The sequence below is a fragment of the Spirosoma daeguense genome, from assembly GCF_054776875.1.
On sequence record NZ_BAAHBF010000001.1, the window covers coordinates 865,074 to 922,744 of the forward strand.

Genomic DNA, 57,671 nt, shown 5'->3' on the forward strand with positions numbered 1-57,671 from the left:
ATTATTACCGAAATTGAAGGCGAGGATGTATACGGCAAACTGAAATTCGAGTCGGGTGTACACCGTGTGCAACGTGTACCTGCTACTGAAACGCAGGGACGTATTCACACATCGGCAGCCAGCGTGGCGGTACTGCCCGAAGCCGAAGAGGTAGACGTAGAGCTGAACATGAACGACATTCGAAAAGATACGTTCTGTTCGTCGGGGGCGGGCGGTCAGTCGGTAAACACTACGTATTCGGCAGTACGTCTGACCCACATTCCTACGGGTTTGGTGGTGCAATGTCAGGACGAACGTTCGCAGTTGAAAAACTTCGACAAAGCGCTAACCGTACTACGTTCGCGGTTGTACGAAATTGAGTTGCAGAAACATAATGACGCGATTGCTTCACAACGTAAAACCATGGTAGGAAGTGGCGACCGTTCGGATAAGATACGTACCTATAACTATCCGCAGAGCCGCGTAACAGACCATCGCATTGGGCTTACAGTCTATAATCTCACCGCTGTTATGGACGGTGATATCGGCGACTTCATAGAGCAACTACGTATTGCCGAGAACGCCGAGCGGCTAAAAGAAGGCGCAACTGCATAATAACAACCTCCAGACTGTTTGTCTTAAAAGCACAACGCCTAGATTTTGTCTAGGCGTTGTGCTTTTAAAAGTTATCTCTCAAATTAAGTCGGCAAATTAGTCAAACAATAAGTTACGGTTGTTACGTATAGCGTTGGCTATAGACTATACTTGCAGACGTATAACTATCTGTTTATGAAAATCTTTCTGGTTGAAGATGAGGAGCGGCTGGCTTCGTTTATCCGCAAAGGCATGTCGGCCGAAGGGTATGACGTAGAAATTGCCTACGACGGGCAAACCGGTTTGTCCTTGTTTCGGAAGGATATTTATGATATTGTGATTCTGGATGTGAATCTTCCGCACATGAATGGCTTTGATTTATGTCGCTTGATCCGAGCCGAAAATGAAACGATTCCTGTGTTGATGCTAACCGCCCTAGACAGTCTGGCCGATAAATCGGATGGCTTCAATGCTGGTGCAGATGATTATTTATCAAAACCATTTGAGTTTCAGGAATTGCTGCTACGTGTTCGGGCATTAACCCGACGAAATAGCCCTAAACAGAAGCAAATACTTCGACTGGCCGATTTAGAACTGACCCTCGACACACAAACGGTCACTCGGTCGGGGAAACGTATTGATCTCACCACGCGTGAATACGCCCTGATGGAATATATGATGCTAAATAAAGGAAAAATCATTTCGCGGATCGATATCAGTGAGCGAGTCTGGAATCTGAATTTCGACAGCAATACCAATGTTATTGATGTGTATGTCAGCTATTTGCGCAAGAAAATAGATAAAGATTTTTCACCCAAGCTTTTGCATACCATTGTTGGAATGGGTTATATTCTCCGTGAAGGCTAAACCGTACAGGATGTATAATATATGGAAGATGATGTATGACAATTTATTACGACTAAGGCCGACATAGTACTACATAGATTACGCATCATATATCTTATCCACATTAAAACATGCTTATACGAAATCGGCTGACTATTATTTTCACATTGCTGGCAGTAGCGATTCAGATTACTCTTTCGCTACTAGTTTGGTACTTCTATTCATTATATAGGCAGGAGGAATTTTATAGCAGGCTGGAAGGTAAAGCCCGTGTGGTTGGACGAGTATTGATTTCCCGGCGGCACCTGCACGATGATTTTTTTAAGAATATGGTACGTACCGATTTGCTTACCATCGTGGATGAGCAAATTAACATTTACGATAGCCAACGTAACATGGTATTTACCAACCGGGCACTGAAAGAGTCTGACTATTATAAAGAAAAAATACCACAGCTTACCACTGAAGTACTGGTCGAATTTAAGAGCGGTCATCTCGAGTCGATCATGATGCCTTATCGTGATCGTGGGCAGTTATTTTACATTTTTGCGTCTGGTTATGATCGGATTGGCTTTGCGAAATTAGGCACACTACAGCAAATCCTGCTATTGGCTAACCTGCTCGGTTTTGCATTAATTGTACTCGCAGGTTGGTATTTTTCGGGAAGAGTACTCAAGCCTATCGCTCAGATTGTGGATGAAGTCGAGCAGATTTCCGCTTTTGATTTGCATAAACGGGTACACGAAGGAAATCAGCGGGACGAAATCGCCCAAATCGCCATGACTTTCAATCAGATGCTTTTTCGACTACAGGATGCTTTCGTTTCCCAACGTAGCTTTGTTTCGCAAGCCTCTCACGAACTCCGCACGCCGTTAACCAATACATTAGGAACATTAGAAACCTCGCTACGTTACGACCAGAATCCGGCCGACTGGCGTGAGAGTATGGAAATTGCCGTTGAAGAATTAAAAAAAGTAATTACCCTTACAAACGGTTTGCTCGCTTTAGCCAAGGTTACCGACGGAACTGTTCCGATGACGGCGGTTCAGGTTGACGACTGCCTGTTAACCGCCATTGGGCAGGTTCAAACCAAGTATCCGGGTCGCAATCTGCCGCTTCAATTTATAACAAAAGAAGACGAGTCATTTACCGTGAAAGGCAACGCTACGTTACTCACAACAGCCTTACTGAACGTAGTGGATAATGCTTGTAAATACTCGGGTGAGGCTGTTTCCATAAAACTACAAGCAAAGAGAAATTATATAATTCTGACAGTAACTGATACAGGACGAGGTATTGATGAAGCGGATCTCGCTCACATTCTTGATCCGTTGTTTCGGGGTAAAAACGTAGAAGGCCAGCCTGGTTATGGAATCGGTCTTGCCTTAACACAGAAAATTATAGACTTACATCAGGGGGCAATCCGGATAACTTCACTGCTCAATAAAGGAACAACGATTTCTATTGAGCTACCTAAACCCCTTTAGATAGATTATACACTACCTAGCGGCTACCTTCGCTGCTGCTACGTTAAGGGCATAGATAATATGCGGACTACGCTAATGCGACTGGCTATTTAGGCTGAACCGCGCAAATCAGACCATAGTCTAACCCCGTCGAAATCGCACTATTGGTCGGCGTCAACCCAGCCTTTACAAACCAACTCTGATATTCTGCCCGACTGTAGCAACGTCCTTTCGTACCCCAGAACAATTGAGCCGAATAATCAGTAACGGCCAATGGCCCATCCAGACTGTCGTTTAAAAAAGCGTCATGCACCCACAGTTCGCCATCAGGACGTAAAGCCTCAGCAAATCGGTTAGCCAGTAATTGGCAGGTAGATGTCGGCCAGTCGTGAAACAAGCTGGCTGCCAGAAGAATATCTACTTTTGGGAGCGTATCAGTTAACATATCACCCGCCAGAAACGTGACCCGTGCCGCAACGCTTTTAGCACCTTCTCTATTAGTCAGGGCAAACTCATGGAGCAGTTCCTCAGCTACTGCCAGCACCGCAGGACGGTCAAAAATCGTAGCTGTTGAGGTAGGATTTTTTAGCAGCCACTCATAGGTATATAAACCCGTACCACCCGCTACGTCTAGTAAATGGCCCTGCCGCTGCGTAATTTTAGACGCTACGATGGGCGACAAATGCCGAGCGCGTCCGGCCAGTCCTAACGTAAATTTACGGGATAGCTCAGGATCATCCATTGGAGAAGGGTCTTCACCTTCTTTGACATAGGAGATTCCATCCGGCGTTTCCAGTGGGCCATCGTTCTGGAGCCGAACGCCCATTTCAATTACCCCCGCATCATCTTTTTCCAGACCAACATAGCCTGTCAGATTAGGCGTACTGCTTTGGATCAAGTAGTGACCAAGCTCCGTAATGCCAAGTTCGCCAGCCTGATTATAAGCCAGCAAGTCCATCGCGCATAAAGCAGGGAAGAGCACATTAGCTGGTCGCTCATTCAGGTTAAGTCGTTTGCTTAGCTCAGCTACTGAAAGTGCTCCATTCGCTAACGTTTCAAAAACAGGTATGTGATGAACAGCTACAATTAAAAGCCGGGAACCATACATAGCCCGTAAATGGCGGGTAATAGGAGAAAGGTCAAGGTAATCGGACATCGAGTTGAAAATTACAGGATTCTATGCTGTAAGAGAATTAGCTGTCCGTAACTACTTCAAAATATTCCAGCGCATCAGGCCAACTTTTGTTAGAAAATAGAAAAGCGATGTACGTAGCACCCCTAGGCCATAAATCGAGCTTCGACGGAAATTGATAGACGATGCTTCTTCGAAATATTTTGTGGGGCAGGTCACTTCAGCAATTTCAAAATTCTTATAGAAAATCTGAGCGATCATCTCATTATCGAAAATGAAGTCGTCGGAGTTATGGGTAAAATCTAAACTACGTATCACATCTCCCGAAAAAGCTCTATAACCCGTATGATACTCAGACAATTTCTGATTCATCAACAGATTTTGCGCAAAGGTCAGAAAGCGATTGGCAATGTATTTATACATCGGCATCCCCCCTTTCAAGGCACCTTTACCTAATATTCGGGACGCAAACACAACCGGATATAGCCCATTGCCAATTATAGAAATCATGGCTGGTAACAACATGGGCGTATACTGATAGTCGGGATGAAGCATTACCACAATGTCGGCACCGAGTTCAAGGGCTTTGGCGTAACAGGTTTTCTGATTTCCACCGTAACCCCGGTTATTATCGTGCCGAATCACGTGCCGAATGCCTAACTGACGTGCAATCTCCACCGTATTGTCGGGGCTAGCGTCGTCAACCAAAATAACCTCATCAACTAAATCGAGCGGAATTTCACGATACGTCCGCTCCAGGGTTAAGGCTGCCCGATAGGCAGGCATCACTACAACTACTTTTTTGTTGTTAAACATAGTTCAAAAGTAAGGGGTCAACAGCATCATGCCAATAATTTTAGCCGCCCTTGCCAGTTCCTTACATCAATTGGATGTAGATTTGTCAGTTAACCAGAGGAATACCAGCCTAAACCTAATTTTTGCGCTTTAAATCTGTACTATCTCAAACTACAAATGACGCAATTACAGACCAGAATCCATATTGATCGATATTCTTGCCTCTGTAATTCGTAACCATAACCATGCTGTCAAGCGAAACAGTTTTTTTTCTCGCGTTTGCTACGTTCGTTCTCTTTATCATGGCTTTAGACCTTGGCGCTTTTTCGAAACGCCAGAGTCACGTTGTTGAATTTAAAGAGGCCGCTATCTGGAGTGCCATCTGGGTTGCTCTATCTATCACTTTCTATTTTTTCCTTAAAAATTTCGGTTACCTCGTTCACGGAATCGATACGTTTGCCCGGCTTCAGGAAGTCCAGAATAAGTACGCAGGCCACGTCGAATTAATACCCGGCAATTTTGCGGCCAGTTTAGCACGCTTTCAAAATAATATGGCATTGGAGTATATCACCGGCTATCTGGTAGAGTACTCACTTTCGGCCGACAACATCTTTGTCTTTATCTTGATTTTCAACTCATTCGGCCTACGCGAACGGTATTATAAGAAAGTACTTGTGTGGGGCATTCTGGGTGCAATTGTGCTCCGATTCATTTTCATTTTTGTTGGTTCAGCCCTGATTCAGCGGTTCGAATGGATTCTCTATCTGTTTGGTCTATTCCTGGTCTATACTGGATTTCAGCTCTTTTTTCAGAAAGACGAAGACGAAAAAATCGAACCTTCAAAGCATCCTGTCGTACGATTTGTCAGTAAATACCTCAACGTTTACCGACGTAACGTAACTGATAATTTCTTCGTCCGCCGGAAATCTGACAATAAGCTATTTGTTACGCCCCTTTTCATCATTGTCATTGTTGTATCGTGTACTGATCTGGTTTTCGCCGTCGACTCCATCCCGGCTATATTCTCCATTACAAAAGATCCGTATATCGTTTTTTTCTCGAACGTATTTGCCATAATGGGGCTTCGTTCGATGTTTTTCTTCCTATCGAGCATCATGGATCAATTCCGATTCCTGAAAGTTGGTCTGGCTGTGCTCCTAACCTTTATTGGTGCTAAAATGCTGGGCGAACACTGGCTGGCGGAATACGGCTTTAAACCTGTTTACTCGCTCTATATAATTATTAGCATATTGACAATCAGCGTCTTGTCTTCCTGGCTCATTCCAGAAAAGAAAGAAGAAGCATAAATAGCAAACCTTCGTTATGTAGTTACATTGCGGAGGTTTATTTTTTCTGGAAGAGCAGTAGCAAACCCAACAACGTAGCAACAGCGGCAGAAGGTAAGATTCTTCATTGCGATTTCGTTTTAATGGGTACAGAATCGTAGATTCCATCCATGTTATCTGCCAATATCCTACGTACGTATCGCCGTCGATTAACGAACCTCAGTAGTCGGAATAGATCGCTGTTGCTAAGCAGCTTGCCAGCCAGCCAATTTCTGGACCTTCAGGAAACGGATTTTTTACTCAACAAACCATCCTTCGGCATTATTGCCGACTTAATTTCCCGTAAGCCAGCCATTCCCTTATGTGAGGTCATCGACGCACGTCAGGAACGTAGTAACGAAGTTAGCCGCAAGCTCCGCCGTATTGATCGCACGGCCCGTTTTATAGAAGATGAACGTGGCACTGAAGATTTGTATGTTGGCTGGCCGTTTGTGAAAGGCAAATTTCTCGACGAAACAGTTGTTCATGCGCCATTGCTTTTTTTCCCGGTTAAGATTGAGCAACAGGGGAAATTCTGGAAGCTGCTACGTCGTGGCGATGAGCTGGCTTTTCTAAATCCAACATTGGCCTTGGCCTATGGTCAGTTTAATCAGGTGAAACTTCCCGACGATGTTCTGGAAAAAAATCTGGACGATCTTGATCGTGACCCACTCGTTTTTCGGACACAACTTTACGAATGGCTGAAAACAACCCCTCTGGAAATCAATTTCAATCAGGATTTATTTACAGATAAGCTTCTTTTTTTCAATAAGCAAACCAGCAAAGACCTTGCTCAACTCGAACGTACTGGCCAACTGAAACTATATTCCGAAGCAGTGTTAGGCATATTTCCACAGGCAGGATCGTTTCTGGTACCGGATTATGACAAGTTGATAGCGGAAGGTGAAAAGGCAGGGAGTAACAGGGAGCAGGCATGGCTAGGAGTTGACAGCATAGAGCAAGCCGAGGAGAATCAGGATATATTCCTATCTCTCCCCGTGCCATCCCAACAATCCATGCTCCATGCAAATCTTCCCCTGCCTGAAAAATTTATCCACACACCTTTGCCAATGGATGCTTCACAGGAAGCGGCAGTGCGTGCGGTGAAAGATGGGCAGTCGCTGGTTGTGCAGGGGCCGCCGGGTACGGGTAAATCACAACTGATTGCCAACCTGATGGCCGATGCAGCCGCGTCGGGCAAACGGGTGTTGCTGGTATGTCAGAAACGGGCCGCTCTCGATGTTGTTCAGGAACGGCTCCGACAGGTTGGAATGGCCGATTTTCTGGCTCTAATTCACGATTTTCAGGATGATCGTCGTGAATTGTATGCACAGATTGCGGCCCAGATTAATCAAATCGATACGTATCGCCAGCAAAATACCAGCCTGAATGCTGTGTTGCTCGAACGTGATTTTGAGGTCGAAAGTCGAAAAATCGATGAGACAGTTGCCGAATTACAAGCCTTTAAAACGGCTCTTTTCGATACGAGTATCTGCGGAGTTTCAGCCAAAGAGCTTTACCTGACTATCGATCCATCAGTCGATTCGGTTTCTCTGGATAATAGTTATCCACAATTCCACTTAGACAATGTGGATAACTTTACCCGGCGCCTTACTGACTATTCTGCTTACCAAAAGCGTCTGGGCGTCAATCATAGCTGGGTCGACCGGGTGAGTTTTGCTACGTTCACATATCCAGACTTAGCAAGGATTGAGCAATCAATTATACAGTGGCAACAACTTCGCGAACGTGCGCAACTAGAAACGCAGCAGTTGCTGAGTAAGCCGCTTTCATTAACTCAATTAAACGAGTGGCAGGCTCATGATTGGGAAATAACAGCCTTACTCGCTCTGCTGGAATCACCTGACGTAGCAACGCTCTGGGCCGTTATTCAACAGCTACGGAACACGCCCAATCACCCCGCCTTAACCACAAACGAAGCCAAACTCGAACAACTGGCTCAGACTTGGGCTGAAACACTTTCATCGCCGGGGCCAGAACAGTCATTAGCTACGACCGATTTACGCGCTTTCAAAACGTTGCTGGCGGATGCTCTTACCGCTCGCGCGTCCTGGGTAAGCTGGAATTGGTGGCAACTCACAAATGCTGGTAAAGCTCAACTACAATCTGTTGTTTCAGCCAATACGTTAACACTGTCTGAAGCCGATTTGCAGCTACTGGCGGAGCGGGTCGACAAGCGTATTCGATTGGAATCGACGCGGCATGAAACCACTACGTTATTACACGACTTACCCCTTCCCGAAACTCCTGATAGTTTACGACTGCTACGTCGGGCGCAACATCTTACCGAGCGTTTAAACGTGCTTGAACCACTTTACTATCTGCCCGAATCTGTTTGGCAAGGTCACGAGTCATTTCAGTACGTAGTAAAAGCAATACTGGCGTTAGCAGCAGACGTAGCAACGCAGCAGACAGCAACGCAAACCTACCTCACCGACAACCAAGTTCAGGAAATTTGGGAGAATGACTCAGTAGCGGTTGAACTACGCAAAACACTACGTAGTGATTTTGATTTGCTGGTCGAAGCAGATAGGTTACTGGAGGGTTTTTCTGAACTAGAAACTAGTGTTATCGACCGACTGAAACCGTATGAGCCAGCAAACTGGGTAACACTCTTTCAAACAAATTTGCGACAAGCCTGGCTTACTCATATTGAAACCATTTATCCAGAATTGCGTAGCGTGTCATCGTTAAAAATGCAACAATGGGAACAGACATTACAGGAAAGTGTTGCCCGTAAACAAACGCTCAGTCGGGATATTCTTCTGGTAAAGCTCCGCGAACAAACGTATCGTAATCTTACCCTAAACCGGCTGAATAACGTAGTGACCTACCGGGATTTACTTCATCAGACTACCAAGAAACGTAATGTGTGGCCGGTTCGTAAATTAATGGAATCGTTTGCCGATGAGGTGTTTAAGCTGGTTCCGTGCTGGCTGGCTTCTCCCGAATCGGTATCGGCCATGTTTCCACTACGTACTGATTTATTCGATCTGGTAATTTTCGACGAAGCATCTCAATGCTTTGCCGAAAATGGCGTTCCGGCAATGGCGAGAGGAAAACAAGTTGTGGTTACGGGCGACAATCAGCAGTTACGTCCCAGCGACTTATATCGTACCCGATTAGATGATACGGAACAGGACGAGGAAATACCCGTAGCTCTTGAAGTAGAATCACTGCTCGAACTGGCAGCCCAGCAATTACCGCAGTTGGCCTTAACGGAGCATTATCGGAGCCAATCACTCGATCTGATTACATTCTCCAATCAGCATTTTTACGAAAACAAGCTTTCGCTTTTACCCCGTTACGACGACATCAATCGGCACGAACCAGCGATCCGTTATCTGAACGTAAAAGGAATCTGGCAACAAAACACGAATCCTGCCGAAGCTGAAGCTGTTTTAGAACTTCTTGAGCGATTAAAAGATGAAATGCCTGGCCGCTCAATAGGTGTTGTTACGTTCAACTTTCCGCAGCAACAACTCATTCAGGATATGCTGGAGAGTGCTATAGCACAGAAGCTGACTACAGACGATTCACATTTAGAATTACCAGCCGGTTTATTTGTTAAAAATATTGAAAACGTACAGGGCGATGAACGCGATGTTATCATCTTTTCGATTGGCTATGCACCCGATGAGCGAGGGCGCATATCGACTCAGTTTGGTAGTTTGAATGCGCGAGGAGGAGAAAATCGGTTGAATGTGGCTGTTACCCGCGCCCGCGAGCGTGTATACGTAGTAACAAGTTTATGGCCTGACCAATTGAACGTAGCAACTACGGCAAACGAAGGTCCTAAACTGCTGAAATCTTATTTGAGCTATGCCCTTAACGTAGCACAGAACGAATTTAAGCCCACACCTCAACAGCAACAACGTTTACCTTCGGGCACACTGTTGAAAGATAAACTATCCCGTCAACACCCCGATTGGCGACTTGAACTCCCCTTTGCCGACTTAACCGTAAGATCAAATGATACGTATCATTCACTTATTTTAACCGATGATGATACGTATTATCAGCAAACGCCGAAACAGGCTCATGCTTATTTGCCTATAGCGCTACGTTCTCGTCACTGGCCATTCCAACGTATCTGGAGCCGAACATTCTGGCAACGAATGCCCTAATTTCCTTCAGAGAAACATGAGTCAGGCCAACGTTTGTGGGATTGACTTAAAAGTGAAACCCTTCCGAGTTTAGTGGTGCGCACTACTAAACTCGGAAGGGGTCTCTTACTTCTATTTCTTACCGGCAGACGTAGCAGCTAACACGCGCACAGGCCCCATCAATCCTGATGGCAACAGTGGCGAATCGGCGCGATAGACAGGTAAGGTTGTGAAGGTGATTTTTTGCGTCACGCCTGGCTGTGCGTCACCAATCAGGCGATTTACCCAAAGGTTGGTCACTTTTATCTGAACCGTATTGGCACCTGATTTCACCGCGTTCGTAATGTCGATACGGAATGGTTTTTTCCAGACAATGCCAACTTCTTTACCATTCACTATTACCTCTGCCAGATTATTCACCTCGCCCAACTCCAGCACATACGACGCATTTTTATCGACAGTTGACAGATTGAATGTATTACCGTAATCGGCTGTGCCAGAGAAGTATTTAATACCCGGCTCCGAATTTTCAGACAACGACATGAGTTTCGTCATGTTGGTTTGTGCTGGTGCTCCCCGACCCTCCTGAAAGCGTACATTCCAGTTGCCTTCCACATTGGCCACCGGCGATTCACTGACGGCGGGTTTCGTATACGTCGCTACGTTTGTCTTGTTCCGGAAAACGATAAAATAAGCTTCCCATGATTCAAATTTGAGTGGAATAATAGTACGTCCGTCTTTTATCTGATACGTTATCTTTTCAGTTTTGCCCGTTTCGGGATGCCACAATTCAGGCTCTTTGCCTGTAACCCGGAAGCTTACTGTAGCTTCGTTTTTAGTCTCGCTTCGATTATCGAGCCAATACAAATCCGCGTCAGGGGTTTGGCGGTGAACAAACAGAATTTTGGCGGCATTACCCGATATATCGGCATCTTTTTCAACACTCAGCTTTTTCAATACGCCTTCTAACGGCTCCGTCGATACGTTTGGATTGTTCCAAATCTGATTAACTAACGTATTGAATTCCTGCGCATTATCACTTAAACTAGGCGAACGTTCGGGCTTCGTACCGGCCACTTTCATACCGGATTTAACGAGTTCGCCCAGCTTTTTAAGTACAGGCAACGTCATAGTTTTTGCCGATGCATCAAGCACAAGCAGTTGATACGTTTGTCCACTGGTTGTCGAAATTTTACCATTCTGCACGCGCAATGCTTCTTTCAACGCGGTTGAATTCGCGAAATCGAACGAGTAACCGGCCGGAATAGCGGGCAATGCCTGCGTACAAAGTTGGGTGATGTTGTTGTTCTCACCGTAGTAATACAATACGTCCACAACCGGTTTGCCCTGTTGAAGCAGGAAGCAGCTACGTCCCAAATAAGCGGTCCATGCCTTAGCCTGCTCGGCCCAGGTTTCCTGCCGGGTGAAATATTGCCCAAAAGGTCCGAGAGAAAAACCCGGCTTTTTATCGTCGAGCGGCTGGTGAACCGACGTATGAACCACAAAACGATTCAGACCCGACGCCATTTCCAGATCGGCCGTCCGCTTCAGTTTTTCAGGATACCAGCCAAACGCATTCCGGCTCGATGTCATCGACTCGGCAGCTACCAGATTCTGTCCGTAAATGTGCGCTACCGAAGCCGCTTCGCGAATATCAGCTTCACTACGGACTTCCTCGTCATTTCCGGAGGCCAGACTGCCGGGCGTCCACATAGCCGACATCGGAATCTCGGCTTTCCGTTTCACATCCATGCCATCGGCCAGATAAATACGTCCGCCTTCGTGCGATTCGGTGTAGCGTTTCATGCCACGGGCGTGTAAGGCATCGCCGATAACTTCGTAGTGATTTTCGACAATCATCTCGCCGATGGTCTTCCGAAAATCCCACAAAAATTTCTCGCTGGCTTCGGCACTACGTATCACGCGACCCGTCAACACAGGTAACCAGGGTTTGAGGTCATAGCCGCGACGCTTCAAAAATTCCTCGGGCATCGCTTTGGTCCAGGTCATGTGCCCGGCTTCGTAGCTATCGAGTACCATATACTCCAGTCCCTGCACGCCTAGTTTGCCGCCTGTAGCGTCTTTATACATATCCAGATACGTATCGATGTATTTACGAACAGCCACCTTGTCAATTTTATCGACTTCCAGACCTGTTGCTTCGGGGGAGGCAGGGTGATTTTTACGACCCGTGAGCGAATAACCCCAACGTAGCACTACCCAATTTCCGGCCGGTGGCGTCCAGTTCAACGTACCGTCGGCACTCATTTTCGAGGTCAGGTCTACTACGTCATTGCTTGGAATAGCATCGGCATTATCTTTCACCAGCGAATGCGTGCTTTCCTGCCAAGGACTGAAACCCGCTTTTTCTTCGTACAAATCGACTCGATCCGTATTATATAGAACCAGTTCCGCTACCTGCACACCTTCGGGTTTACCCGGTTCTGATTTCCCGCCCATCATGGCCGCAAACGGGTTGCCTTCTGGCTCTAAGGTTTTGAATGTAAATCGGAAATATTTGGCCGTAGTCGGAACAATACACATTGTGTTTTGTGGCACGGTACTTCCCTTAATCATCACTACGTCCCGGAAATTAACGCCATCATCACTCACTTTCAGATTGCGGTTGTTGGGTGCTCCGCGAAACTCCGCCAGTGGCCCACCACCACTTGCGCCTACAATCGTGAATGCTTTAAACGTTTGCGGGTTATCGAACGCATACTGAATCCACATATCCTGCCCTACTTCAGCAGGTGGCAGCAGTTTTGTATTTGCCAGATTGCCATCGGTCAATTCTGAAAGGGTAAACGTACCACCACTCGACGTAACGGTAGGATTGAACGTAGCCAGTTGCTTGTCGGCAGCCGGTAATCGATACGCTATAACTAAAGCATCGGCATAATACGTCGGTAGTTCGCCTGTCGGGCCAGTCAGACCGCCTTCGGCCGGAACCGGAACATTTTGAAATTTACCCGCTACGTTCGACGGTTGCGGCAGTTTCCCCGAAAATGGCTGTCCACTCGTTACTCGGGTTTCGGTCCAGACGTATTTTTTCATGGCTTCGCTGGGCGTTACCCAAGGACCACCCGTTACGCTCCATCCCGGCGACCCAGCAATGGCCATTTCAAGACCAAGTTTTTTTGCCAGTTCGGTGGTGTGTTTAAAGGCATCTTTCCAGTCGGGCGTCATGAACACCAGTTTCTTCGGCGTTACGGGGGGCGTCATCAGGCTAGCATCGAAGTTTTGAAACCCGCCAATGCCCACTCGTTTCATCCATTCAAGATCTTTAGTGATTCCTTCTTTGGTTATATTACCATTCATCCAATGCCACCAGACGCGAGGTTTCGCAGCATCGGGAGGAGTTCTGAAGCCATTTTGAAGTGGCGAAGGCTGTGCTACGGCTAAAGCCGGCAGTGCCCACGCCAGAAAGGTTAATCGTTTCATAGAAGTTATAGGTTGAAAGTTTAGGCGGCCAAAGCCTAATTTTTATGGCAAACTAAGGATCGAATATTACTATTCCTTCCTAGAGTTACCCTGTCGGCAACTAATTACCACTTAAATTCAATCTATACTTCTGTTCGATGTTCAAATAGCCCCTCTCTTTAAGCTTAGTTACAAGAGAGAGGGTTTTATTTGTGGTTTCTTAACCAGAAATGTGTCTGTTTACAGATCGGTAGGGTTGGTATTTCAAAGTCCAGTCCCACCAATCAGTTTCTTCAAAATAACGTACAACTGGTGCGCTTCATCGGTCGATAAAGGAAGCTTCTCGGCTAAACGCTGAGGAACCTGATACGCCTGTTCTTTCATTGCTTTTCCCTTGTCGGTCAGAGTAATAACAATATTACGTTCATCCGTTTCTGAACGATTACGGGCTATTAAATCCAGCTCCTGCATTCGTTTCAGCAAAGGCGTCAACGTGTTCGACTGAAGCTGTAAACGACTGGCAATAAAGCTGAGATTAACGGCATCATTTTCCCACAAAACCAGCAACACCAGATACTGCGGATACGTCACTCCCAACGTGTTCAATACGGGGCCGTAGCACTGCGTAACAAGTCGGGAAGCTGTATAGAGCGGAAAACAGAGCTGTTCGTCCAGCTTTAACGACATACGTTCTGTTTCCATTTAGATCAGCTTTTGGATATCTTTTTCTATCGATTCGGGCTTTGCAACCGGCGCATACCGTTTGTAGGGTCGACCTTCTTTGTCGATCAGAAACTTCGTAAAATTCCACTTAATCGCATCCCCAAGCGTTCCACCAAGCTCTTTTTTCAGGTATTTGAATACAGGCTGGGCGTTAGAGCCGTTTACATCGCATTTCTCCGTGAGCTGGAACGTAACGCCGTGATTCAACCGACATGCCTGTTCAACGGTTTCGTTGCTTTCAGGCTCCTGACCCGCAAATTGATCGCAGGGAAAACCCAAAACGACCAATCCTTTATCCTTGTATTTCCGATGCAGTGCTTCCAGACCGTCAAATTGCGGGGCTAGGCCGCATTTCGTAGCCGTATTCACAATTAACACTGCTTTCCCTTTAAAATCGGCCATTGAGATGTTTACGCCTTTCGGTGTTTTGGCCGATAACTCATAAAATGCACTTTCCATCTTTTGACCTTATTATTTGTCAGATTATATTCAAATTAATATCGAGCACGATTATATCGTATACGATGCAAATTTATAAAATAAAACTCAAAGTTGAGTTTTATTGAAATTGTCAGAAGCTGCTCGTCCGCAATACAATCGCGGACGAGCAGCTTCTGACTCTATTACCGAGCCGACTGGTTCATCTGGTTGAAATATGTACGAAGTTCATCGGCCGAAGCATTCGCTCGGGTTTCTGAAGTGCTGTAGGTAATTTCCGTCTTACCTTCCTTCAATTGCTCAAAAACAGAGTCGACAAAACCGCTTACTGATGGAGCCTGATCGTGTAATCCTTTACCGCCCAAATCGGTATTGAGTGCGGGGGGAATCAATTCAATAACCTCAACGCCTTTGGGAGCCAGCGAATAACGTAGCGACCACGTAAACGAGCGAAAAAACGCTTTTGTCGCTGAATAAACCGGCACTTTGGCGAGTGGCGCAAACGCTAATCCAGACGTCACGTTCAACACAGTAGTTAGCGAAGGCAGATTCACAAACAAAGACGTCAGATGTAGCGGGGCTTCAATGTTTACCGTGATTTCGGCGTTGGCGCGTTCCATAAAATCTTCGTCGGTGATACTCATCCATTGCTGAATACCGGCGTTATTAATCAATACGTTCAGATCAGGATGCTCATCTATAATCCATTGATATAAGGCACTACGTTCCTCGGCGTTGGATAAATCGCAGGTTCGGGTAATTACTGCCGGAAACTTCGTTGCTACGTCCTGCAATACGTCTTCCCGACGGCCGCAAATTATAACTGTATTACCTTCCTGAATAAATCGTTCGGCGAGCCCCAGACCAATACCTGAGCCACCGCCTGTGATCAGAATTTTGTTGTTCGATAGGTTCATATCGTTCTAAAACGTTGGTTTTAAATAAACTCGAACAAAAGTAGATGGGCTTCTTAGAGCTGCCTTTGCGCGATTCAAACCAATCGTTGCAAGATTCAAACAATGGGCTTTATCTCTTCCTAGGAATTTAAAAATAGCACGATCAGCGCCCCGACAATGATGGCTTCAGCTATCCAGATATTGCGCGTGTTTCCATGTGCTGCACGGCGTATCAGAAAGTGAAAACCAGCCGCACCCAATGCAATCGGAATCCCGAAAATAAACTGAAGCACATTGTTTTGCTGCTGCGGATTAACAAAGCCGTAGCCGATCATGATTAAGCCCATAACAGAAAGAATCATGAGCGGAGTTATGATGTCAAATATCTTCGCGAGGTTCATAACGTATCTGTTGTTAAGGATGAAAATGACGTAACAGAAATAGATTCATTTCATTCTATTTACTATGTAGCGACCCGAAACATCGCCTGATTTTTGTCCTGTTTTTCACTACTCAACAGCAAACGTAGCAATTCCGGAAATTTCCGGTTAAGCTCATTCGCTTAGTTTCTGATTATTCATAATCAGAAAGAATTTATTACCTTAATAAACTAATAATCAATCTGATAACGTAGCAAAATCACACCATTTTCGTAAGGCTTGCTGTCAAGTAATGTCAATGCTACGTTGATTTGGCTAGACCCGAAAAGCCGGACACCTTCACCCAGAATCACTGGGTTCAGTTTTATTACCAGCTCATCAATAAGCTTTGCTTCTAACAACGTAGCAGCCAATTCGCCACCGCCACAGAGCCAGATAGGGTTACCTTCACCCGCTTTGAGTTGCTGCACGAATTTAATCTCATCTTTATTGATTACCTCGATTAGCGGACCCGGCTCGAACGTAAGACTTTTGGAGAAAATGAAATTCATCAGATCGGGATTAACCTGCGTATAAGCCGGTTCGCCTTCCTGCAAGCCATAGGCATACCCCCATTGATACGTTCGGCTTCCCATTAAGGCCACACCATACGACTTGATACGTTCCAGAAAATCAGTCACAAATTCGCCCTCGGTCTGAAATCCATCGATAGAACCGTCGGAGTGGGAAATGAAATTATCGAGCGAAGCCGCTACGTCATACACCAGTTTGCGCATACGATTAAGGGTTGATACGTATCAAAAACAACACGTAATGCGCTGGTTTGTTTTGTGATACGTATCAACCCTTCTATCCTAATTCAAACGCCTTCTTTCGCCAGCATATCGGCCGCTTCAGTGTCTTTGTATTCCTGCGTAAGTTTTTTGAGGTCGCGCTTTAACTGTCCGATAATCGCCTGATTCTTGGGATTGGCGTACTCATTTTTCATCTCGTTCGGGTCAGATTTCAGATCAAAAAACTCCCACGATTCGCCGTTTCCGTAGAAATAAATCAGTTTATAACGCTCGGTGCGAATGCCAAAATGCGCCATAACGCGGTGGTCGTATGGATATTCGTAATAGTGATAGTAAACCGCTTTTCGCGATTCGGCAGGTTTGGGCAGAGGTAAAAATGATTTCCCCTGCATATCGGCTGGAATCGGGACGCCCGCCGTTTGCAGAATCGTTGGCGCGAAATCGGTATTGACGAATAGCTGTTTGGTTCGGGTTCCGGGTTTGAGTTTAGGCGGGTAACGTACCAGCAACGGCATGTGCATCGATTCTTCGTACATAAACCGCTTGTCGAACCAGCCGTGTTCACCCAGATAAAACCCTTGATCCGACGAATACATAATCAGCGTATTCTCTTTCATGCCGTGTTTATCCAAGTAATCGAGCACCCGACCTACGTTCCGGTCGACGGACAGAATACAGCCCATATAATCGTGCATGTAGCGTTGAAACTTCCAGTTGTCCAGCGCCTTACCGGTCAGATTTTGTTCTTTAAATGCTTTGTTGAGCGGATCGTAATACGCTTTCCACGCTTTTAGTTGGGCGGGGTTCATGCGTTTGATGATCGGCATGGTATCAATATCTACTTTCAGGTCGAGGCCGAGCCGCATGGTGGGCGTAACAATCTGCATGTCCTGATGTTGTGCCGCCTTTCGACCTTCATACGTATCGTAAAAAGTAGGGGGCATGGGAAACGTTTTTCCATCAAAAGCGTGCAAATCCATCGTGTCGGGCTGCCATTCACGGTGGGGCGCCTTATGACCAATAACCAGACAAAAAGGTTTCGACGTATCACGGCCTTGATCAATCCAGTTTAGCGCATCATCAGTGATTACGTTGGTAGCATAGCCTTCTTTTCGAACGGTTTTGCCATCCATCTGAATAAAATTCGGATTGTAGTATAATCCTTGACCGGGCACCACTTCCCAGAAATCGAAATACTGCGGAGTTGCTTTCAGATGCCATTTCCCGACCCATGCCGTCTGGTAACCAGCCTGTTGCAGGTATTTCGGAAACATGGCCTGACTGGCATCGAACGTTCCCTGATTATCGCGATGGCCGTTCATGTGGCTGTATTTACCCGTCAGCAACGTAGCACGGCTAGGCGCACAAATCGAATTGGTGCAAAACATATTTTCGAATACAGCTCCTTCGCGGCCAATCCGGTCAATGTTAGGTGTTTTGACGTATGGACTGCCATAGGCACTAATAGCTTTCAACGCGTGATCATCGGAGAAAATGATGATAATATTAGGTGGTGCCGGTGCTACGTCCTTTACCGGAATCCGACTGAATGCCGCCAGACCGATCACTACAATGAGTGCAAAGATTAGTTTCGCTACGTAGTTCATTACGTTTAACTGGCTATAGATGTTTTACGTCTGACACACGTCTTGGTTAAAAAGTGTGGCTTAGTGCTAAAATACAATTGGTTCTATAACAGTACAATGAATTGTGAGCCTGTAAATACCTGCTGCAAGACAAATCTGTTTTTCTAATCTGTTACCTACCCGATTAGTTAACACAGAAAATTCGGGCTGGTACGTTTACTTTGTTAGCATCAACAATTTTTTCAATCATGATTCGGGCTAGGCTTACCCTGATTACAGTCGTTTGGCTTTTCGCTACGTCATCCGTTGTTTACGGCTGGAACATAGCAACCCATATGGCCATTGGTGCCATGACCTATCACAATCTACAGGCGAATTATCCTCAAACACTCACCAAAGTTACAAGACTGTTAAAAAAGCACCCATATTATCAGGATCGTTGGGTTCCGCTTATGAATGATCTTAAACTATCGGAGCAGCAACAAGAAGAATATTTGTTTATGCTGGCAGCACGCTGGCCCGACGATATTAAAGGTAAAGACGCGTATCATGACCACTTCAACTGGCACTTCATTAACTACGTCTATGCGCCCAAATTAGGCTTTGCCCGCACCGACACTACGTTGCCAACGGGCGAAACGATTTTGCAGGCCTACGAGCTAAATCGGCAGATTATACGAGGCAATAACGCCGATAGCTCTAAAGCCGTAGCACTGTGCTGGATATTCCACCTGACGGGCGATGTACACATGCCTTTACACACTTCGGCACTGGTCGATAATCAATTTCCCAATGGCGATCAGGGAGGTAATTTGTTTAAGATCAAGGTAATGATGAGCAGCCGAACCAGTAATCTGCATTCGTTTTGGGATGGAATGTTACTCAGCTCCGAAGAGTTCAAATCGGTAGATAGTCTGGCGGTTCAGCTCTCCCGCGAAGTCAGCCGCGCGCGACTGCCGCAACTAGGAAACCCCGGTATTGTGGCCTGGTCGAAAGAGAGTTTTCAACTGGCACAGGACAACGCCTATCGAAACAATACGTTGCAGCCCGGTACCGATCAGGAGGGTAACGTATTACCGCCCGACTACGTAGCAACTGTCAGACCCATTGCACAGCGTCAAGTTGCTCTGTCGGGTTATCGGCTCACCGACGAATTGATGACACTTTTAGTGAACTGACAAAATTAGAGGGAGTTCTTTTTCAAATACAGTAATAGAAACCTTAAAGAAACAGGTTATCTGGCATAATTTGCTTTATGCTACGTATGATTTATTCAGCCGCCGATATGGAGCCCTGGCCTGGCGAAAGTGCTAGTAGGAGTGAATTAACAAGTGCGTCCTTACTTTCAAAAAACCAGTCTTCAGGATACCATTTTTCTTCTTTCTGGCATGAAGTCATATAATACCAGCCAGTTCGGGGCCCCGTACAAAAAAAAGCACGTGCAACGACCACCGATTGTACAGGTACCTGCTCAAAATGCACCGCCCAAACCGAATCGCCAATGGCAAAAGCTGATTGTGGGGCTTCCAGCAATCGTTTGGCCAGATGCTTACTTTGTCCGGGGGTCAACATTTTGTTATCAGCCTTTTTTGAGATATATATTTATTGAAGTACTATGAGTCTAACACCCTTCTTTAAGTTTAAAAATAATATTATGCATATCTTTTTTGTTTAAAAATATTAACTTTCGTAAATTAAAAAATAGATTAGCTATCGAACCGCTTCTTTAGCTAATCTGTAGAATAAGCTTTTTGTATATATAAAAATCATTAATTGTATGATAATAAGTATTCATTTTTATTAGTTTTATACTATTTTTCAACTATTTGTTATTTTTTTAATTTTTTTATATCTTTTTTGTGACCTTGTTTAATCAATATGGTCTTAACAATAAACATTTGTTACTTCTGGAAAGCTCGATTAACTTTTAAATCGAGCTTTTTTGTTTAAAGCTTGACCTAAGCTTGATATTATTGAGCCGTAACTGGCAAAAAGTTGACTGAAAAAGTCCTTCTTTACCCGTGTAATCAATATGAGGATTAAATGAATAGTTGGTTAGTTCAACCTCATCAATATCATCAATTCGAAATAGCTGCCAACGACTCTTGGTAAAGGCATCAGTTACAACATCCCGGCAGTAACCATAAACACTGATTGCCTGTTCTGTTCCTTTTTGTGGACCGAGCTGATAGGGTTCGATAGTACGCCATGCACCCCCTAGCTTCAGTTGAATAACCTGACGGTTCGTAATGGCCAGTTCGATTGTTTTCAAAAAACTTTCCTGATATAAAAAACTTATCATCTATTTAATTGAGGAAGATTGTCCAATACGATACTATAGACATAAAATATGCCAATCGTACTTGACTAGACTTGATTAATTTATTGGGTTACTATTAAATATAATATTATTGAAATATAGATAATAAAATCTCTAAAATAAGATCAAGTAACCAAAGAGTAAGGAATGATCAATTATCATACCTGATTTTATTAAATCTTGATAACATCATTAGGCATCTCGTATAAACTTAGAAAAAAGAGAATAAAATTATTCTTCACCCATTAATTCAGCTGATAACGCAACTACAGTCTCCCACGAAAAAGGTATCCATAAACCTGTGTTATCATCATAAACTTCAGTAGCCGGCTCACAGGCAAAGAGCTTGTAATCGAATTTGGGGTATTTGTGAACCATATAACCCGGATAGTAGTATTCTTTCTGCTGCTGCTGGGCATACTTCATCTTCATAAGCATCAGAAATTTACCTAAACTGTGCTTCTTATAGTCTGGGTCGTAAAAATTCATGATGCCCGCAATGGTGCGCAAGCCATTATCGAATATACCGACAGCAATTAGTTTACCCTCGTCGCGTACTTCAACCATCTGCGTATCAAATACATTATTCGTACTTCCATTAAGCAGGCAGGATGAAATGGTTTCAGGAGCATCGAAATTGATGTAGTTTCTATAGATACGATACAGTGTATTTAACTCATCCGTCAGACGAAACGGTTTTACATCAACAACAAACTTCTCGTTGAGACGTAGTAGCCGAAGTTGTTTAGGGCCATACTGCACATTATCTAATACAATACGTAACCAATGTACTGAGCAAACAACGTTTTCACAGAGCAGATACTGGCAGGTGAAAACGGTTTGCTGCATTCGAAAATAACCTCTACTCAAACAAAAATCTAACTGGCTTCCTCTCATTTTGAATGCCCTACATGATATATACGCAAGTTAATGGCAAATGCCATTGGCAGCAATGGGTAGTTTTAAGGTAACTTACACATTATTACCATCCTGTTTGAAAACAATCAGAATATCAGGAAATTACCTTAAAAATCCACTTCTTCTTAATCGTCATAACTGAAATCCGACTCCAGGCCGAACTTAATATCCTTTAGACTGCTGATTGCCAAATGCAACTGGTTCGTCGCTTCTTCAATACGTTGCGCATCAGGATGTGTCGTGTCTACTTGCGTCTTCAAATTATTTACTCCTGAGTAAAGTGTATTTAATTGGGATACTAATTCAGCTAGCACCGACTGCATCTCTGGATTCATAATCTATTTAATTGGTTTTGAAACAGTTCGCACAACGTAGTGCTGTTACGTATATAGATGCATAACCGCCAAAGCCTGATGTTATGTTTACATAGTTTCGGTATTATATGAAATTGTTTCGGTCCGAAAACGTATTGGTGGCTATCTTCGCAGTATGCATCTACGTAGTGAACACCAGACTTTAGTCGATTTTTTTGCAGATCGCACCCTTCCAACCGGTCCTCAGCACGTTAATGAGTACAGTATTTTCCTTAATCTTTCTGGTGCAGTAAATGCCCGAATCGCCCAGCTTCAGAGCGATGTAGAGGCCACGCGCAACTCAGCCGCCCTAATGCTCGAAGAAGTGAAAAGTTGGCTGAATCAGCAGCCAACGTAGCGTAGGTAATTGGCTGTAGAAACAAACGTAGCAAATAAGAGTCAGGCACTATAAATTACTTGGTATTGGTCTGATTGGTGGAAACTCCCCTCCCTCGTTTTACGTTGTTATCTAGAATAAGCCATTACAGCGTGACGACTGAAGAAAAGACGCAAACCCACTCATCGGGACTCTCTGATATTGACCTCACTGGCTACGAACAGATCGAAGTTCTTGGCGCCCGTGAACACAACCTGAAAAACATCGACGTTACCATTCCCCGCAATAAACTGGTGGTGGTAACAGGTATCAGCGGAAGCGGCAAATCGTCGCTGGCGTTCGATACAATCTACGCCGAAGGACAACGGCGGTACATGGAAAGTTTCTCGGCCTACGCCCGCTCGTTTATTGGCGACATGGAACGGCCCGACGTCGATAAAATCAACGGATTGAGTCCGGTGATTTCCATCGAACAGAAAACAACGTCCAAGAATCCTCGCTCAACCGTTGGCACTACCACCGAGATTTATGACTTTCTGCGTCTGTTCTATGCACGGGCAGGTGAAGCGTTCTCGTACCTGACAGGACGAAAGATGGAGCGGCAATCGCAGGACCAGATCATCGATACCATTCTGAACCAATATGCCGGTCAGAAAACAACCTTGCTAGCTCCCATTGTGAAGGGACGGAAAGGGCATTACCGTGAACTGTTTGTCCAGATTGCGAAAACAGGCTACACAAAAGTGCGGGTCGATGGCGTAGTGCAGGACATTGCGCCCAAGATGCAGCTCGACCGCTATAAAATCCACGACATCGAAATTGTTATCGACCGTATTATTCCTAAGACGGAAGACCGATATCGGTTGAGTCAGTCCGTGCAAACGGCGCTACGTCAGGGAAAAGGCGCTATGCAGATGCTGGATGGAAGTGGCAAACTGGTCTATTTCTCGCAAAACCTGATGGACCCCGAATCGGGTATCAGTTACGATGAGCCATCGCCCAACACGTTTTCGTTCAATTCGCCTTATGGAGCCTGTCCAGTTTGTAACGGGCTTGGTGTGGTTGAGGAAATTACAGAAGAGTCGGTTATTCCTGATAAATCGCTCAGTATCAGCCGAGGTGCCATTGCACCACTTGGTGAATACCGTGAGCTTTGGATTTTCAAAGAAATTGAGACGATCCTCAAGAAATACAAACTCAACTTAACGACTCCGGTTCATAAGTTTCCAGAAGACTTGCTGCACGCGCTGATGTACGGCACCGACGAGGAAGCTACGGTTCCATCGAAAAAACATCCGGGTGAAGACTATTACAGTTTCAAGTTTGAAGGAATTGTGAACTTTCTGAAGCGGCAGCAGGAAAATAGTACCGAGAAAATTCAGGAGTGGCTAAAAGATTTCATGGTAGTAAAAAGCTGTCCTGAATGCGAAGGTGCCCGCCTGAAAAAAGAATCCCTCTATTTCCGCATCGACCATAAAAACATTTCCGAACTGGCCCATATGGACATTTCGGAATTGACTACCTGGTTCGAGGGCCTGGAAGATCGACTGACCGACCGTCAGAACGTAATAGCGAAGGAAATTCTGAAAGAGATTCGTAAACGTATCGGTTTCCTGCTCAACATCGGCCTCGATTATCTGACGCTTGATCGTCCGCTACGTACCTTGTCGGGTGGGGAAGCGCAACGTATTCGACTCGCTACGCAGATTGGCACACAACTCGTTGGTGTCCTGTATATTATGGATGAACCGAGTATCGGTTTGCACCAGCGTGACAACGTAAAACTGATCGATTCGCTGAAAAATCTGCGCGATTTAGGTAATACGGTTCTGGTTGTCGAGCACGACAAAGACATGATGCTCGAGTCAGACTTCATTCTCGATATTGGTCCGGGAGCGGGGCGTCATGGTGGTCAGGTTGTGGGGATTGGTACGCCCGAAGAATTTATGAAAAATGGCAGTACCACCGCTGAATATCTTAATGGTCGACGTAGCATTGAGGTTCCTGCCGAACGTCGCAAAGGCAATGGTAAATTCCTGATTATCAAAAACGCTACCGGCCACAACCTGAAGAACGTAACGCTTAAAATTCCACTCGGGCGTATGGTTTCGATTACGGGGGTATCGGGAAGTGGCAAATCGTCCCTGATTCACGAAACGTTGTTTCCGGTACTGAATCGACATTTTTATAAATCGAAACGCGAACCGTTACCGTTCAAATCGGTAGACGGGCTGGAGCATCTGGACAAGGTGATTGAAGTAGATCAGTCGCCTATTGGCCGTACTCCCCGCTCCAATCCTGCTACGTATACGGGCATGTTCTCCGAAATCAGAACATTGTTCGCTGAGTTACCCGAAGCCAAAATTCGGGGCTATAAACCGGGACGGTTCTCGTTCAACGTAAAAGGTGGTCGTTGCGAAGATTGCGAAGGCGCGGGTATGAAGAAAATCGAGATGGAATTCCTGCCCGATGTTCACGTCATGTGCGAAACCTGTAAAGGAAAACGCTTCAACCGCGAAACACTGGAGGTTCGTTTCAAAGGAAAATCCATTGCCGACGTCTTGGATATGACCGTAGAACAGGCGCTGGACTTCTTCGCCAGCCAGCCAAAAATACTACGTAAAGTACAGACGTTGAACGACGTAGGATTAGGTTATATCACACTTGGCCAACATGCTACTACGTTGTCGGGTGGCGAAGCGCAACGGGTAAAACTGGCCGAAGAATTGTCGAAAAAAGATACGGGCAAAACGCTCTATATTCTCGACGAGCCAACAACGGGGCTTCATTTTCAGGACATTGCGCACCTGCTCGACGTACTGAACAAACTCGCCGACAAGGGTAATACCGTATTAATTATCGAGCACAATCTGGACGTAATTAAAGTATCGGATCACCTCATCGACCTCGGTCCCGAAGGTGGTAACAAAGGTGGTAACATCATTGCAGAAGGTACGCCCGAGAAAGTAGCTGAAGCCAAAGGAAGTTACACAGGTAAATTTTTGAAGATGGAACTGGCGGGGTAGAAACACGTAACGTACCCTGTTTTTCGTTGCCTTCAAAACAACCTGATAAATCACCTTATGCGTAACCCGTTTTTTTATGTTTTGCTGCTAGTGCTGGTCGTTCTCAACGGCTGGCTACTAGCTCACCCCAACCTGATTGGTCAGGCTGGGGTGTTCTTTTTTGAGTATGGCGCCATCGAAACGTTCCCAAAAGCATTAGGGACAGTTTCGGCAGTAGTTGGTGTATCATTACTAATTGGCTGGCTGGTCGGACGGCTCAGTCAGCCGGTAGCCATTGGCATTACGGTGGCCTTATTGGCGGCATCAAGCTATTATTTGTTTCAGAGCTTTACGCAGTATAATACAGGCGTTTACAAACTGACCGGAGCCGGATTCCGTGCAGGAGCTATTTTATTGCCGGGATTAGTTGTGCTAGTTTTCGGCGAAGCTTTGCTACGTCGTTTAAGGCCGTAACAGGTTCTGGCTGTTACCTACTCATCAAGAAGCGCGTCAGATTAGGTCTGTAACAGCCAGAGCCTGTTACGGCCTTTATTATGGACTATCGAGAATTTTACTACTCCAAACTACCTCATATCCAGCCGTTAGGGGGAACATTCTTCATTACGACTCGCCTAGCCGGATCAATACCCCAAGTCGAAAAAGCAAAGTTAGTCGCGGATTAGGAGCTTCGTAAACGCCAAATTAAGGCGCTTCAGGAAAATACTGAATTGGAGCTAGATAAACTGGAGCGACTTTTTTTCGCTAAATATGAAGCTATCGTAGATAAAGCCGAATATGGCCCAATGTGGTTGGGCGAACCCAGTATAGCAAAAATTGTAGCAAATGCCTTCCACTTCTGGGATCGGTTAAAATACGATTTAATTGCTTATACCATTATGTCTAACCATATTCATCTGGTATTTACGCTCGTAGAAACAGATGTTAGAAGTCCAGTGATTGTATTAGACCGGGTCATGCAGAGCTTGAAGGGCTTTACCGCTATCGAGTGCAACAAACAACTGAAACGATCCGGTCCTTTCTGGGAACATGGTAGTTATGATCGAATGCCTCGCAACCGAAATGAACTTCACCGCATTGTTCAGTAAATTTTACAAAACCCTGTTAAAGCGGGCCTTTGTGAGCGCTGGCAAGATTGGAAATGGACCTATATAAAACCGGAATATAATGATTTTGAGTAGAGTAGTTTTGGTGATTTTGTTACTGGCTCAAACAGGCTCCCGGCTGTTTGCACAACTAGCTAATACAAAACCGACAGCCGGGAGCCTGTCGGGGCCTTACCTTCTCAAGCCTGATCGTGTTTTCGATGGCGAAACTATGCATGAAGGTTGGGCTGTTCGGGTTAAGGGCGATAAAATAGAAGCCGTTGGCCCTGCTTCGGCGGTTTCGGCTAATGGTGCAGAACAGATCGACCTGAAAGGCACTACGTTATTACCCGGCCTTATTGAAGGACATTCTCACTTACTGCTCCATCCTTACAACGAAACAAGCTGGGACGATCAGGTTCTGAAAGAAGCACGTTCACTACGTGTTGCCCGTGCTACGGTGCATGCTCAGAAAACGTTGCTGGCTGGTTTTACTACGGCACGCGATCTGGGAACCGAAGGTGCTGACTACGATGATGTTGGTTTAAAACAGGCTATCAATCAGGGAATTATTCCGGGACCACGTATGATTGTAGTCACCAAAGCGCTGATCGCTACGGGTAGTTATGGACCTAAAGGATTTAGCCCAGATATTAACGTAGCACAGGGAGCCGAAGAAGCCGACGGGCACGATGCGCTGATTCAGGCGGTACGTCGGCAGATTGGTAAAGGAGCTGACGCCATTAAAATTTACGCCGATTATCGCTGGGGTTTGCTGGCCGATGCACAACCAACGTATACCATCGATGAAATCAAACTCATTGTCGACGTAGCGAAAAGTAGCGGTCGTCCGGTAGTTGCGCACGCCAGTACTGCCGAAGGCATGCGTCGGGCGATTTTGGGCGGTTGCGAAACCGTTGAACATGGTGATGCCGGTACGCCCGAAATTTTTGCGCTGATGAAACAACACGGTACGTCGCTTTGTCCAACGCTGGCGGCTGGTGATGCCGTTAGTCAATATCGTGGTTGGAAAAAGGGACAGGAGCCGGAACCTGAACGTATCAAAAAGAAGCGCGTTACGTTCAAACAGGCGCTCGATGCGGGCGTAACAATTTGCGCTGGAGGTGACGTGGGTGTGTTCAGCCACGGCGACAATGCCCGCGAACTGATTATGATGGTGGACTATGGCATGAAACCCACCGACGTGCTACGTTCGGCCACGTCTATTAACGCCGATACGTTCCATTTAACCGACCGGGGACGTATCAAAACTGGTCTGTTGGCCGATTTAATTGCCGTAGAAGGCGACCCTACGAAAACCATTTCGGATATATATCGTGTTAAGCTAGTGATGAAGGGTGGTGGCTTTTACAAACGATAAGCTTAAATCTTATGGATGAATGTATCCAAAACAGCTTAATATAAATGTAATGTGGCTTTTTTACGATGTTTTCATTCGTCGTTTTGATTTTTGGGCTAATTTCGCCGGACCGGTACGCCGGTAGATTTGCCGGATAGTTTTATTATGGTGTTTTGGTGCTTAGCCAGCTCGTTTGATAGAAACTCATCTCGATTCACAACAAATCCCAATTTATTCCCTCAGATTAACTATACCCTGTTTTTTGTATGGCAAATAGCGCTGAATTAACGGTCGATGGTAAATCCTATTCATTCCCAACCTTGGAAGGGACCGAACACGAGAAAGCTTTCGACATCTCGAATCTACGCGACCAGACCGGCTACGTAACACTAGACCGAGGTTATAAAAATACTGGTGCCACCAAAAGCGCCATTACGTTCTTAGATGGTGAAGAGGGTATTCTTCAGTATAGGGGTTATGCGATTGAAGATTTAGCGGCAAAAGCATCGTTTCTGGAAGTAGCTTACCTGTTGATTTACGGCGAGTTACCGTCAAAAGATGAATACGCAAAATTCGAAACGTCAGTTCGTCGGCACACGCTGGTGAACGAAGACATGCGCAAAATCTTCGATGGCTTCCCGGTAAAAGCGCACCCTATGGGCGTTCTGGCTTCGCTGGTGAGTGCCATGAGCGCGTTTTATCCCGATATTACAGAAGGTTCGACCGAAGATCAGACCGACCAGCATATTATCCGGTTGCTGGCCAAACTGCCTACGATTGCTACGTGGTCGTACAAACGGTCATTGGGTCATCCGATGAACTATCCTAAAAACCAGCTCGATTATATTCCGAACTTCCTGAATATGATGTTCTCGCTGCCGGTTGAGGATTACGAAATCGATCCGGTGGTTGTGGAAGCCCTGAACGTATTACTGATTCTCCACGCCGATCATGAGCAAAACTGTTCTACCTCAACAGTACGTCTGGTAGGTTCGTCGCAGGCAAATATTTATTCGTCGATTTCGGCGGGTATCAGTGCTTTGTGGGGCCCGTTACATGGTGGTGCCAACCAGGAAGTAATCGAGATGCTCGAAGCAATCAGAGCCGATGGTGGTGATGTTAGCAAATACATCGACATGGCGAAAAATGCCAAAACAACGGGTTTCCGTCTGTTCGGCTTCGGTCACCGGGTTTACAAAAACTTCGATCCACGCGCCAAAATCATCAAGAAAGCCGCAGACGACGTATTGAGCAAACTTGGCGTGAATGATCCGGTTCTCGAAATTGCTAAAGGATTGGAAGAGGCTGCGTTGAGCGATGAATACTTCATCCAGCGCAAACTGTACCCGAACGTTGATTTCTATTCGGGTATCATTTACCGCGCGCTCGGTATTCCAACAAACATGTTTACGGTGATGTTCGCCATTGGCCGACTACCGGGCTGGATTGCGCAATGGAAAGAGATGCGTGAGCAGAAAGAACCTATTGGCCGTCCGCGTCAGATTTATACCGGTGCTACGTTGCGTGAGTTTACGCCATTAGCCAATCGGTAGTTTTTAATTTAACACTTTACGATCTCCGTGATGTCAGAAACAAGCTGACATCACGGAGATTTTTTTGCACTGAAGTATAAAAACTTTTTTAAAATTATTTTGGTTGATATATCAACTATAACTTACATTTGCGCCATGATTGTCAGCAAAGAAGAAGAGTTGAGAGCGAAAATAGCGGAGCGAATGGGTAATTTGACCATTATCAGTATCACACATATAGGTCATTTGCTGGGTAAAAAAGCAAACCGTGAACTGGGCCGCTCAGGCTTTACCTTACAGCTTGAGCAGTTGCCAATCTTGTTTACAACATACTTTTCGGGAAATGATCTGTTATCACAGCAGGAGATTGCTAATCTGATCCACAAGGATAAATCGGGCGTACAACGCTCATTACGCACGTTAGAACGAGATGGCTACCTACGTATTGTTTCCGATGAGGTAGATCGTCGTAAGAATTTGATTCAACTGACGCCAGCCGGTAAAATGGTTGTCGAGAAAGTTATTCAAACTGCCGAAGAGATCGACAAACAGGTTATGGACCAGTTACCCCACGAGGAACTGGCTACATTTATGACTACACTCCGCAAAATTTCTTCATTACTCGACAAGTAATCTTCATTTTAAATAGATAGTTGATATATCCACAGTAGACATGTCAACTTTTTCACTTATGAAACAAAAAATTGCACTGGGATTATTTTTACTACTGGCACAAAGTAGCTGGGCCCAGTCGACCAACAGCTTTCGATTAAAGGATTGTATCGATTACGGTCTGCAACATTTCGGCACAGTACGTATTGCGCAGTATCAGGTTCAAAACGCGAATGAACAGGCTCGTCAGGCTTTAGGACAATATTTGCCTCAGGTTACGGCAACGGGAACAGCAGTCGACAATTTGAAACTGCAAAAGAGTATTATTCCGGCCGGTTTATTCAGTCCCGAACCACAGGTACTGATTATTGGTCAGAAATACCAGCTAAATCTAGCCGCGCAGGCTTCACAGACCATTTACGATCGGTCGTTACTGCTGGGACTCAAAGCGGCAAAACCAAATCAGCAGCTTGCCGAACTGAATACGCGCCAGACCCGCGAGGATATTATTTACAACATCGCCAGCAATTATTATCAGGTGTTTATCAGCCAGCAACAGATTTCGCTTCTGCGCGACAACCTCCAACGGACGCAGCAGGTACTAAACATTCTGAAACTACAACGGGATAATGGCGTGATTCAACCCGTCGATTATACCCGAACAGAAGTCAGTTACAACAGTACACAATCGCAACTAACGCTGGCCGAAAATGACTACAATCTGGCGATGAACCGGCTCAAATACCAAATGGGTTTGCCGCAGGAAGACAATCTGGTATTATCCGACTCGACACTACGTACACAGCTTCCTTCGCTCGAACAGCCTTCGTTCGATGCTCAGAATCTGGTTTCGTTCCAGCAAGCCACTACCAATCTGGATTTGCAACGACTGCAACTAAAGCGCATTCAGGCTGGCTATTTACCAACGTTGAGTCTGACGGCTAACTATGGAACGCTTAATCTGGGCGCGCAACAATTTAATCAGATATTCGACCGATTTGCCGGGTTCGGTAGTGTTGGACTGCGGCTAAGTATCCCCATTTTCGATGGTCTGCAACGTGACGCACAAGTGAAACAGCAACGGCTTACTGTATTGACGCAGGAAGAACAACAAAAGCTGAACGTAGCGGCTTATCGACTCCAGTTCAACAACGCGCAATCGCAGATTCAACGCGCCCAGACCAACGTAGTGAACGGAGATCGAAACGTTAAGCTCGCGCAGGAGGTCTACAACATCACCACGTTGCAATACAAACAGGGCGTAAAATCGCTGACCGATCTGGTCAACGCCGATACGTCGTACCGCCAAGCGCAGTCAGATTACATCAATTCCCTCATTAATCTGTATCAGGCTCGCCTTGATCTGGAACAATCGAAGGGCTCATTACTTAATTTCTATAATCAACTTTAGTCGTTAGCAGGCAATACAATCAAAGCCATGAAAAAGACAACACTAATAATTATTACGTCCGCTGTGGCCATCATTGCACTGATTGGCTTCCGACTGGCGTCGAATAAAGAAAAAATTGATGCACAGAAAAAGCCCGTAGTCAATACTAACGTAGCGATTCCGGTAACGGCAACGCAGGTTGAAGCCGGCACCGTTAGTCAGCAACTGGTAAAAACGGGCAACCTGATTCCTTTCCGTGAAGCCACAATTACGGCCACCACCGCCGGTAAAGTAACACGCGTTAACTTTAACCTGGGCACGCAGGTTCGGCAGGGGCAAACGCTGGTCGAAATCGATAACCGACTCAAAGAACTTTCGCTACAGGCTACCCAACTCAATATCGACAAACTGAAAAAGGACGTAACGCGCTACAACACCCTTTTAGCCGGTAATGCAACAACCGAAATTCAGGTCAACGAAACAAAATATAACTACGAAAACGCGGTCAATCAGGCCGAACAGATTCAGAAGCAGATTCAGGATGCGAATGTAAAAGCACCCATTAGCGGACAAATTGTTCAGAAAGGTATCGAACCCGGCGTTTATATTACGGTGGGCAGCACACTCGGAAAAGTATTGGACGTAGCACGGTTGAAAGTGAACGTATTGGTCAACGAAAGCGATGTATATCAACTACGTAACGGCCAATCGGTTAAAGTTACCGCCGACGTTTTTCCCGGACGGACGTTCAATGGACAGATTTCCTACATCGCTCCACAAGGCACCGACGAGCATAATTATCCGGTCGAAATCACCATCAGCAACGGCAACGGCTTGAAAGCTGGTACGTTCGTTAATGTTGATTTCTCTCAGAAATCGAACCAGAAAGCCTTACAGATTCCGCGTGCTGCGCTGGTCGAAAGTATCAAAAACCCATATGTCTACGTAGTGGAGAATAACGTAGCACATCAGCGCAAAATCTCGGTAGGTCGCGATTTTGGCGATACGATTGAAGTTTTAGGCGGATTATCAGCAGGCGACGTAGTGGTAACAACTGGTCAACTGAACCTCAGCGAAGGCAAACCCGTGCAGCTAACAAAATAATTGAGCGAAAGAGCGAAAGAATGAAAGAGCGATGGTCTGGCATTCCGGGCTAACGCATCCGCTTCTTGCTGGAATACCAGCCCGCCCATTCACTCTTTCGCTCACTCACTCTTTCACTCATTAAAATCATGTCAATAACCGAAATAGCCATAAAACGGCCGTTACTGGTAACGACCATCTTTACCGTACTGATTTTGTTCGGTGTGCTTAGCTACCAGCAACTGTCGTACAATCTGCTGCCAAAATTTGAAGCCAACGTAATCAGCGTGGCTACTACGTACCGGGGCGCTTCGGCCGACGAGGTAGAAACCAACGTAACGAAACGTATTGAAGACGCACTTTCATCATTGGAAGGGCTCGACCGGATGACTGCTACGTCGCAGGAAGGTGCTTCTATTGTGATTATCCAGTTGAAAAACGGTGTCGACGTAACGCTGGCTCAACAGGATGCACAGCGTAAAATCGAACAGATTATCAACCTGTTACCCGACGAAGTAGATCGCCCGATTCTCAATAAGTTTTCGACCGATGAGATTCCGGTGCTACGTATGGGCGTAACGGCCAACCTGTCGCCGACCAAACTTTACGATCTTATTGATGACGAACTTAAGCCACAGCTTTCGAACGTATCAGGTGTTGGTCAGGTGAACGTTATTGGTGGTAGCGAGCGTCAGATTCAGGTGAACGTAAACGCTGAAAAATTACGGGCCTATGGCGTTTCTATCGGCCAGGTTGCGCAGGCGATTAATGCGGCTAATACAAGCTATCCGGCTGGTCAGCTTGAAACCCGTGAATCGCAATATTCGATCCGGTTCGATGCTTCTGTGGAAACCACAAATCGGTTACGCAGCCTTGTTGTTGCCCGACGGACTAACGGTAGTGAGGTTCAGTTGAAAGATATAGCGGAAGTAGTTGATGCAACGGCGAAACCAACGGCCATTAACCACATCAACGCATTGCCTTCAATTGGTGTTCAGATTCAGAAACAATCAGATGCCAATGCTGTATCGGTCAGCGAGTTAGTTCGGGCACGTATCACTACGTTGGAGAAACAGCACAGCGATGTAAAACTGAAATTCAACATTGCCTCTGACCAGTCGACCTATACGCTGGCTTCGGCGCACGCGGTAGTAGACGACTTGTTTCTGGCCGTTCTGATTGTATCGGTGGTGATGCTTATGTTCCTGCACAGCTTCCGGTCATCGCTTTTCGTGCTGGTGGCTTTGCCATCGTCCATGTTGCCAACGTTCATTCTGATGTACGTATCGGGCTTCTCATTGAACCTGATGACACTGATGGCGCTTTCGCTGGTGGTTGGTATTCTTGTCGATGACTCGATTGTGGTCTTGGAAAACATCAACCGTCACCTCGAAATGGGTAAAGATCGCGTGAAAGCGTCGCTCGACGGACGTAGTGAAATTGGCTTTACGGCTCTGGCTATCACGCTGGTCGACGTAGTGGTTTTCGTACCACTGGCCATGACGGGCGGACTCATTGGAAACATTCTGCGTGAGTTTTCGCTGGTTGTTGTGTTCTCTACGATGATGAGTTTGGTAGTATCGTTTACGCTGACACCTTTGCTTGTATCACGCTTCGGCAAACAGGAAGCCTTGAATCCAAACTCGTTGTGGGGTAAACTGAATATCGGTTTCGAGCGTCTATTAGATCGGATTACAGCGGCTTACGGACATATTCTCGAAAGTGTATTAGGCCACAAACGCTGGATTTTTCTGGCTGTGATTGCCTTGCTTGTTGGCTCGATCGCGCTGGTTCCAACCGGATTTATCGGTGCGGCCTTCATGCCACAGAGCGATCAGGGTGAGATGAGTGTGCAGCTTGAATTGGCTCCAACGGCTTCTATTTATCAATCGAATGCGGTTTCCCAACGGGCTGAGCAACTGATCATGAAGCACCCGGAAGTATCGAACGTCTTTACAAATGTTGGATACACCAGTAGCGGTATCGCTACGTCGTCGAACAGCAACATTGTTGACCTGAACGTAAAGCTGGTTGATAAAGACCAACGTAGCGTTTCGACTGAAGATTTCGGGCAGTTGCTCAAGCGCGAAGTAAGTCAGATTCCGGGCGTGAAAGTTACGGTAAGTCCGGTCGGTATTGTGGGCGCTTCGCAGGCACCGATTCAGATTGCGGTAAAAGGAACCAATATGACTACGATTCGGCAGGCTGCGGCTCAAATCAAAAACGTAGTAATGAGTGTTCCGGGTACGCAGGACGTTAAGTTTTCGGTGAAAGATCCTAAACCTGAAGTTACGGTAAGTCTGGATCGCGAAAAAATGGCACAGTTAGGCATTAGCGCGTCTGATGTTGGTATTGCCCTACAAAATGCGTTCCGGGGAAATGACCTGTCGAAATTTAAGCAGAATGGTAACGAGTACGATATTCTCGTCAGCCTCGACCGTTTCGACCGCACAAACCCGCAGGATGTTAGCCGCTTAACATTTGTCAACAACCAGGGCCGCACCTTCGAGCTATCGCAGTTTGCCAAAGTGCAGGAGCAAACCGGTGAAAGCGTACTGGAACGTATCGACCGTCTGTCTTCGATTACGATCAACTCGCAGGTAATCGGTCGCCCAGTGGGTACGGTTGGTTCTGATATTCAAGCGAAAGTAGCGCAACTTAAACTGCCAGAAGGTATTTCGGTACAGTATTTGGGTCAGTTACAGCAACAATCAGATGCGTTCGGAAGTCTGGGCTTGGCGCTGGGTATAGCCATTCTCCTCGTGTACTTCATCATGGTGGCCCTATACGAAAGCGTAGTATATCCATTTGTGGTATTGTTCTCGATTCCAGTGGCTTTAATTGGTGCCCTGTTAGCACTTGCATTGACAATGCAAAGCCTGACGGTATTCTCGATTGTGGGCATGATTATGCTGTTAGGTCTAGTTGCTAAGAATGCTATTCTGATTGTGGATTTTGCCAATCAGTTAAAAGCTGAAGGGCACGACGTGGTTCATGCGTTGCTCGAAGCGGGAAAAGAACGACTACGCCCAATTTTAATGACAACGCTGGCAATGGTGTTCGGTATGTTACCGCTGGCACTCGCAAGCGGCTCCGGTGCTGAAACCAAAAACGGTATGGCCTGGGTAATCATCGGTGGTCTGGTTTCTTCCCTCCTGCTGACGTTACTTGTTGTACCATCTGTGTATCTGGTTGTCGACAGATTGATCGCGCGTTTTTCGAAGGAAAAAGTAATACCCAAAAAACCGCAGGAACTCGAAGTATCGAAAGCCGTTAGTTAGATTGTAGCTCGGTCGAACTGGCTACGTTACAGTATACTAAAATAGCTGACCGTTATCAAACAGTCAGCTATTCCTCAACCTAACCTATGAGAAAATACGTTTGCCAATAATGATTCAACAGTTCATTGGCGACGTAACAAAGGTAGACCATGAACCGGGATTCGTGAAAGAGCGAAATCCCGGTTTTTTTATATGGAAATGGTATGGGCAAAAGCCCGTATTTCACTACGTAGTTCTACGTATCATGAAATAAATTTATTGGCGTACAATGTTGATTTTCAGAAACATAACCAATATTAACTTTTCTCTATCTGTTTGCGGCAATCACGTAGTTATCGTAGGTTAGATGTGCTTTTCGCTTCTAACACCCGTAGATATAAGAATTTATTAACCTCTACCACTCACACATAGCTCATGAAGCACCCAATTTTTAATGAAGAGGCTGGCAAATTTGTTAGTGTCAAGACAGCTCAGGCCATGAAAGACACGTATTACAATGCCAAGCTAGCTACCGGTCAGAAACAGGACGAATTAACCCGTTCCGAATTTTTCGGCCTTGATAAAGTTATGAATCTGCTCAAACAGGATGGCTGCGTCGGACTACGTATCCATTACGCCAGCCGCTGGGAAGACGCAGAAGGCCGCGAAGTGCCACCTACTACCGGCAAACTCAAAGAACGCATTTTATTGACCGGTGTTGACGCCAGAGGCCGCGATTTACCTGCCCGCACTGCTTCGGGTGGACTCAAAGATGATGGTGATGGTGGAACAAGGGTTGTAGGAGATGGCTACACCTGTCCCCGCCATTGCCCAGAAACGAATTAAATCTATTTTATTTTTTATGCTTGAAAGGCTACTGCACTTTTTTCAACAATATCCTCTTGATTTAATTTCTCATTTGAGCAGTAGCCTGCCAATCATCATTGGTTTTCTGAGGTCAAAGCAGTTAAGAAAAAATGAGAAAGCTATACATATATTATTCATTTTTTATTTTTTAAAAGATACATATGCCTTAATCTATATGTTCTTGATTCCTAATAATTTACATGTACAAAATATAGAACAGATAATAGTTACTTTACTAGTAGGTATAATCTATTTTTACTGTTTTGAAAAATCACTGAGCAAGAAATTTCTCTTACTTATTATCGCCACATGCACTCTAATTTTTACACTTTCTTATAAAAACTCTGATGTTTCAGTGATTAGTTTATCTGTTTCTAGAGTGTTCTACATTTCTATTTCGCTCGTTTATTTCAATAAAATAATGACAGATATGCGCGTAAAGGATATTACCAAGCATAGTATGTTCTGGTTTACTTCTGGGTTGTTCGTCTATGCAGCTGGCACATTTTTTATTTTCTTATTCAGTGAATATATATACAATACGAAAGAAGTAACATCCTCTAAGTTCGACCTATATTGGAACATCAGTCAAGTTTTGTTCATTATTTTTTGCACTTTATCCGCATACAGCCTTTGGGTGAGTAAGTACGGTAAAGAAAATTATATTTAGTCAATTTGATTTATTAATGCTCCCTGATATAGAAAGGGATTGCAAAAACGCAACGTAACAGCTTTTGACCGCTTGCTCAATCGCAAAGTAATTCATTGACATTCAGCGCCTGATTTGGCAATTTTACTTTATTCATACCGCGTTCGTAAACAACGAAAATGTCTGTTGACACTGGTTTTATAATTGCCGTAGGGACGGCTGTACTGTTGATGATGGCCGTGTTCATCATCATCTTTGTGGCCTATTACCAGCAAAAACAGACTAGACAACAACTCGCTTTCACGGAGTTACAGGCAAAACATCGTCGCGATCTGATGGATGCCACGTTTCGCGGGCAGGAAGAAGAACGCAAGCGGCTCGCGGAAGACCTTCACGATGGCATTGGAACAATGCTGTCGGTTACGAAAATGAGCCTGAATCACCTTGAACGACAGGTCGATGGTGGTATGCAAATGGGATTTGAGTTTCAGAAAACCCGCTCGATGATCGATGAAACCATGACTAATGTGCGCCGAATCAGCCGTAATCTGGTTCCTACTACGTTAGAACGATTTGGTTTAGTGCCTGCCCTTGAAGAACTGGCAGATCGGGCCACCGATACCGATACTGAAGTTCAGCTAGACTGCCCCGAATTTGTTGCCCAGCTTTCGCCAGCTCTCGATTTGATGTTGTATCGGATTGCGCAGGAATTGTTAAATAATGCCATCCGACATGCTCGTGCCAGACGTATTGTTATTCAACTCTTTTGTGTAGATAACGAAATTCGTTTATCGGTTATCGACGATGGTGTTGGATTTGATTATGATGCCATTATCGAAAATCGTCATGGTGGGTTGGGGCTACGTAACATCGAAAGTCGCCTGAGTGTGGTAGATGGTCATGCTACGTTCGACGTAGTACCGGGTCGCGGATCTCGGATTCATGTGCAGGTTAAGCAACACGATGCACAGCCTGTTGATTTATTACGTTAATTTGCTAATCCCCAAGAGTTTCTGGTGTAACAAACGTTAGGTTTAACGCCTTTCTCCTTCATGCGAAAAATTAAACTGGCACTCTGCGACGACCATAACCTGTTTCGGCTAGGCATGGCTACCATTCTTGGTCAAATACCTGATTTTGAATTGGTTCTGGAAGCAGGAAATGGGCAGGAACTTCTCGACCGGATTGCTCGAAAAACGCCCGACGTAGTGTTGCTCGACCTGCAAATGCCGGTAATGGACGGCACTACTACCGCCGATCACCTCCGTGATAACTATCCACTCATTAAAATTGTCGTTCTCACCATGCACGACGAAGACCGGATGGTGTTGCACCTACTAGAGAAAGGCGTGAGCGGTTATTTATTGAAAGATGCTGAAGCGGGCGAAGTAGAAAAAGCCATTCGCAAGGTCATGGATGAAGGTGTTTACCTGAATGAGTTTGTCTCAAAAGCGATGCTTCGAAAAATGACCAACAAACCGAATCAGACAGCTAAACCAACCAACGCCTTTTACAATAGCAAAATTCTACTTTCTGACCGCGAAAAGGAAGTACTGAAACTGATTTGCGAAGGATTATCAACCGTTGAAATCAGCGAAAAAATCTTTCTCAGCCCCCGTACCGTTGAAGGACACCGACTACGTATCCTCGAAAAAACCGGCACAAAAAATACCGCTGGTATGGTGGCCTATGCGTTTAAAAACAACCTGGTTTGATGTTGTAGAGTGATCTACGGAGCATTACATTAACTATACAACTTTATAACCCTATAACTTCCTACAAACTTCCCGTTTTTCCTCCATCAACGGGAATATTAATGCCATTGATGGAAGCCGCAGCAGGTGTACACAAGAAAGCAGCAGCGGCAGCCACTTCTTCGGACGTAGCAAATCGGCCAACGGGTATTTCGCTCTCCATTTGCCGGGCTATTTCTTCTTCTGATTTACCAGCCGATTTGGCCCGCATGGATAAAACAGCCTCTAAACGAGCCGTTACCGTATAACCGGGCAATACGTTGTTCACCGTAATTCCAAAACTGGCAATCTCAAGCGAAAGCGTTTTAGCCCACTGCGCAACCGCTCCCCGAATGGTATTCGATACACCTAATCCAACAATCGGTTGCTTTACCGATGTCGAAATAATATTGACGATACGTCCATAACCGGATTGTTTCATAGATGGTACAACCGCCTGGACCAATAGCTGATTATTGACCAGATGATTATGAAACGTTTGTACAAATTCTTCAGGCTTCGCATCGATCAATGGGCCACCAGCCGGGCCACCTGTATTATTGATGAGAATATGCACATCAGGGAATTGTTGCAAGTGTTGCGAAATGGCCTCGTCGACTTCGTCCGGTTTACTAAAATCGGCAACAACGTAACGATGTTGCTGTCCTTTCGAGGTATCTAAGTCACGTAGCGTTTGTTGAAGGCTCTGTTCGTTACGTGCCACTAACACTACGTTAGCGCCCAACAAAGCCAGCTCAACAGCCGTGGCCCGGCCAATTCCCTGCGTACTGCCGCAGACCAGAGCAGTTTTCGCGCTTAAATCAAGATTCATAACATTTCAGGTTATTGCGTGTTGGCTAAACTATACGGTTACCAATTATGCGTTTATACGTCGATTATACGGGTTTTACCAATCATCGGATAAAACCTCGGGCAGAAATGAGAAAAAAACCGCTAACGTAGTTTTATGTTGCCAAATTAACGAGTTTTGTCAACTTTGAATCCAGTAACAACCTTTTGCATTCTTACAAACCATGTCAAAATCGCTAATTATTGTAGTCGTTATCGCCCTTATTCTGGGCATGTATGGCTGTAGCTCTTATAATGGTCTGGTTCAGAACGATACCAACGTACAGGAAAAATGGGCGCAGGTGCAAACCCAGTACCAACGCCGGTCCGATCTGATTCCTAACCTGGTACGTACCGTACAGGGAGCCGCCAATTTTGAGAAAAGTACATTAACCGCAGTTATTCAGGCGCGTGCTAATGCTACGAGTATCAACCTCAAGGCAGACCAGTTGACACCGGAAAATATCCAGAAATTTCAGGCGGCACAGGATCAGTTGAGCGGCTCATTGTCGAAACTGCTGGCCGTTGCCGAAAGCTATCCACAGCTAAAGGCTACCCAGAACTTCTCCGAATTGCAGGCGCAACTGGAAGGTACAGAAAACCGAATTTCGGTATCTCGCAACGACTTTAACGGCGCTGTGAAGGTATATAACCAATCGGTCCGGTCGTTCCCCAACAACATCTTCGCGGGTATTTTTGGATTCCCGGTGAAAGGTTTCTTCGAGGCATCGCAGGCTGCCCAAAGCGCGCCAACTGTGCAGTTTTAAGTTATAAGGTTGTAAGGTTGTTACGTTGTATGGCTTACCTCTTTTCAACGTAATAACCTTATAACCATACTCATAACTTATCGAAATGACAAACCCGTTCACTCCTGCCGAGCAACAACGTATTATTGAATCAATCCGGCAGGCTGAAAAAGCTACGTCGGGCGAGATTCGGGTACATGTAGAGCCGCATTGTTCTAGTTCTGATCCCGTACAGCGGGCCATTGATGTATTTGCGCAACTGGGTATGCATCAGACAAAAGACCAAAATGGTGTGTTGTTCTACCTAGCGCACGTCGATCGGAGATTTGCCATTGTGGGCGATAAAGGCATCAACACTAAAGTTCCTGCCGATTTCTGGGAAAGTACGAAAGAGTTACTTCGTCGCTATTTTGCCGCCGGAGATTATGCAGGAGGACTCAGCTTAGGTATTCAGCGGGCCGGAGAGCAGTTAAAACACTATTTTCCGTATGCCAGCGACGATATCAATGAACTCCCCGACGATATTTCGTTTGACCACTAGCATCGTGAATAGTCCTTTTTTAGTCAATATACTACGTATCAGTCTGCTGTTTTTGCTGACTGTGACTCCGCTGGCACTACGTGCGCAAGACACAGCCACCGACGATGGTAGCACAGCGAATGCGGTTATTCCTGACAAACCAAACCCTCCTCGTCTGGTCAATGATTTTGTGGGTATTCTGAGCGGTAGCGAACGATCACAATTGGAGCAAAAATTAAAGGCCTACAACGACTCTACATCAAATCAGATTACGATTGTTATTGTAAAAACAACCGAGCCTTACCCGATCGGCGACTGGGCTTTTCAGGTTGGCCGGAAGTGGGGCGTTGGCCAGAAAGGAAAAAACAATGGGCTTGTGCTGGCCTGGGCTACACAAACGCGTAAAATCTACATTGCTACCGGATATGGCTTGGAAGGAGCGGTTCCGGATGCTATTGCCAAACGTATCATTTCAAACACCATTGTTCCGGCCTTTAAGCAGGAACGCTATTTTCAAGGACTCGACGAAGCAACCACCGAAATCATCCAACGTGCTCGGGGCGAGTATAAGGCCGAGCCTAAAAGTGATAGCGATGGAGAAGGCATTGGCACTTTCGTTATCTTTCTGATTATCTTCATTATCGTAATCATAATTATCTCTCGCAAGAACCGGGGGGGCGGTGGCAACAACCGCAATCGCGGAGGAGGATGGGGACCCGTCTTTTTCCCAACATCAACCATGTCGGGCTGGGGTAACTCTGGCGGTGGCGGCTGGAGTAGTGGCGGAGGAGGCAGCTTCGGAGGTTTTGGTGGTGGTAGCTTTGGCGGTGGCGGTGCTGGTGGTGATTACTAGCAATCAATACGTTACCGACCGACGCTAACCGATAAAAGGCTTTTTCAGGCCGTTTAACGAAAAAATAGACTATGACTGGAGGTGGATGCCTATTTTGGCGATTTAATCCACTTCTTTTCTATGTTGCCCAGTACGTTTCGTTTCTGCTGGCTTTTGGCGTGCCTTCCATTTCATTCAATAGCACAAACTTCACCGGCTGTTCCTAATACGGCACAATCGGATAGTATTGTAATTCCCAGAGATACATCGAACCTGATGCCTGTTCAAACAGGAACGCAGGCTGTTATTTTTCAACCATCCAAGGTACGTAAGCAAATTCAGGCTTTCGAGACAAGCGCGAAACTCAAAATTGATGGCCGTTTGGATGAAGCGGACTGGCAGCGTGCTACGCCCGTTAGCAAGTTCGTTCAGGTAGATCCGCAACAGGGCAAGCCTGCTACGTTTGGAACTGAAGTGCGTGTATTATATAACCGCAATTTTCTCTACGTAGCGGCCGTCAACCGGGACGCGCTGGGCCGGAAAGCACTACGTACGCCCAACTTCAAACGCGATTTCAATTTTCGCGCACACGACCAGTTCGGCGTTGTGATTGATGGCTTCAACGACCGTCGAAATGGAATGACCTTCGCAACGAATCCATATGGCACCCAGCGCGATCTACTTTCGTTCGATGATTTACTGTATGACGAAGATTGGGACGGCTTATGGAAAGTACGTACCAGTCGAAGCGATTCGGGTTGGGTGGCTGAACTACAAATTCCGTGGCAAACACTACGTTATGCACGTAGTGCCGATTCGTCGCAGGTGTGGGGAATCAATTTCTTTCGGAATCGGCGGTATTCCAATGAATTATCAGCCTGGTCTCCTTATCCGAGAGCGTTTACGGCTAGCCGGGTTGAATATGCGGGGCAGATTTCGGGCTTAAAGCCTCCTCCACCGTCGCCCAATATTCGCGTTCAACCTTACGTATTACTCAGCGACGATCGTTACAGTGGTTCGGAAATTGGCCGTGCTCCTATCACAAAACTAAAATTCGGCGGTGATCTGAAATGGGCTATCAACCCGAATACCGTTCTCGATCTTACGCTAAACACCGATTTTGCACAGGCCGATGTTGACCGACAAGTGAATAACTTAACACGCTTCTCGGTGCTGTTTCCTGAACGTAGAGCTTTCTTCCTCGAAAATGCCAGTTTGTTTAGTGCTGGTCTTTCCGGGAATTTAGGCACAGGTGAGGGCGGAAGTATGGTGATTCAGCCATTTTTCAGCCGAAACATTGGCCTGGCAACTTTGTCGGACGGAACCAGTGCGCCTGTACCGATCGATGCTGGTGCACGGCTTGTTTATCGCTCACTCAGCCGAAATTATGGCGGTATGGTAATTCGCCAACGTGGCATCAAAGACAGCCCAACCACCGACTTTATTGTTGGACGATACGTTGAGAATATTGGCAAACAAAACCGAATCGGTACGTTGTTTACGCTGAAAAATGTTCATAGTACAGATTCGACAGTTGGTTATCAGAATGGTACGCTTGCTATCGATGGATTTTTCCGATTGAATCAGGCTTTGTCGTACAACGCCATGATTTCCGGCTCAATGAACTCAGGAGCGGGTGGTCAGGGGTTGGCGGCTTATAGTAAATTTTTATACCGTAGTAATCAAGTGGTTGCCTGGCTCACGAATTCGATCATTACGCGCAATTTCAATCCCGAAATGGGTTTCGTATCACGTAGCGACGTTGTGTCTACAACGCCGGGGGCTTATCTGGTTTATCGGGCAAACTGGCTCCCTAAGTGGATTCGTAATTTCGAACCGGGGGCTTTTGGTGAATTCTATCACAAAGCTTCTACGGGTTATTTACAGGAAGCCCAGTATAGCTTTAATCCCATCTGGCTGGCTTTTCAGAACGGCGGTTATTTGGGGCTGTTTACCAACGTATTCTTTCAACGGCTCGACGATGAAGATTACCGACCGCTAGGTCTGAAAATCACTTCAGGAAAATATCGCTACGCTCGTTACGTGCTGATGTTCAGTACCGACCCTTCTAAGAAAATTTCGTTTCAAACCAATGCCGAAACGGGTGCTTACTACGATGGGCGACTAAATTATGGCCGGGCCTCGCTTATTCTTTCGCCCCTCCCCCATGCTTCATTTACAATTATCGGTGAGACGAATAACTTTCAGAACGTGGGCGGCTACTCGGGAAATATTTCACTTTATAGCGTAGAAAGTCGAATGGCCGTTAATCCACGGTTGCAACTGATCAGCTTTTTCCAGCGCAATACGTATACCGACAAAAACGTCTGGAACATTCGTTTATCGTGGGAATTTCAACCGCTGTCGTTTCTCTACGTAGTGTATAATCACGGTACGTATGCAGGCTCGTTACGTGCCATTGACCGACAACAGGAACAACATATTATTGGCAAACTATCGTATCTGAAACAGTTCTGATTCTCCTAAATCGTTCCAATAACCTGCTTTTCGATGAGCAGAATAAACAGGTGAATCACTTTAATATGAATTTCCTGAATGCGGTCTGCATAGCCAAAGTGTGGCACACGAATCTCTACATCAGCCTTACCTGCCAGTTTACCACCGTCTTTACCTGTCAGTAGAATAACTTTCATGCCCTTCTCCCGAGCGGCTTCAACGGCACGTATTACATTACCAGAGTTTCCGCTTGTGCTCAGTCCAAGTAAGACATCACCTTCGTTGCCTAAACCTTCGATAAAGCGCGAAAAAATGAACTCATAGCCGTAATCATTGCTAACACACGAAATATGGCTTACGTCAGAGATAGCAATTGCAGCCAGCGAACGGCGATTGTCGCGATACCGACCCGAAAGTTCTTCGGCAAAATGCATGGCGTCGCAGTGTGAACCACCGTTTCCGCAGGATATGATTTTCCGGCCACTTTTCAACGCATCGGCCATCAACGTTGCAGCTTGTTCGATTGCCAGAAGATTATTCTGGTTATTAAGAAAATTGTCTAGAACCGACTGCGCTTCGGTCAGTTCGTTACGTATGATATCAAGCATTAATAAAGTTGTATTGTTATAAAGTTGTAAAGGTATAGGGTTGGTTGTATAGTTAATGAGTAATACCGATACTCATACTTTCCAAACCTATATCTTTACAACTTTTCAACGCTTCTACAATACCCAGTTTCGATAACCAATATTCCAGCGTAGGCCAAAATGAAGCATGTGTTCGGTATAGCTATTTGCCCGTAGCTGGCTGTCCTGAAAGCGATACATGTAACGGCCTTCCAGAAATATATTATGCCGAATCATGTATGAGGCTCGCAAATCGGCATACGTAACAACCGTTTTCCTACCCTGCCCAATGTAGTTACCATCTTCTCGATAACGAGTATTGTAATCTTTCAAAATATTACCACCGTAGTTAGCATCATCAGAAGTATCCTGCCCATACATCATAACGCCAAAAATGCCGTTGGCCGATAGCTTTTGGCGTTGATAGCGAATAATTCCCAGTCCCTCCATAAAGTTCGCTCCCAATGGGTGTGCTAACGGTTGGCTATAATGTGCGTAGTTAGTTTGTCCGGCACTGACAGTTGCCGACCGCTCGTGCGAGTAGGTATATGGCCGTGCCAGATTAAATTCCGTTTGTAAATCGAGATTTGGTACGTTGAATGCGTCGATGTATTTAGCGCCGAGCTGAAATGCAAATTTGTTGGTCCAGTTACCTTTCGCTTCCAGCAATTGGCGTAGTCTGAATTCATCCAGCATGAATTGGGTATATACCAGAAACCGCGACAGAAAATTGGCTTTGAAATCAATACCGACAAAGGCATTGTCAGCACTTCCCTGACTGGACTCAACGTAACGATATAAAATGATTGGATTTAGGTAGCTCAAATCAACTCGGTCACGACTGAATACCTCGGCTTCAAATATGCCAAGATTCATGTGATCGTTCAGATTGATACTCAAATGGTGCATGGCCGTGAACTTAGGCGGGATCAATTTATCCCGTTCGGCCAAAGGAGCCTGCGTATTCTGTAGTTGAGAATACAAATTGGTGTATTGAATGTTTTTGCCAATTCGTGTCGAAAACTTCATAAACAAAGCCGGCGGACTATTGTCGGACAGAAATAGCGAGCGAAAACCGTTACCAAAGAAATTTCGATCATGGCCAAATTGTACGTTAATGACTTTAAGGGCATTAAACGTAATGTAGCCACGTGCCGATAGATAATCGACCCCATTTGTCCGAAATTTTTTAATAAAACTTTCACCCGGTGCAGAGCCTTCGGTTCCGCTCATTCGGCTATAGGTTTCGCCATATTGCTGAATGTATTCGGGGTAAGTTGCCTGTGTATCCGTGAAATAGGTGTAAAAACCGAGTTTGCCGCCAATTGAGCCACGAACTTCTACCCCTCTCGTATTTGTAAAAAGCCACCTTCGCTCGTTGGGTGGAGTTGCGGATTCATTTGAAATGGCATCAGCACCAAAACCTACATACAAAACCGGATTTACGTGTAGATCAACATCAGGCGTTTGCAAACTGTAAAAATCTGCCTTTTTGTGATAAAAATGTTTGAGTAATGGCTGACGGCTATCTCCGGGTGCTTTTTGCACTGCCAGATGCCGAGTAAATGGATCTAAACGATCTACCGAATCCGTTCGGGTCACCCATTCCCAGCTATCATCGCGCAGATAGTTGAAGTTGAAGTAATCTGTATTTGAAAAGCCGCGTCTGGGATGGGCTGACAGACTATCGACCAATTGAATAACACTTTGCCGATTATAGGGCTTAACACTGCTGTGAAACCCTTCGGCCCACTTGTTCTGACGAATTTCGAGCCGGTCGATAAGATGATAATAATCAGCGTTAAGCGGCACCAATGGGCTTTGCGCCCGAACAGATAACGAAAGGAGAAATAACCAGAAAAGATAAACGTTGCTACGCATGTACATTACGTTTCTCGAACCCGCTGCGCTTCGTTCGATAACTCAATGGGCTGTATGAGCCCGTTAAATTAAGTAATTGGTTTGGATATACGCCAACCTTACGGCTAATTTAGGGGGAAAGTATCTAACAATCTATGTTTGTCTTTGCACAGCAGTCCTCTCTGGCCAACCAGTTCATAGCCGAGCTTCGTGATGTATCAATCCAGCAGGACCGATTGCGGTTCCGCCGAAATCTGGAACGGCTTGGCGAGCTTATGGCCTACGAAATCTCCAAAAAGCTCTCTTATCAGAATACGGCTGTGCAAACGCCATTAGGCACGTCAAACGCACAAATATTGCGTCAGCAGCCGGTTTTGGCCACTATTCTACGGGCAGGCCTTCCGTTTCATCAGGGATTTGCCAACTATTTCGATCGGGCTGAGAATGCATTTGCCGGAGCCTATCGAGGTTACCCTGCCGATGAGGGTGAAAATTTTGAAATTGCAATGGACTATATCGTTAGTCCTGACTTAAGCGGGAAAGTCTTGATTCTTAGCGATCCTATGCTGGCAACGGGCCGTTCGCTCGAAAAAGTATATCATGCACTGCTACGTTACGGAATTCCGGCACAAACCCACATTGCAGCTATCATTGCCAGCCCTGAAGGTGTTCAGTACGTCCAACGGCGGCTACCGCAATGTCATCTTTGGCTAGGAGCCATCGATGACCATCTTAACGAGCATTTTTACATCGTTCCTGGCCTTGGCGATTCGGGCGATTTAGCATTCGGAGAAAAAGTATAATGCCTTGACAGGCTTCGGCCGCTTCGGAGGTCCAATGTCGGAGTCGCACTAGCGACAATTAGCTAGCTTCAATCGACAGCCGGAGCCTGTCAAGATCATCAATTACCGCAAGTCAATTACTTCGACACCCGGATATTTGGCTTTGTTGAAAATGAACTGTGTATCTGCTACGTTGGCGTTTGGCGTAAACTTGGTGATGGTATACGTAGTACGCGATCCATCCTTGTTAACAATCAGCCAGTTCCGGACTGACTTATCAACTTTATCGACCGAAAGCTGAACCGTTGAGACCGGACTTTTGGCGCGTTTTGCAGTCAATTCAATTACCTCTACAGTACGACTGCCCTGTTTCTGTTCTTTCAGAAATTTATAGTCGAAGCCTTGCTTATATATGTTGTAAATCTGCGTTGGATTAAGTTCGCTTGTATTGCCTTTCTCAAAATCCTGTACATTCATTTCGTTCGATTCTTTGAGGTAGGTATACATCGTTTGTCCGTCGGTAAAAACTTCCTGATCGCCTAAGGCGAGTCGGAACTTTTCGCCTTTCACCATCAAATCACCTTTAACTGACTCTTTTGCGCCCGCTCCGGTGTTGGAATAATTGAAAGATGCCTGATAGGATTTCAGCGATTTATATTGTTTACTCATCGCATCCAGAATAGCCTGAGCCCGTTTGTCTTTCTGCGCAAAAGCGGGTGATGCCAGTAAAAATAAGCTACCTAGCAAATACCCAATCAGATTTTTTCTCATCGTGTTTAATGACAATTCAGGTTAATAGTCAATCAGCTTTGTTGTTTTAACAAAGACCAAAAATCACCTGAAAAGTTTAATGATTGTTCGAAACCGGCCAAAAGGTTATTCACCTTTTAGTCGCTTCAACAACTCTTCCAGCATTTGCAGATCATGCACCAATACTTCGCGTGCTTTGCTTCCTTCAAACGGACCTACAATTTTGGCAGCTTCTAACTGATCGACTAAGCGACCAGCCCGGTTATACCCCAGCTTGAGTTTACGCTGAATTAGCGACGTACTACCCTGCTGATGGATAACAATAAGCCGGGCAGCTTCGTCGAACATTGGATCGCGATTGCCTAAGTCTACGTCTTTATCGTCGTTCTGACCACCATCATCGCCAACAAATTCGGGTAATGCATAAGCATCATCGTAGCCACGTTGATTACCTACAAATTCGCAAATTTCTTCGATTTCGTTCGTATCGACAAACGGACATTGCAGGCGGATAATGTCGGAGTTTGATGAAAGCAGCATATCGCCCATTCCCACCAGTTGTTCAGCGCCACCTGTGTCTAAAATCGTACGAGAGTCAATCTTGGAGGTTACCTTAAACGAGAGCCGGGCGGGGAAGTTCGCTTTGATCAAACCCGTAATGACGTTTACCGACGGACGTTGCGTTGCCACAACAAGGTGTATGCCGATAGCACGAGCTAACTGGGCCAGCCGGGCAATAGGTTGCTCAACCTCCTTACCAGCCGTCATCATCAAATCGGCTAACTCATCAATAATGAGCACGATATACGGCAGAAAGCGGTGACCTTTTTCGGGATTTAACCGACGTTTCACAAACTTCGCGTTGTATTCTTTCAGATTCCGACAGCCCCCATCTTTGAGCAGGTTGTAACGCTGGTCCATCTCAATACACAGCGAATTGAGCGTATTAACCACTTTTTTGGTATCGGTAATGATTGGTTCTTCAGAGTCGGGCAGTTTAGCCAGAAAATGACGCTCCAGCTTATTGAACAGCGTCAGCTCTACCTTTTTGGGGTCGACCAGCACCAGCTTTAACTGCGAAGGATGCTTTTTGTAAATAAGCGATGTCAGCAATACGTTCAAGCCAACCGATTTCCCCTGACCAGTGGCTCCGGCCATAAGCAAGTGCGGCATTTTGGCCAGATCGGCTACGTAGATTTCGTTGGAAATGGTCTTACCCAGTACAACAGGCAAATCAAATTTGCTGTTACTGAACACATCGCTCATAATTACAGAGCGCATCGACACCATTTCGCGGTTTTTATTGGGTACCTCAATACCAATGGTTCCCATACCCGGCATCGGGGCAATAATACGTATGCCCAGCGCCGACAAGCTTAAGGCGATATCGTCTTCGAGACTCTTGATTTTTGAAATACGCACCCCTTTGGCTGGCACGATTTCATACAACGTAACAGTTGGCCCAATAGACGCTTGAATCGAATCGATTTCGATACCGAAATTACGTAGCGTGGTTTCGATACGTTCTTTGTTTGCCGTCAGTTCATCGTCCGACACCTGCGCTTTCCGGTTATTCTGGTAATCGGTCAACAGGTTATTCGTCGGGTATTGATACTGCGGCAAATCGAGTGTAGAATCATAGAGACCATGAACCGACACCAGATCATCGTTTTCGAATGGATCAGGTTCAAATGCTGACGCAGGGGTTTCGGTTTGTTCGTCATTTACGTCATTGTCGTCTACAACCGCATCCCGATTTTTAATCGTCAACGTAACGCCAGTGGTTTTGGCCACAGTTTCAGCCATTGACGCTGTTGGTTCAGGTGTATTCGGTAAGGGGTTACCATTGGGCCGATTGGTATTATCCGTCCTATTGGTAGAATCAGTGCTGGAATGGTCTTGGTTTACGATAGGGCTAAAGGCATTACGTGCCTCCGACGAGCGTATTTCATCAGCTTGTTCGTCATCGTCAACTAGTTCATCTTCGTCATCATACTCGCTCTCTTCATAGGTCTGCAATGGATCCGACGATTTTCGATTAGGTCGCGGACGCGACGGCATTGAAAATTGAGGCAAGCTGATTGAACGGATATCAACAAAATAGACAATAAAGACAAAGAAAATAAAGATGATGAATACCAGACTTCCCCAACCAATGAGGCCATAGAGTGCTACGTTGGTTTCGTAACCCAGCCCTCCGCACCAGACACTGGATGTCTGTACCGAATCGGTCACTAATACAACATAACCTAATAATAGACTGGTCCAGAGAGCAGTAAAAAGCAGTGCTGTTGTGACCCGGCTCAACGGAACCAATTCCCGCCGGAATGTAAGCTTATAGCCCGCCAGAAATACAATGAACGGAAAGGCCAGTGCACCTACTCCAAACCATCGGAATACGAACGCATGGGCAATATAAGCTCCAACAACGCCCGCCCAATTACGGGCTTCTGTACCCGATTCGCTCAGCGGCTCGGAAAAAGCGGCCCCTACTACACTTTGATCGGCAGAGCCATTGATCAGGTATGAAACAAAGGCAAATAATAACCCGATGGCAATAACCATCATGAGGGCACCCAGGGTTAAGGTTGAACGCTGATCGGTAAACCATCGGTCAAGAGCAGCACCCCAGTTAAACGATGGCCCTTTTGGTTTGGACACCGATGGTTTTGGCCTTGGCATCCGTGGATCATTACGTTCAGTGGGTCGACGGATTGTGTTCTGCCGGGGTGGAGTAGTCGGTTGTGCCATACGTTGGGTCAGGGCAATAGCGGCAGCTAAATGTTCAGGATTTCAACGAAAATCTACGAAGAAACTGTGTATAAACCCAGATTTTTGTAGACAAACGGAAAATATTTAGCCAATAAATTATTCTACGAATTGATAAAAGTTTCTGATATCCGTTTGTCTACACTATTCTTCAGAAGCGTCCGATTGATACGGCGAGCCACACCAGGGCCTTCATAAATAAAACCTGTGTATAGCTGAATCAGGCTGGCTCCAGCATCAAGTTTTTCCTGCGCATCTTCGGGCGAAAAAATACCACCAACCCCAACAATTGGGAACGCCCCGCCCGATTGTTGGTGCAAATAACGAATCACTTCAGTAGCCCGATCTCGGAGTGGGCGACCGCTAACTCCACCAGCACCTATTTGTTCTATATCCCTTGCCTCCGTTTTCAATCCGCTTCGGCTGATGGTTGTATTCGTTGCGATTACGCCCGCAATACCCGTTTCGGCAACAATAGCGATGATATCGTCTAACTGACCATTGGTTAGATCTGGAGCAATTTTCAATAAAATCGGCTTGGGTGTTGAGCGCTGTTTGTTTTCTGATTGAATAGCACTCAGTAGTCGTGTCAGGGGTTCTCGTTCCTGCAAATCGCGCAAACCAGGTGTATTAGGAGAGCTTACATTAACGACAAAATAATCGACCGTATCAAACAACTCCCGAAAATTCAGCAGGTAATCGTTCAGTGCTTCTTCATTCGGTGTATCTTTATTCTTACCAATATTACCGCCCACAATAACCTGCCTATCACCACGAGTCTGCGCAAAACGACGTAAGCGTTCGGCCGCTACCGAAGCGCCTTTGTTATTGAAACCCATTCGATTGACAAGACCACCGTCAGGCTTCAGCCGGAACAAACGTGGGCGCGGATTGCCGGGCTGAGGGCGTGGTGTAACCGTGCCAATTTCTACGAAGCCAAAGCCCAAATCACTCAGTTCGCTGATCAATTCGGCGTTTTTATCAAAACCAGCCGCCATACCTACTGGGTTCGGGAACGTAATACCAAAAACGGTACGTTCCAACCGTTTGTCGTTGACAACGTAGTACTTACGGCAAATGGCTGATAAACCAGGGATGGCCAGTATAAATCTTAATAGGCTTGAAACGGTGTGGTGAATGGTTTCCGCATCGATGCGAAAAAGTAACGGCAGGATGATTCGCTTGTACATACCACAAAGATACAGTTCGACCGAACGGCCTTCACGGTACGTCGAATTTTTATTTCATTAATCTAGTCAGGCGGTTACTACGTTAACCAAATAGATCAGACGATAGATATCGGTCGCCCCGGTCGCAGATGATACAGACAATTACACCCGATTCCAGTTCTTTAGCCAGTTGCACAGCCGCATGTACTGCTCCACCACTGCTCATGCCCGCAAATACGCCTTCAACACTCGCCAGCTGACGGGTCATTAACGTAGCATCTTCGGTCGATATTTCCATAACCCGATCGACACGTTGAGGCTCAAAAATCTTTGGAAGGTATTCAATTGGCCATTTCCGAATGCCCGGAATCGACGAACCGTCGGTTGGTTGGCAACCAACAATTTGAATATCAGCACTTTGTTCTTTCAGATATCGCGACGTACCCATAATGGTACCCGTTGTACCCATTGACGAAACGAAGTGCGTAATCTTTCCGGATGTATCGCGCCAGATTTCGGGACCTGTTGTTCGATAATGTGCCAGATAATTATCAGGATTAGCAAACTGGTTGAGCATCAGATACCCCCCTTTTTCTACCTGTGCTTCGGCAAAATCGCGGGCACTTTCCATCGTTTCGGTTAGAATAACGCTGGCCCCAAAGGCTTCCATGGTTAGCACACGCTCACGGGTGGAAGTTTCGGGCATAATCAGTTCTATTTCTATGTCGTAAAGCCGCGCAATCATGGCAAGAGCAATGCCAGTATTTCCGCTTGTCGCTTCAATCAATTTCATACCGGGTTTTAATTCGCCACGGTCAATGGCTCCCTGAATCATGCTGGCAGCAGCGCGGTCTTTCACACTGCCACCGGGATTATTCCCTTCCAGCTTACCGTATATCGTTACGTTGGGATTCGGGTTTAAGCGATTCAATTCTACCAGGGGCGTATTGCCAACCAAATCAAGAAGGGATGCCATGCTTATTCGTATAACTTGTCTTATGCTTTCTCAAGTTTAAAGCTACTCAATAAGTTCGTTATAGTCGGATATAGTGAGGTAAGGTTGGGCTAATAGCGCAGTGCGTATATTATCAAAATATTTTTTTTAGACACTCAATTGATTGATAATGAATTTTGTGTAAACTTGCTACAGCGAATACGTTAGCAACTTTCGGTAACACGAAACATTGTCGTCGTATCGCATTATTCACACCACAAAATCCATACTATGCGAAAAAGACTACTAGCGAAACCGCTAATTGTTGGTCATGTAGAAGAACTGGCCAATCAGTTTGCCTTACCCGATTTAACACTTCCTTTCTGGGGTTGCCGCCGAAAAATGCCAATGCACCAGATCGTACGGCTCGAAGGCGAAGGCAATTACACCTTATTTCATTTCATTGATGGTAGCCGATTGATGGTATCGCTAACCCTCAAAAAATTGGAAGAACGGTTATCGCCCAAACTCTTTGTGCGGCCTCACAAAAAGAATATCATCAACCTTCTGTATCTGGAAGCGTTTCATCCCGAAGAACAGCAATTGAGCGTGAGTATGGTAAATGGCGACCGAGTAGAAGTGTCTCGTCGAAAAGCCAGCCGCTTTATTAAACAGGTGAAGGGGTTTCAGCAGGAGCTATTAACACTTGATTCAACTGCGGCTATGGCAGGTTAATTATACTACGTTCCCTGCTACGTATCAACAGGTTTATGCTGATACGTAGCAGGGAACGTAGTATTTATTTCTTCTTCAGTTTTTCCATTTCTTCATCCCGCAATGGCCGACGTAGGATTTTTCCTACGTTCGATTTGGGTAGTTCATTGCGGAACTCGATCATACGGGGAATTTTGTACGGCGTCAGGTTTTCGCGGCAATAGGCTTTTATGGCTTCTGCGGTAAGTTCGGGGTCTTTTTTAACCACAAAAATCTTCACCACTTCCGTCGATTTTTCGTCAGGAACACCAATACAGGCAACTTCCATTACGCCGGGACACTGCGCTACTACGTCCTCAATTTCGTTCGGATACACGTTGAAACCCGATACCAGAATCATATCTTTTTTCCGGTCTACGATCTTGAAGAATCCGTCTTCATTCATTACACCCACATCGCCCGTTTTAAACCAATCGCCAAGCATAGATTTGGCCGTTTCTTCGGGTCTATTGTAATATCCTTTGAATATCTGTGGCCCACGGGCAACAATTTCGCCGGGTTCGCCCATGGGTGCATCCGTACCATCTTCGTTAATGATTTTCATCTCGGTGCTCGGCCACGGGATGCCAATTGTACCAACACGTACCGTACCATCAATCGGATTTGAGCACAAAACCGGCGATGTTTCGGTTAATCCATAGCCTTCGCATGGCGTGTTACCGGTCAGTTTGGTCCAACGTTCAGCAACGGCAGTTTGTAAAGCCATACCACCCGCCGACGTAACTTTTAGGTAGCTAAAATCTACCTCACCGATACGTGGGTGATTCAGAAGACCATTATACAGTGTATTGACCCCTGTAAAGGCGGTTATTTTATATTTTTTCAGATCGTCGATGAAGGCATTCAAATCACGCGGATTGGTGATAAGCAAATTCATGGAACCACTTTTCAGTGATGCCAAAGCATTGGTTGTCAGAGCATACACGTGATAGAGTGGAAGAGCCGCTACGATAATTCCTTCACCATTAGGAATATGCGCGGGCATCATCCAGTAATGCTGACATTCAACATTGGAGATAATATTCCTATGTGTCAGCATGGCGCCTTTCGAAACTCCGGTAGTTCCACCCGTATATTGAACAAAGGCCAGATCAGAACTAATAATATCGACAGGTCGGAACGGCTGGGTAGCTCCCCGACTTAATGCTTCACTAAATGAAATGGCATCAGGCAGGTTATAGTCGGGAACCAGTTTCTTGACATACTTCACTACTGCATTCACGATCTGCTTTTTAGGGAATCCAAGCAAATCGCCCAAACTCGTTACAACAACGTGCTGAATGTCGGTGCGGTCAAGAATTTTCTCCAGATTATTCGCGAAGTTGCTCAAAATCACGATGGCTTTGGCACCAGAGTCTTTAAACTGGTGCTGCATCTCACGCGGAGTGTAGAGCGGATTCGTGTTAACGACCACCAGACCGGCTCGCAGTGCGCCAAACATAGCAATCGGGTACTGCAACGTATTGGGCATTTGAATTGCTAATCGATCTCCTTTCTGCAGATGAAGCGCATTTTGCAGAAACGATGCAAACTGTGCCGATAATTTATCCAGTTCGCGAAACGTAATCTGTTTACCCATACAGGCATAAGCCGGCTTGTCCGCAAATCGATGACACCCCTCTTCCAGTAATGCGGCTAATGAAGGATAAGCATCAGGATTTATTTCGGTAGGAACTTCCTTGGGATAAAACCGAAGCCAGGGGTGAGTACTTACAGCAGATGGAGTTTTCATATAGGACGTATCGGTTAAGGGTATACAGAGATAACGCATTCATTCGAGAATGAGTTATGACATTATCCACAAAAAATGGCAAGCCGTGCTAAAGGTCACAATAGCATTGTTTGGCCGTTAAGCCCGTACTCTAAAATCATTGATGTGTACAACAAAACTATGGAAATTGTTCAATAGAACTATAGAGGCTATCCAAACCTTTTCATACGGCAAAAAAATGCCGGAACCTGGGGCTCCGGCATCGTGATTTCGACCACCTGTAGGCTTATTTAACCGCTTATCATACAAGTAGCATCGAAATGCAACTACTGCCCTGTTGTTGATGTCATTAGGCTGACGCCTAAACAGCGTTTAAGTTAAGAAAGAAACTAGAAACGCCGGTCCGGTTGAGGCCGGCGTTTTTTGTTCTGCAGACCTACTGGCAAGATAGTTAATATTTTGTTAACAAAAGACAATATTGAGCTATAAATAAACTCCAGTTCAACTACACCTGAGAAAAGTTATAACTGGTTACATATTACGTAAATAAGCGTCAATCAAAGCGGCATTTTCCATTTCGATACGTCCCAGAATCCCTTCCTGACTTCGCTCTAAAAGAATATCAATTGTATTACCGGGAAGGTTAAAGTTGGCACCCGCTTCTGCCAGTAATTCTACCAGTTCCAGCCTTCCGCCAAACGGACCTACAGCATAAAATAAGGCGATCTTTCCCGATTCATCGATTGTGTTCACATCAAAACCTTGTTCCAATATGAATTTTATTGGAGCTATATCCCAGTACTCCGCAGCTTTGAACCAAATTGGCATCCAGTTTCCGTTCGCTTCCAGCCATTCAGGGCGTAGAATTTTCCAGAGATATTGATTGGCTTCGTTTACCCGTCTCGCATAAGGTGCAATGGCAGGTGTAACCTGAGCCTGATTTATGCTCAAATCATACAGATATGTTAACCGATTGAGATTGTCGGCCCATTCTAAAGTCAGGCATTGTACAGGATGGGTATAATGGGCTAAAAACTCATCTACAGACGGTGCATCCAGATTCTGCATAAACAAGCCATGCCAATCAAGACATTTCCAGATACCTTCTAGTATTCGCGGGGTGATAATTAGTTCGTCATTGCTCCTGTTTGTTGAAGCATCGCCAGCATTAGTCATACGCAAACAACAATTAGTGGGCAGAGCGTTGGCCCGACTGATACGTAGCGTTTTTATCTTTTCCGGTCAAATAGCCGGTTTCTATGAATGTAGCAGGATCAGCCTCTGCGAGCTGGTCGTTTCCCAGATAAATGTGCTTTTTATCCTGCGCATAATAGGTACCCGCACTTTTCAGAGACATAATATCTACAGCAGTCATTCGATTCCAGTACGTATCTTTCCCCACCGCAAGCCCCCATACGTTGCGACCGTCTGTAAAGACCAGCTCGGTTATTTTTCGAAACGACGACCCGTTCGCTCCATCAATTGGCTGATCGCGAGAGTAGACGTATCGGCGATCATACGTAACGTAGTAACCGTTAAACATCGGCACAACAGCAAACGTAGCAGGGTCGGCGCCATCCACAATTTCTGTTGACCGATACACGTAACGGTTATCGCGGGCATAGGCAATTCCTTCAGCCGTTACGTTGGTTGATGTTTCGGCGGGGTTGGGTACGATTGCAAAATGGGCACCATCGTCACTAATATGCTGATCCTGAAAATAGCCGTTTGCTTGATCTTTCGTATAGTCGCCAGCCAGATGAACAAACGTAGCGGGATCAGCTTTCGGAATGATCGTTCCCCGATAAAAAACGTGCTTGCTGTCTTTACCGTATTGCTTGTTAATAGCCGAAAACGTATCGACAT

The 57,671-nt window shown here is 45.7% G+C and carries 49 protein-coding genes (2 of these 49 cut by a window edge); 26 read left to right on the forward strand and 23 right to left on the reverse strand.

Features of this window, described 5'->3' with window-relative positions; all coding sequences use genetic code 11:
• The 3 genes from prfA to ACYVD4_RS03330 all read left to right on the forward strand — a co-directional run.
• Nucleotides 1-594, forward strand: partial view of a peptide chain release factor 1 gene (gene prfA, locus ACYVD4_RS03320; protein WP_460942373.1) — the 3' portion only. 480 nt of this gene lie to the left of the window's left edge; 594 of the gene's 1,074 nt are visible here — the last part of the coding sequence; its start codon lies beyond the left edge, outside the window; the stop codon is at nucleotides 592-594.
• Between the two features lie 174 nt (nucleotides 595-768).
• A complete protein-coding gene (locus ACYVD4_RS03325) occupies nucleotides 769-1,440 on the forward strand; it encodes a response regulator transcription factor (protein WP_460942375.1) in 672 nt (223 codons plus the stop codon).
• Nucleotides 1,441-1,550: 110 nt separating this feature from the next.
• Nucleotides 1,551-2,906: a sensor histidine kinase gene (locus ACYVD4_RS03330; protein ID WP_460942377.1), complete on the forward strand. Its 1,356-nt coding sequence runs from the start codon at nucleotides 1,551-1,553 to the stop codon at nucleotides 2,904-2,906.
• Between the two features lie 85 nt (nucleotides 2,907-2,991).
• Here ACYVD4_RS03330 and ACYVD4_RS03335 read toward each other — a convergent pair whose 3' ends face one another.
• Both ACYVD4_RS03335 and ACYVD4_RS03340 read right to left on the reverse strand, forming a co-directional pair.
• Nucleotides 2,992-4,041 carry a methyltransferase gene (locus tag ACYVD4_RS03335; protein WP_460942379.1) on the reverse strand — a complete coding sequence of 350 codons (1,050 nt, stop codon included), beginning with the start codon at nucleotides 4,039-4,041 and terminating at the stop codon, nucleotides 2,992-2,994.
• Nucleotides 4,042-4,092: 51 nt separating this feature from the next.
• Entirely contained in the window at nucleotides 4,093-4,833 is a 741-nt protein-coding gene (locus tag ACYVD4_RS03340; RefSeq protein WP_460942381.1) for a glycosyltransferase family 2 protein, read from the reverse strand.
• Between the two features lie 224 nt (nucleotides 4,834-5,057).
• On the opposite strand from ACYVD4_RS03340, the gene ACYVD4_RS03345 reads away from it, so the two are divergent.
• Both ACYVD4_RS03345 and ACYVD4_RS03350 read left to right on the forward strand, forming a co-directional pair.
• Complete coding sequence (locus ACYVD4_RS03345; RefSeq protein WP_460942383.1) at nucleotides 5,058-6,119, forward strand: TerC/Alx family metal homeostasis membrane protein; 1,062 nt, start codon at nucleotides 5,058-5,060, stop codon at nucleotides 6,117-6,119.
• A gap of 149 nt (nucleotides 6,120-6,268) precedes the next feature.
• On the forward strand, nucleotides 6,269-10,285 hold the full coding sequence (locus ACYVD4_RS03350) for an AAA domain-containing protein (protein WP_460942385.1): 4,017 nt from the start codon (nucleotides 6,269-6,271) through the stop codon (nucleotides 10,283-10,285).
• 111 nt (nucleotides 10,286-10,396) lie between these two features.
• On the opposite strand, the gene ACYVD4_RS03355 is transcribed toward ACYVD4_RS03350, so the two are convergent.
• From ACYVD4_RS03355 to ACYVD4_RS03385, 7 genes are all read right to left on the reverse strand, one after another.
• Nucleotides 10,397-13,708 carry a glycosyl hydrolase gene (locus tag ACYVD4_RS03355; protein WP_460942387.1) on the reverse strand — a complete coding sequence of 1,104 codons (3,312 nt, stop codon included), beginning with the start codon at nucleotides 13,706-13,708 and terminating at the stop codon, nucleotides 10,397-10,399.
• Between the two features lie 243 nt (nucleotides 13,709-13,951).
• Nucleotides 13,952-14,389 (reverse strand): MarR family winged helix-turn-helix transcriptional regulator, encoded by a 438-nt coding sequence (locus tag ACYVD4_RS03360; protein WP_460942389.1) that lies wholly within the window; start codon nucleotides 14,387-14,389, stop codon nucleotides 13,952-13,954.
• Nucleotides 14,390-14,869 (reverse strand): glutathione peroxidase, encoded by a 480-nt coding sequence (locus tag ACYVD4_RS03365; protein WP_460942391.1) that lies wholly within the window; start codon nucleotides 14,867-14,869, stop codon nucleotides 14,390-14,392.
• Between the two features lie 164 nt (nucleotides 14,870-15,033).
• Entirely contained in the window at nucleotides 15,034-15,765 is a 732-nt protein-coding gene (locus ACYVD4_RS03370) for an SDR family oxidoreductase (RefSeq protein WP_460942393.1), read from the reverse strand.
• Between the two features lie 119 nt (nucleotides 15,766-15,884).
• Entirely contained in the window at nucleotides 15,885-16,145 is a 261-nt protein-coding gene (locus ACYVD4_RS03375; RefSeq protein WP_460942395.1) for a hypothetical protein, read from the reverse strand.
• Between the two features lie 209 nt (nucleotides 16,146-16,354).
• Entirely contained in the window at nucleotides 16,355-16,900 is a 546-nt protein-coding gene (locus ACYVD4_RS03380; protein WP_460942397.1) for a dihydrofolate reductase family protein, read from the reverse strand.
• 83 nt (nucleotides 16,901-16,983) lie between these two features.
• Nucleotides 16,984-18,525, reverse strand: a complete 1,542-nt coding sequence (locus tag ACYVD4_RS03385; protein ID WP_460942399.1) for a sulfatase family protein — start codon at nucleotides 18,523-18,525, stop codon at nucleotides 16,984-16,986.
• 227 nt (nucleotides 18,526-18,752) lie between these two features.
• Between ACYVD4_RS03385 and ACYVD4_RS03390 the strand changes: the two genes are divergently transcribed.
• A complete protein-coding gene (locus ACYVD4_RS03390; protein ID WP_460942401.1) occupies nucleotides 18,753-19,682 on the forward strand; it encodes a S1/P1 nuclease in 930 nt (309 codons plus the stop codon).
• 91 nt (nucleotides 19,683-19,773) lie between these two features.
• On the opposite strand, the gene ACYVD4_RS03395 is transcribed toward ACYVD4_RS03390, so the two are convergent.
• The 4 genes from ACYVD4_RS03395 to ACYVD4_RS03410 all read right to left on the reverse strand — a co-directional run bounded on the left by ACYVD4_RS03395 (nucleotide 19,774) and on the right by ACYVD4_RS03410 (nucleotide 22,002).
• Nucleotides 19,774-20,076: a hypothetical protein gene (locus ACYVD4_RS03395; RefSeq protein WP_460942403.1), complete on the reverse strand. Its 303-nt coding sequence runs from the start codon at nucleotides 20,074-20,076 to the stop codon at nucleotides 19,774-19,776.
• Nucleotides 20,077-20,431: 355 nt separating this feature from the next.
• On the reverse strand, nucleotides 20,432-20,776 hold the full coding sequence (locus ACYVD4_RS03400) for a hypothetical protein (RefSeq protein ID WP_460942405.1): 345 nt from the start codon (nucleotides 20,774-20,776) through the stop codon (nucleotides 20,432-20,434).
• Nucleotides 20,777-21,055: 279 nt separating this feature from the next.
• Entirely contained in the window at nucleotides 21,056-21,721 is a 666-nt protein-coding gene (locus tag ACYVD4_RS03405) for an arginine-tRNA-protein transferase (RefSeq protein WP_460942407.1), read from the reverse strand.
• Nucleotides 21,722-21,867: 146 nt separating this feature from the next.
• A complete protein-coding gene (locus ACYVD4_RS03410; RefSeq protein ID WP_460942409.1) occupies nucleotides 21,868-22,002 on the reverse strand; it encodes a hypothetical protein in 135 nt (44 codons plus the stop codon).
• A 229-nt stretch (nucleotides 22,003-22,231) separates the two neighbouring features.
• Between ACYVD4_RS03410 and ACYVD4_RS03415 the strand changes: the two genes are divergently transcribed.
• The 14 genes from ACYVD4_RS03415 (at nucleotide 22,232) to ACYVD4_RS03480 (ending at nucleotide 39,008) form a co-directional block, all read left to right on the forward strand.
• Complete coding sequence (locus tag ACYVD4_RS03415; RefSeq protein WP_460942411.1) at nucleotides 22,232-22,453, forward strand: DUF6965 family protein; 222 nt, start codon at nucleotides 22,232-22,234, stop codon at nucleotides 22,451-22,453.
• Between the two features lie 131 nt (nucleotides 22,454-22,584).
• Complete coding sequence (gene uvrA / locus ACYVD4_RS03420; RefSeq protein WP_460942413.1) at nucleotides 22,585-25,458, forward strand: excinuclease ABC subunit UvrA; 2,874 nt, start codon at nucleotides 22,585-22,587, stop codon at nucleotides 25,456-25,458.
• 57 nt (nucleotides 25,459-25,515) lie between these two features.
• Nucleotides 25,516-25,911 carry a hypothetical protein gene (locus tag ACYVD4_RS03425; RefSeq protein WP_460942415.1) on the forward strand — a complete coding sequence of 132 codons (396 nt, stop codon included), beginning with the start codon at nucleotides 25,516-25,518 and terminating at the stop codon, nucleotides 25,909-25,911.
• Nucleotides 25,912-26,165: 254 nt separating this feature from the next.
• Nucleotides 26,166-26,543 (forward strand): transposase, encoded by a 378-nt coding sequence (locus tag ACYVD4_RS03430; RefSeq protein ID WP_460942417.1) that lies wholly within the window; start codon nucleotides 26,166-26,168, stop codon nucleotides 26,541-26,543.
• Between the two features lie 136 nt (nucleotides 26,544-26,679).
• Nucleotides 26,680-27,921 (forward strand): metal-dependent hydrolase family protein, encoded by a 1,242-nt coding sequence (locus tag ACYVD4_RS03435; protein ID WP_460942984.1) that lies wholly within the window; start codon nucleotides 26,680-26,682, stop codon nucleotides 27,919-27,921.
• Nucleotides 27,922-28,166: 245 nt separating this feature from the next.
• Nucleotides 28,167-29,453 carry a citrate synthase gene (locus ACYVD4_RS03440; protein WP_460942419.1) on the forward strand — a complete coding sequence of 429 codons (1,287 nt, stop codon included), beginning with the start codon at nucleotides 28,167-28,169 and terminating at the stop codon, nucleotides 29,451-29,453.
• A 135-nt stretch (nucleotides 29,454-29,588) separates the two neighbouring features.
• Nucleotides 29,589-30,065 (forward strand): MarR family winged helix-turn-helix transcriptional regulator, encoded by a 477-nt coding sequence (locus ACYVD4_RS03445; RefSeq protein WP_460942421.1) that lies wholly within the window; start codon nucleotides 29,589-29,591, stop codon nucleotides 30,063-30,065.
• 58 nt (nucleotides 30,066-30,123) lie between these two features.
• Nucleotides 30,124-31,455 (forward strand): TolC family protein, encoded by a 1,332-nt coding sequence (locus ACYVD4_RS03450; RefSeq protein ID WP_460942423.1) that lies wholly within the window; start codon nucleotides 30,124-30,126, stop codon nucleotides 31,453-31,455.
• 27 nt (nucleotides 31,456-31,482) lie between these two features.
• Entirely contained in the window at nucleotides 31,483-32,538 is a 1,056-nt protein-coding gene (locus ACYVD4_RS03455; RefSeq protein ID WP_460942425.1) for an efflux RND transporter periplasmic adaptor subunit, read from the forward strand.
• A 128-nt stretch (nucleotides 32,539-32,666) separates the two neighbouring features.
• Nucleotides 32,667-35,798 (forward strand): efflux RND transporter permease subunit, encoded by a 3,132-nt coding sequence (locus tag ACYVD4_RS03460; protein ID WP_460942427.1) that lies wholly within the window; start codon nucleotides 32,667-32,669, stop codon nucleotides 35,796-35,798.
• A gap of 109 nt (nucleotides 35,799-35,907) precedes the next feature.
• Nucleotides 35,908-36,051, forward strand: a complete 144-nt coding sequence (locus ACYVD4_RS03465) for a hypothetical protein (RefSeq protein ID WP_460942429.1) — start codon at nucleotides 35,908-35,910, stop codon at nucleotides 36,049-36,051.
• A gap of 161 nt (nucleotides 36,052-36,212) precedes the next feature.
• Nucleotides 36,213-36,623 (forward strand): hypothetical protein, encoded by a 411-nt coding sequence (locus tag ACYVD4_RS03470; protein ID WP_460942431.1) that lies wholly within the window; start codon nucleotides 36,213-36,215, stop codon nucleotides 36,621-36,623.
• An 849-nt stretch (nucleotides 36,624-37,472) separates the two neighbouring features.
• Entirely contained in the window at nucleotides 37,473-38,285 is an 813-nt protein-coding gene (locus ACYVD4_RS03475; protein WP_460942433.1) for a sensor histidine kinase, read from the forward strand.
• Nucleotides 38,286-38,345: 60 nt separating this feature from the next.
• A complete protein-coding gene (locus ACYVD4_RS03480; protein WP_460942435.1) occupies nucleotides 38,346-39,008 on the forward strand; it encodes a response regulator transcription factor in 663 nt (220 codons plus the stop codon).
• Between the two features lie 61 nt (nucleotides 39,009-39,069).
• On the opposite strand, the gene ACYVD4_RS03485 is transcribed toward ACYVD4_RS03480, so the two are convergent.
• Nucleotides 39,070-39,858 (reverse strand): SDR family oxidoreductase, encoded by a 789-nt coding sequence (locus ACYVD4_RS03485; protein ID WP_460942437.1) that lies wholly within the window; start codon nucleotides 39,856-39,858, stop codon nucleotides 39,070-39,072.
• Nucleotides 39,859-40,060: 202 nt separating this feature from the next.
• Here ACYVD4_RS03485 and ACYVD4_RS03490 point away from each other — a divergent pair, with 202 nt between their 5' ends.
• The 4 genes from ACYVD4_RS03490 (at nucleotide 40,061) to ACYVD4_RS03505 (ending at nucleotide 44,451) form a co-directional block, all read left to right on the forward strand.
• On the forward strand, nucleotides 40,061-40,642 hold the full coding sequence (locus tag ACYVD4_RS03490) for a LemA family protein (protein WP_460942439.1): 582 nt from the start codon (nucleotides 40,061-40,063) through the stop codon (nucleotides 40,640-40,642).
• A gap of 85 nt (nucleotides 40,643-40,727) precedes the next feature.
• The gene (locus tag ACYVD4_RS03495; protein ID WP_460942441.1) at nucleotides 40,728-41,162 is read left to right on the forward strand and encodes a TPM domain-containing protein; all 435 of its coding nucleotides are present in this window, start codon (nucleotides 40,728-40,730) and stop codon (nucleotides 41,160-41,162) included.
• A complete protein-coding gene (locus ACYVD4_RS03500; protein WP_460942443.1) occupies nucleotides 41,152-41,994 on the forward strand; it encodes a TPM domain-containing protein in 843 nt (280 codons plus the stop codon). The genes ACYVD4_RS03495 and ACYVD4_RS03500 overlap by 11 nt, the downstream gene beginning before the upstream one ends.
• A 255-nt stretch (nucleotides 41,995-42,249) precedes the next feature.
• Nucleotides 42,250-44,451 carry a carbohydrate binding family 9 domain-containing protein gene (locus ACYVD4_RS03505; RefSeq protein WP_460942445.1) on the forward strand — a complete coding sequence of 734 codons (2,202 nt, stop codon included), beginning with the start codon at nucleotides 42,250-42,252 and terminating at the stop codon, nucleotides 44,449-44,451.
• Nucleotides 44,452-44,456: 5 nt separating this feature from the next.
• On the opposite strand, the gene lpcA is transcribed toward ACYVD4_RS03505, so the two are convergent.
• Entirely contained in the window at nucleotides 44,457-45,038 is a 582-nt protein-coding gene (lpcA, locus tag ACYVD4_RS03510; protein ID WP_460942447.1) for a D-sedoheptulose 7-phosphate isomerase, read from the reverse strand.
• 114 nt (nucleotides 45,039-45,152) lie between these two features.
• Complete coding sequence (locus tag ACYVD4_RS03515; protein ID WP_460942449.1) at nucleotides 45,153-46,937, reverse strand: hypothetical protein; 1,785 nt, start codon at nucleotides 46,935-46,937, stop codon at nucleotides 45,153-45,155.
• Nucleotides 46,938-47,071: 134 nt separating this feature from the next.
• Between ACYVD4_RS03515 and upp the strand changes: the two genes are divergently transcribed.
• The gene (upp, locus tag ACYVD4_RS03520; protein WP_460942451.1) at nucleotides 47,072-47,719 is read left to right on the forward strand and encodes a uracil phosphoribosyltransferase; all 648 of its coding nucleotides are present in this window, start codon (nucleotides 47,072-47,074) and stop codon (nucleotides 47,717-47,719) included.
• 102 nt (nucleotides 47,720-47,821) lie between these two features.
• Here upp and ACYVD4_RS03525 read toward each other — a convergent pair whose 3' ends face one another.
• The 4 genes from ACYVD4_RS03525 to cysM all read right to left on the reverse strand — a co-directional run bounded on the left by ACYVD4_RS03525 (nucleotide 47,822) and on the right by cysM (nucleotide 53,362).
• A complete protein-coding gene (locus ACYVD4_RS03525) occupies nucleotides 47,822-48,469 on the reverse strand; it encodes a LolA family protein (RefSeq protein ID WP_460942453.1) in 648 nt (215 codons plus the stop codon).
• A gap of 105 nt (nucleotides 48,470-48,574) precedes the next feature.
• Nucleotides 48,575-51,199 (reverse strand): FtsK/SpoIIIE family DNA translocase, encoded by a 2,625-nt coding sequence (locus ACYVD4_RS03530; protein ID WP_460942455.1) that lies wholly within the window; start codon nucleotides 51,197-51,199, stop codon nucleotides 48,575-48,577.
• 122 nt (nucleotides 51,200-51,321) lie between these two features.
• A complete protein-coding gene (locus ACYVD4_RS03535; protein ID WP_460942457.1) occupies nucleotides 51,322-52,407 on the reverse strand; it encodes a quinone-dependent dihydroorotate dehydrogenase in 1,086 nt (361 codons plus the stop codon).
• 82 nt (nucleotides 52,408-52,489) lie between these two features.
• Entirely contained in the window at nucleotides 52,490-53,362 is an 873-nt protein-coding gene (gene cysM, locus ACYVD4_RS03540) for a cysteine synthase CysM (RefSeq protein WP_460942459.1), read from the reverse strand.
• A 249-nt stretch (nucleotides 53,363-53,611) separates the two neighbouring features.
• Here cysM and ACYVD4_RS03545 point away from each other — a divergent pair, with 249 nt between their 5' ends.
• Nucleotides 53,612-54,055, forward strand: coding sequence for a LytR/AlgR family response regulator transcription factor (locus ACYVD4_RS03545; protein WP_460942461.1), 444 nt, complete (start codon nucleotides 53,612-53,614; stop codon nucleotides 54,053-54,055).
• Nucleotides 54,056-54,119: 64 nt separating this feature from the next.
• On the opposite strand, the gene ACYVD4_RS03550 is transcribed toward ACYVD4_RS03545, so the two are convergent.
• From ACYVD4_RS03550 to ACYVD4_RS03560, 3 genes are all read right to left on the reverse strand, one after another.
• Nucleotides 54,120-55,826, reverse strand: a complete 1,707-nt coding sequence (locus ACYVD4_RS03550) for an AMP-binding protein (RefSeq protein ID WP_460942463.1) — start codon at nucleotides 55,824-55,826, stop codon at nucleotides 54,120-54,122.
• 510 nt (nucleotides 55,827-56,336) lie between these two features.
• A complete protein-coding gene (locus tag ACYVD4_RS03555; RefSeq protein WP_460942465.1) occupies nucleotides 56,337-56,981 on the reverse strand; it encodes a hypothetical protein in 645 nt (214 codons plus the stop codon).
• Nucleotides 56,982-56,994: 13 nt separating this feature from the next.
• Nucleotides 56,995-57,671, reverse strand: the 3' portion of a protein-coding gene (locus ACYVD4_RS03560; RefSeq protein ID WP_460942467.1) for a DKNYY domain-containing protein. The gene runs 166 nt beyond the window's last position; only the last 677 of its 843 coding nucleotides appear in the window; the start codon falls outside the window, past its right edge; it ends in the stop codon at nucleotides 56,995-56,997.

Coding starts and splice junctions, on each gene's coding strand:
- ACYVD4_RS03325 (WP_460942375.1), top strand. CDS start 769: ATGAAAATCTTTCTGGTTGAAGATGAGGAGCGGCTGGCTTCGTTTATC.
- ACYVD4_RS03330 (WP_460942377.1), top strand. CDS start 1,551: ATGCTTATACGAAATCGGCTGACTATTATTTTCACATTGCTGGCAGTA.
- ACYVD4_RS03335 (WP_460942379.1), bottom strand. CDS start 4,041: ATGTCCGATTACCTTGACCTTTCTCCTATTACCCGCCATTTACGGGCT.
- ACYVD4_RS03340 (WP_460942381.1), bottom strand. CDS start 4,833: ATGTTTAACAACAAAAAAGTAGTTGTAGTGATGCCTGCCTATCGGGCA.
- ACYVD4_RS03345 (WP_460942383.1), top strand. CDS start 5,058: ATGCTGTCAAGCGAAACAGTTTTTTTTCTCGCGTTTGCTACGTTCGTT.
- ACYVD4_RS03350 (WP_460942385.1), top strand. CDS start 6,269: ATGTTATCTGCCAATATCCTACGTACGTATCGCCGTCGATTAACGAAC.
- ACYVD4_RS03355 (WP_460942387.1), bottom strand. CDS start 13,708: ATGAAACGATTAACCTTTCTGGCGTGGGCACTGCCGGCTTTAGCCGTA.
- ACYVD4_RS03360 (WP_460942389.1), bottom strand. CDS start 14,389: ATGGAAACAGAACGTATGTCGTTAAAGCTGGACGAACAGCTCTGTTTT.
- ACYVD4_RS03365 (WP_460942391.1), bottom strand. CDS start 14,869: ATGGAAAGTGCATTTTATGAGTTATCGGCCAAAACACCGAAAGGCGTA.
- ACYVD4_RS03370 (WP_460942393.1), bottom strand. CDS start 15,765: ATGAACCTATCGAACAACAAAATTCTGATCACAGGCGGTGGCTCAGGT.
- ACYVD4_RS03375 (WP_460942395.1), bottom strand. CDS start 16,145: ATGAACCTCGCGAAGATATTTGACATCATAACTCCGCTCATGATTCTT.
- ACYVD4_RS03380 (WP_460942397.1), bottom strand. CDS start 16,900: ATGCGCAAACTGGTGTATGACGTAGCGGCTTCGCTCGATAATTTCATT.
- ACYVD4_RS03385 (WP_460942399.1), bottom strand. CDS start 18,525: ATGAACTACGTAGCGAAACTAATCTTTGCACTCATTGTAGTGATCGGT.
- ACYVD4_RS03390 (WP_460942401.1), top strand. CDS start 18,753: ATGATTCGGGCTAGGCTTACCCTGATTACAGTCGTTTGGCTTTTCGCT.
- ACYVD4_RS03395 (WP_460942403.1), bottom strand. CDS start 20,076: ATGTTGACCCCCGGACAAAGTAAGCATCTGGCCAAACGATTGCTGGAA.
- ACYVD4_RS03405 (WP_460942407.1), bottom strand. CDS start 21,721: ATGAGAGGAAGCCAGTTAGATTTTTGTTTGAGTAGAGGTTATTTTCGA.
- ACYVD4_RS03415 (WP_460942411.1), top strand. CDS start 22,232: ATGCATCTACGTAGTGAACACCAGACTTTAGTCGATTTTTTTGCAGAT.
- ACYVD4_RS03425 (WP_460942415.1), top strand. CDS start 25,516: ATGCGTAACCCGTTTTTTTATGTTTTGCTGCTAGTGCTGGTCGTTCTC.
- ACYVD4_RS03440 (WP_460942419.1), top strand. CDS start 28,167: ATGGCAAATAGCGCTGAATTAACGGTCGATGGTAAATCCTATTCATTC.
- ACYVD4_RS03445 (WP_460942421.1), top strand. CDS start 29,589: ATGATTGTCAGCAAAGAAGAAGAGTTGAGAGCGAAAATAGCGGAGCGA.
- ACYVD4_RS03450 (WP_460942423.1), top strand. CDS start 30,124: ATGAAACAAAAAATTGCACTGGGATTATTTTTACTACTGGCACAAAGT.
- ACYVD4_RS03455 (WP_460942425.1), top strand. CDS start 31,483: ATGAAAAAGACAACACTAATAATTATTACGTCCGCTGTGGCCATCATT.
- ACYVD4_RS03460 (WP_460942427.1), top strand. CDS start 32,667: ATGTCAATAACCGAAATAGCCATAAAACGGCCGTTACTGGTAACGACC.
- ACYVD4_RS03465 (WP_460942429.1), top strand. CDS start 35,908: ATGATTCAACAGTTCATTGGCGACGTAACAAAGGTAGACCATGAACCG.
- ACYVD4_RS03470 (WP_460942431.1), top strand. CDS start 36,213: ATGAAGCACCCAATTTTTAATGAAGAGGCTGGCAAATTTGTTAGTGTC.
- ACYVD4_RS03475 (WP_460942433.1), top strand. CDS start 37,473: ATGTCTGTTGACACTGGTTTTATAATTGCCGTAGGGACGGCTGTACTG.
- ACYVD4_RS03480 (WP_460942435.1), top strand. CDS start 38,346: ATGCGAAAAATTAAACTGGCACTCTGCGACGACCATAACCTGTTTCGG.
- ACYVD4_RS03485 (WP_460942437.1), bottom strand. CDS start 39,858: ATGAATCTTGATTTAAGCGCGAAAACTGCTCTGGTCTGCGGCAGTACG.
- ACYVD4_RS03490 (WP_460942439.1), top strand. CDS start 40,061: ATGTCAAAATCGCTAATTATTGTAGTCGTTATCGCCCTTATTCTGGGC.
- ACYVD4_RS03495 (WP_460942441.1), top strand. CDS start 40,728: ATGACAAACCCGTTCACTCCTGCCGAGCAACAACGTATTATTGAATCA.
- ACYVD4_RS03505 (WP_460942445.1), top strand. CDS start 42,250: ATGCCTGTTCAAACAGGAACGCAGGCTGTTATTTTTCAACCATCCAAG.
- lpcA (WP_460942447.1), bottom strand. CDS start 45,038: ATGCTTGATATCATACGTAACGAACTGACCGAAGCGCAGTCGGTTCTA.
- ACYVD4_RS03515 (WP_460942449.1), bottom strand. CDS start 46,937: ATGCGTAGCAACGTTTATCTTTTCTGGTTATTTCTCCTTTCGTTATCT.
- upp (WP_460942451.1), top strand. CDS start 47,072: ATGTTTGTCTTTGCACAGCAGTCCTCTCTGGCCAACCAGTTCATAGCC.
- ACYVD4_RS03525 (WP_460942453.1), bottom strand. CDS start 48,469: ATGAGAAAAAATCTGATTGGGTATTTGCTAGGTAGCTTATTTTTACTG.
- ACYVD4_RS03530 (WP_460942455.1), bottom strand. CDS start 51,199: ATGGCACAACCGACTACTCCACCCCGGCAGAACACAATCCGTCGACCC.
- ACYVD4_RS03535 (WP_460942457.1), bottom strand. CDS start 52,407: ATGTACAAGCGAATCATCCTGCCGTTACTTTTTCGCATCGATGCGGAA.
- cysM (WP_460942459.1), bottom strand. CDS start 53,362: ATGGCATCCCTTCTTGATTTGGTTGGCAATACGCCCCTGGTAGAATTG.
- ACYVD4_RS03545 (WP_460942461.1), top strand. CDS start 53,612: ATGCGAAAAAGACTACTAGCGAAACCGCTAATTGTTGGTCATGTAGAA.
- ACYVD4_RS03550 (WP_460942463.1), bottom strand. CDS start 55,826: ATGAAAACTCCATCTGCTGTAAGTACTCACCCCTGGCTTCGGTTTTAT.
- ACYVD4_RS03555 (WP_460942465.1), bottom strand. CDS start 56,981: ATGACTAATGCTGGCGATGCTTCAACAAACAGGAGCAATGACGAACTA.